The organism is Pseudoroseomonas cervicalis, assembly GCF_030818485.1.
GTDB classification, from domain to species: Bacteria; Pseudomonadota; Alphaproteobacteria; order Acetobacterales; family Acetobacteraceae; genus Pseudoroseomonas; species Pseudoroseomonas cervicalis_A.
On sequence record NZ_JAUTAJ010000004.1, the window covers coordinates 841622 to 897888 of the forward strand.

The 56267-nt window shown below is 71.9% G+C and carries 51 protein-coding genes, 1 tRNA gene and 2 pseudogenes (2 of these 54 running past the window's edge); 31 read left to right on the forward strand and 23 right to left on the reverse strand.

From position 1 onward, the window contains the following. The 6 genes from QE401_RS07790 to QE401_RS07815 all read right to left on the reverse strand — a co-directional run. On the reverse strand, window positions 1–208 hold the beginning of the coding sequence (locus QE401_RS07790) for an FAD binding domain-containing protein (RefSeq protein WP_307137667.1). Its footprint begins 797 nt before the window's first position; only the first 208 of its 1005 coding nucleotides appear in the window; its start codon is at window positions 206–208; its stop codon lies off the left edge, out of view. Beyond that, complete coding sequence (locus tag QE401_RS07795; RefSeq protein WP_307140199.1) at window positions 208–684, reverse strand: (2Fe-2S)-binding protein; 477 nt, start codon at window positions 682–684, stop codon at window positions 208–210. The genes QE401_RS07790 and QE401_RS07795 overlap by 1 nt, the downstream gene beginning before the upstream one ends. Before the next feature lie 144 nt (window positions 685–828). Further along, window positions 829–1863 (reverse strand): NAD-dependent epimerase/dehydratase family protein, encoded by a 1035-nt coding sequence (locus tag QE401_RS07800; RefSeq protein ID WP_307137668.1) that lies wholly within the window; start codon window positions 1861–1863, stop codon window positions 829–831. Next, entirely contained in the window at window positions 1860–4418 is a 2559-nt protein-coding gene (locus QE401_RS07805; RefSeq protein WP_307137669.1) for a glycosyltransferase family 4 protein, read from the reverse strand. Before QE401_RS07805 ends, QE401_RS07800 begins: the two co-directional genes overlap by 4 nt. Before the next feature lie 49 nt (window positions 4419–4467). Then, the gene (locus tag QE401_RS07810) at window positions 4468–5220 is read right to left on the reverse strand and encodes a tRNA1(Val) (adenine(37)-N6)-methyltransferase (protein WP_307137670.1); all 753 of its coding nucleotides are present in this window, start codon (window positions 5218–5220) and stop codon (window positions 4468–4470) included. Then, window positions 5217–5444, reverse strand: coding sequence for a putative signal transducing protein (locus QE401_RS07815; protein WP_307137671.1), 228 nt, complete (start codon window positions 5442–5444; stop codon window positions 5217–5219). Before QE401_RS07815 ends, QE401_RS07810 begins: the two co-directional genes overlap by 4 nt. A gap of 174 nt (window positions 5445–5618) precedes the next feature. Here QE401_RS07815 and QE401_RS07820 point away from each other — a divergent pair, with 174 nt between their 5' ends. From QE401_RS07820 to QE401_RS07835, 4 genes are all read left to right on the forward strand, one after another. Next, on the forward strand, window positions 5619–6623 hold the full coding sequence (locus QE401_RS07820; RefSeq protein WP_307140200.1) for a polyprenyl synthetase family protein: 1005 nt from the start codon (window positions 5619–5621) through the stop codon (window positions 6621–6623). A 145-nt stretch (window positions 6624–6768) separates the two neighbouring features. Further along, entirely contained in the window at window positions 6769–7452 is a 684-nt protein-coding gene (locus QE401_RS07825) for a GntR family transcriptional regulator (RefSeq protein WP_307137672.1), read from the forward strand. A 19-nt stretch (window positions 7453–7471) separates the two neighbouring features. Continuing rightward, window positions 7472–8017, forward strand: a complete 546-nt coding sequence (locus tag QE401_RS07830; protein ID WP_307137673.1) for a cysteine dioxygenase family protein — start codon at window positions 7472–7474, stop codon at window positions 8015–8017. 48 nt (window positions 8018–8065) lie between these two features. Continuing rightward, window positions 8066–9367, forward strand: coding sequence for an NAD(P)/FAD-dependent oxidoreductase (locus tag QE401_RS07835; RefSeq protein ID WP_307137674.1), 1302 nt, complete (start codon window positions 8066–8068; stop codon window positions 9365–9367). A gap of 69 nt (window positions 9368–9436) precedes the next feature. Here QE401_RS07835 and bfr read toward each other — a convergent pair whose 3' ends face one another. From bfr to QE401_RS07855, 4 genes are all read right to left on the reverse strand, one after another. Continuing rightward, a complete protein-coding gene (gene bfr / locus QE401_RS07840; RefSeq protein ID WP_307137675.1) occupies window positions 9437–9928 on the reverse strand; it encodes a bacterioferritin in 492 nt (163 codons plus the stop codon). Window positions 9929–10049: 121 nt separating this feature from the next. Beyond that, a complete protein-coding gene (locus QE401_RS07845; RefSeq protein WP_307137676.1) occupies window positions 10050–10289 on the reverse strand; it encodes a (2Fe-2S)-binding protein in 240 nt (79 codons plus the stop codon). Between the two features lie 13 nt (window positions 10290–10302). Further along, entirely contained in the window at window positions 10303–12129 is a 1827-nt protein-coding gene (gene recQ, locus QE401_RS07850; protein ID WP_307140201.1) for a DNA helicase RecQ, read from the reverse strand. After that, complete coding sequence (locus QE401_RS07855) at window positions 12126–12539, reverse strand: OmpA family protein (RefSeq protein WP_307140202.1); 414 nt, start codon at window positions 12537–12539, stop codon at window positions 12126–12128. Before QE401_RS07855 ends, recQ begins: the two co-directional genes overlap by 4 nt. Window positions 12540–12680: 141 nt before the next feature. Here QE401_RS07855 and QE401_RS07860 point away from each other — a divergent pair, with 141 nt between their 5' ends. From QE401_RS07860 to QE401_RS07880, 5 genes are all read left to right on the forward strand, one after another. After that, complete coding sequence (locus tag QE401_RS07860) at window positions 12681–13652, forward strand: Gfo/Idh/MocA family protein (RefSeq protein WP_307137677.1); 972 nt, start codon at window positions 12681–12683, stop codon at window positions 13650–13652. A 62-nt stretch (window positions 13653–13714) separates the two neighbouring features. After that, window positions 13715–15118 carry a leucyl aminopeptidase family protein gene (locus tag QE401_RS07865; RefSeq protein WP_307137678.1) on the forward strand — a complete coding sequence of 468 codons (1404 nt, stop codon included), beginning with the start codon at window positions 13715–13717 and terminating at the stop codon, window positions 15116–15118. A gap of 120 nt (window positions 15119–15238) precedes the next feature. After that, window positions 15239–15640, forward strand: coding sequence for a MarR family transcriptional regulator (locus QE401_RS07870; protein WP_307137679.1), 402 nt, complete (start codon window positions 15239–15241; stop codon window positions 15638–15640). A 148-nt stretch (window positions 15641–15788) separates the two neighbouring features. Further along, complete coding sequence (locus QE401_RS07875; protein WP_307137680.1) at window positions 15789–18140, forward strand: xanthine dehydrogenase family protein molybdopterin-binding subunit; 2352 nt, start codon at window positions 15789–15791, stop codon at window positions 18138–18140. Window positions 18141–18151: 11 nt separating this feature from the next. Beyond that, on the forward strand, window positions 18152–18616 hold the full coding sequence (locus QE401_RS07880) for a GlcG/HbpS family heme-binding protein (RefSeq protein ID WP_307137681.1): 465 nt from the start codon (window positions 18152–18154) through the stop codon (window positions 18614–18616). Between the two features lie 82 nt (window positions 18617–18698). Here QE401_RS07880 and QE401_RS07885 read toward each other — a convergent pair whose 3' ends face one another. Further along, window positions 18699–19034 (reverse strand): NIPSNAP family protein, encoded by a 336-nt coding sequence (locus QE401_RS07885; protein ID WP_307137682.1) that lies wholly within the window; start codon window positions 19032–19034, stop codon window positions 18699–18701. 65 nt (window positions 19035–19099) lie between these two features. Next, window positions 19100–20335 carry an MFS transporter gene (locus tag QE401_RS07890; RefSeq protein ID WP_307137683.1) on the reverse strand — a complete coding sequence of 412 codons (1236 nt, stop codon included), beginning with the start codon at window positions 20333–20335 and terminating at the stop codon, window positions 19100–19102. A gap of 118 nt (window positions 20336–20453) precedes the next feature. Here QE401_RS07890 and QE401_RS07895 point away from each other — a divergent pair, with 118 nt between their 5' ends. Then, window positions 20454–21032, forward strand: a complete 579-nt coding sequence (locus tag QE401_RS07895; RefSeq protein WP_307137684.1) for a YqaA family protein — start codon at window positions 20454–20456, stop codon at window positions 21030–21032. A gap of 43 nt (window positions 21033–21075) precedes the next feature. Here the strand turns inward: QE401_RS07895 and bcp are convergent, their stop codons facing one another. Both bcp and QE401_RS07905 read right to left on the reverse strand, forming a co-directional pair. Then, entirely contained in the window at window positions 21076–21543 is a 468-nt protein-coding gene (gene bcp, locus QE401_RS07900) for a thioredoxin-dependent thiol peroxidase (RefSeq protein ID WP_307137685.1), read from the reverse strand. After that, window positions 21540–24503, reverse strand: a complete 2964-nt coding sequence (locus QE401_RS07905) for a bifunctional [glutamine synthetase] adenylyltransferase/[glutamine synthetase]-adenylyl-L-tyrosine phosphorylase (protein ID WP_307137686.1) — start codon at window positions 24501–24503, stop codon at window positions 21540–21542. Before QE401_RS07905 ends, bcp begins: the two co-directional genes overlap by 4 nt. Before the next feature lie 74 nt (window positions 24504–24577). Here QE401_RS07905 and QE401_RS07910 point away from each other — a divergent pair, with 74 nt between their 5' ends. Then, window positions 24578–27730, forward strand: coding sequence for a YhdP family protein (locus tag QE401_RS07910; protein WP_307137687.1), 3153 nt, complete (start codon window positions 24578–24580; stop codon window positions 27728–27730). On the opposite strand, the gene QE401_RS07915 is transcribed toward QE401_RS07910, so the two are convergent. After that, on the reverse strand, window positions 27731–28159 hold the full coding sequence (locus QE401_RS07915; protein ID WP_307137688.1) for a DUF3574 domain-containing protein: 429 nt from the start codon (window positions 28157–28159) through the stop codon (window positions 27731–27733). A gap of 46 nt (window positions 28160–28205) precedes the next feature. Continuing rightward, window positions 28206–29426, reverse strand: coding sequence for a tyrosine--tRNA ligase (tyrS, locus tag QE401_RS07920; protein ID WP_307137689.1), 1221 nt, complete (start codon window positions 29424–29426; stop codon window positions 28206–28208). A gap of 71 nt (window positions 29427–29497) precedes the next feature. Here tyrS and QE401_RS07925 point away from each other — a divergent pair, with 71 nt between their 5' ends. Beyond that, a complete protein-coding gene (locus tag QE401_RS07925; protein ID WP_307140203.1) occupies window positions 29498–30592 on the forward strand; it encodes an anhydro-N-acetylmuramic acid kinase in 1095 nt (364 codons plus the stop codon). Window positions 30593–30664: 72 nt separating this feature from the next. Here QE401_RS07925 and QE401_RS07930 read toward each other — a convergent pair whose 3' ends face one another. After that, window positions 30665–31333, reverse strand: coding sequence for an alpha/beta hydrolase (locus QE401_RS07930; RefSeq protein WP_007002329.1), 669 nt, complete (start codon window positions 31331–31333; stop codon window positions 30665–30667). A gap of 411 nt (window positions 31334–31744) precedes the next feature. On the opposite strand from QE401_RS07930, the gene QE401_RS07935 reads away from it, so the two are divergent. The 12 genes and pseudogenes from QE401_RS07935 to QE401_RS07990 all read left to right on the forward strand — a co-directional run bounded on the left by QE401_RS07935 (window position 31745) and on the right by QE401_RS07990 (window position 43360). Then, window positions 31745–32203, forward strand: coding sequence for an Rrf2 family transcriptional regulator (locus QE401_RS07935; protein ID WP_475638099.1), 459 nt, complete (start codon window positions 31745–31747; stop codon window positions 32201–32203). Next, entirely contained in the window at window positions 32200–33282 is a 1083-nt protein-coding gene (locus QE401_RS07940; RefSeq protein WP_307137691.1) for a cysteine desulfurase family protein, read from the forward strand. The genes QE401_RS07935 and QE401_RS07940 overlap by 4 nt, the downstream gene beginning before the upstream one ends. Window positions 33283–33483: 201 nt before the next feature. Beyond that, the gene (locus QE401_RS07945; RefSeq protein ID WP_307137692.1) at window positions 33484–34776 is read left to right on the forward strand and encodes an ArgE/DapE family deacylase; all 1293 of its coding nucleotides are present in this window, start codon (window positions 33484–33486) and stop codon (window positions 34774–34776) included. Between the two features lie 130 nt (window positions 34777–34906). Continuing rightward, complete coding sequence (locus tag QE401_RS07950) at window positions 34907–36094, forward strand: cysteine desulfurase family protein (RefSeq protein ID WP_307137693.1); 1188 nt, start codon at window positions 34907–34909, stop codon at window positions 36092–36094. A gap of 10 nt (window positions 36095–36104) precedes the next feature. After that, window positions 36105–36431, forward strand: a complete 327-nt coding sequence (locus QE401_RS07955) for a ferredoxin family 2Fe-2S iron-sulfur cluster binding protein (protein WP_307137694.1) — start codon at window positions 36105–36107, stop codon at window positions 36429–36431. Window positions 36432–36445: 14 nt separating this feature from the next. Continuing rightward, window positions 36446–37135 carry a TenA family protein gene (locus QE401_RS07960; protein ID WP_307137695.1) on the forward strand — a complete coding sequence of 230 codons (690 nt, stop codon included), beginning with the start codon at window positions 36446–36448 and terminating at the stop codon, window positions 37133–37135. Beyond that, a pseudogene (gene mnmA, locus QE401_RS07965) lies at window positions 37132–38239 on the forward strand (tRNA 2-thiouridine(34) synthase MnmA). The gene QE401_RS07960 and the pseudogene mnmA overlap by 4 nt, the downstream one beginning before the upstream one ends. Window positions 38240–38266: 27 nt before the next feature. Further along, a tRNA-Met gene (locus QE401_RS07970) sits at window positions 38267–38343 on the forward strand. 287 nt (window positions 38344–38630) lie between these two features. Then, window positions 38631–39521, forward strand: coding sequence for a RadC family protein (gene radC, locus QE401_RS07975; protein WP_307137696.1), 891 nt, complete (start codon window positions 38631–38633; stop codon window positions 39519–39521). Window positions 39522–39647: 126 nt separating this feature from the next. After that, window positions 39648–41282, forward strand: a complete 1635-nt coding sequence (locus tag QE401_RS07980; RefSeq protein WP_307137697.1) for an ABC transporter substrate-binding protein — start codon at window positions 39648–39650, stop codon at window positions 41280–41282. A gap of 113 nt (window positions 41283–41395) precedes the next feature. Beyond that, on the forward strand, window positions 41396–42289 hold the full coding sequence (locus QE401_RS07985; RefSeq protein ID WP_307137698.1) for an alpha/beta hydrolase family protein: 894 nt from the start codon (window positions 41396–41398) through the stop codon (window positions 42287–42289). Between the two features lie 84 nt (window positions 42290–42373). Then, window positions 42374–43360: an ATP-grasp domain-containing protein gene (locus QE401_RS07990; protein WP_307137699.1), complete on the forward strand. Its 987-nt coding sequence runs from the start codon at window positions 42374–42376 to the stop codon at window positions 43358–43360. Between the two features lie 120 nt (window positions 43361–43480). Here the strand turns inward: QE401_RS07990 and QE401_RS07995 are convergent, their stop codons facing one another. Next, window positions 43481–45925 carry a sensor domain-containing protein gene (locus QE401_RS07995; RefSeq protein ID WP_307137700.1) on the reverse strand — a complete coding sequence of 815 codons (2445 nt, stop codon included), beginning with the start codon at window positions 45923–45925 and terminating at the stop codon, window positions 43481–43483. 316 nt (window positions 45926–46241) lie between these two features. Next, on the reverse strand, window positions 46242–47486 hold the full coding sequence (locus QE401_RS08000) for a Zn-dependent hydrolase (protein WP_307137701.1): 1245 nt from the start codon (window positions 47484–47486) through the stop codon (window positions 46242–46244). A gap of 88 nt (window positions 47487–47574) precedes the next feature. Here QE401_RS08000 and QE401_RS08005 point away from each other — a divergent pair, with 88 nt between their 5' ends. From QE401_RS08005 to QE401_RS08015, 3 genes are read left to right on the forward strand one after another with little or no spacing between them, the layout of a single operon-like run. Continuing rightward, entirely contained in the window at window positions 47575–48363 is a 789-nt protein-coding gene (locus tag QE401_RS08005; RefSeq protein ID WP_307137702.1) for an aldolase, read from the forward strand. A gap of 34 nt (window positions 48364–48397) precedes the next feature. Continuing rightward, window positions 48398–49252, forward strand: coding sequence for a DMT family transporter (locus QE401_RS08010; protein ID WP_373461470.1), 855 nt, complete (start codon window positions 48398–48400; stop codon window positions 49250–49252). A gap of 20 nt (window positions 49253–49272) precedes the next feature. Continuing rightward, the gene (locus QE401_RS08015; RefSeq protein WP_307137703.1) at window positions 49273–50496 is read left to right on the forward strand and encodes a class I SAM-dependent rRNA methyltransferase; all 1224 of its coding nucleotides are present in this window, start codon (window positions 49273–49275) and stop codon (window positions 50494–50496) included. Between the two features lie 70 nt (window positions 50497–50566). Here QE401_RS08015 and QE401_RS08020 read toward each other — a convergent pair whose 3' ends face one another. The 4 genes from QE401_RS08020 to QE401_RS08035 form a co-directional block, all read right to left on the reverse strand. After that, a complete protein-coding gene (locus QE401_RS08020; protein ID WP_307137704.1) occupies window positions 50567–51352 on the reverse strand; it encodes a methyltransferase domain-containing protein in 786 nt (261 codons plus the stop codon). Next, on the reverse strand, window positions 51349–51534 hold the full coding sequence (locus QE401_RS08025; protein WP_307137705.1) for a hypothetical protein: 186 nt from the start codon (window positions 51532–51534) through the stop codon (window positions 51349–51351). The genes QE401_RS08020 and QE401_RS08025 overlap by 4 nt, the downstream gene beginning before the upstream one ends. A gap of 65 nt (window positions 51535–51599) precedes the next feature. Next, window positions 51600–52394: a 3-hydroxybutyrate dehydrogenase gene (locus tag QE401_RS08030; RefSeq protein WP_307137706.1), complete on the reverse strand. Its 795-nt coding sequence runs from the start codon at window positions 52392–52394 to the stop codon at window positions 51600–51602. 44 nt (window positions 52395–52438) lie between these two features. Next, window positions 52439–53860 carry an FAD-dependent oxidoreductase gene (locus tag QE401_RS08035; RefSeq protein ID WP_307137707.1) on the reverse strand — a complete coding sequence of 474 codons (1422 nt, stop codon included), beginning with the start codon at window positions 53858–53860 and terminating at the stop codon, window positions 52439–52441. Between the two features lie 424 nt (window positions 53861–54284). On the opposite strand from QE401_RS08035, the gene rpmH reads away from it, so the two are divergent. The 4 genes and pseudogenes from rpmH to yidC form a co-directional block, all read left to right on the forward strand. Beyond that, entirely contained in the window at window positions 54285–54419 is a 135-nt protein-coding gene (gene rpmH, locus QE401_RS08040) for a 50S ribosomal protein L34 (RefSeq protein WP_307137708.1), read from the forward strand. 29 nt (window positions 54420–54448) lie between these two features. Then, window positions 54449–54778 (forward strand): annotated as a pseudogene (rnpA, locus tag QE401_RS08045) (ribonuclease P protein component); the annotation flags it as partial. A gap of 101 nt (window positions 54779–54879) precedes the next feature. Next, the gene (gene yidD / locus QE401_RS08050) at window positions 54880–55218 is read left to right on the forward strand and encodes a membrane protein insertion efficiency factor YidD (RefSeq protein ID WP_307137710.1); all 339 of its coding nucleotides are present in this window, start codon (window positions 54880–54882) and stop codon (window positions 55216–55218) included. Window positions 55219–55231: 13 nt separating this feature from the next. Continuing rightward, a protein-coding gene (gene yidC / locus QE401_RS08055) for a membrane protein insertase YidC (protein ID WP_307137711.1) crosses the window boundary here: on the forward strand, window positions 55232–56267 show its 5' portion. The gene runs 734 nt beyond the window's last position; only the first 1036 of its 1770 coding nucleotides appear in the window; it begins with the start codon at window positions 55232–55234; its stop codon lies off the right edge, out of view.

Genomic DNA, 56267 nt, shown 5'->3' on the forward strand with positions numbered 1-56267 from the left:
CGCCGAAGCGCAGCTCGCGCCCGGCGAGCTGGAAACCGCGCAGCTCGGCCACATCCTGCAGATCGACCACATGCTCGGGCCGCATCACGCCGATGCGCATCAGATCGACCAGCGTGGTGCCACCGGCGAGGTAGGACGTGCCCGGCTGCGCACCGGCGCGCAGCGCATCCTGCAGATCGGTGGCGCGATGATAGGAGAAGCCCTGCATCACACGCCCCCCTTGGCGGCCGCATCCTGGATCGCCTCGACGATCTTCGGATAGGCGGCGCAGCGGCAGAGATTGCCGGACATGTATTCGCGGATCTCCTCGGCCGAGCCCGCATGGCCTTCGCGCACGCAGGCCACCGCCGAGATGATCTGCCCCGGCGTGCAATAGCCGCACTGGAAGGCGTCATGGTCGATGAAGGCCTGCTGCATCGGATGCAGCCTGTCGCCTTCGGCCAGGCCCTCGATGGTGGTGACGGATTTGCCCTGCGCCGCGACGGCGAGGGTCAGGCAGGAATTCACCCGCTGCCCGTCGACCAGCACGGTGCAGGCGCCACAGGCGCCCTGGTTGCAGCCCGGCTTGGCGCCGGTCAGGCCCAGATGGTCGCGCAACGCATCGAGCAGCGTGGTGCGCACATCCAGGCTCAGCCGGTGCGACTGGCCATTGACCTGCAGGAGGATGGTGGCGTCCTGGCGCATCGCCACGGACGGCGCCCTTTCGCGAACCTCGCCCATATCCCGTCTCCGCTTGCTGTGAACCCGCATCTCGGGGCCACAACGCGACAGGGCGGTACGGGTGCCTTCACAGGGCCGTGGCCGGGAAGGGCCAGCGCCAGCCTGGCCTCAGTTGAGGCCGTGGTGGTTGCGGTACCAGGTGACGAAGCGCTCAAGCCCCGTCGCCAGCGGGGTGGAGGGAGCGAAGCCGATGGCGGCGCGCAGGAGCGAGACATCGGCCCAGGTGCGCTCCACATCGCCGGGCTGCATCGGCAGTTCCTGGCGGATCGCCTCGCGCCCGGTGAAGCGCTCCAGCAGCGTCACCACCTCGTTCACCATCACCGGCGAGTCATTGCCGATATTGAACAGGCGATGCGGCACGGAGGGCGAAATGCGGCCGGGCTCCTCGGCCGCGCAGGGCGGTGTCACGGCCAGGCGGGCGATGGCCTCGACGATCTCGTCGATATAGGTGAAGTCGCGCCACAGCTTGCCGCCATCATAGAGCGGGATGGGCTCGCCCGCGAACAGGGCGCGGGTGAACTTCCAATAGGCCATGTCGGGGCGGCCGAAGGGGCCATAGACCGTGAAGAAGCGCAGCCCGGTCACCGGCAGGCGATAGAGATGTGCATAGGTCTGCGCCATCAGCTCATTGGCGCGCTTGGTGGCGGCGTAGAGCGAGACCGGCTGCTCCACCGCATCCCGCTCCTGGAACGGCACCTTGGTGTTGGCGCCATAGACCGAGGAGGAGGAGGCGTAGATCAGGTGGCGCACCGGGTGGTGGCGCGCCGCCTCCAGCACCTCGAGGAAGCCGTCGACATTGGCCGAGGTATAGGCGCGCGGATTGTCGAGCGAGTAGCGGACGCCGGCCTGCGCCGCCAGGTGCATGACATAGTCCGGCCGCGTCTCGGCCCAGACCGTGGCCAGCGCGCCGGGCTCGGCGATGTCGAGCTCGCGGAAGCGGAAGCCCGGGCTGGCGCCCAGGCGCCGCAGCCGCGCCTGCTTCAGGGCAGGATCGTAATAGTCGGTCAGGACGTCGACGCCGGTGACTTCGGCGCCGGCCGCGAGCAGGCGCTGCGACAGGGCGGCACCGATGAAGCCGGCCGCGCCGGTGACCAGCACGCGCGCGCCGGTCAGGTCCGGGGCGGGGGAGGGGATTGCGTTCACGAGGCGGGTGTCAGGAAGCTTTGCTGCTCAAGAAAGGCAAGACGCGACGCATGGTCGTCGAGGCGGCAGAGCATGAAGCCACGCAGCCCGGCGCCGATGCGGGTCTCCGCCTCGCCGGCAATTCCTTCCGCCGGAATGCCGGCACCATTGTCGAGTTCCAGATCCAGGGGTGTGCCGGCGGGCAGCGCCGGAAGGTCGAGCATATAGGTGACATCGCCCTGCGGTTGCAATGCCAGCTCGGCCACCGCCAGCACGCTGCCATCGGCGGCGGCGCGCAGCGTCACGTTGAGCGCCTCGGGCGGCGTGCGCAGCTCCAGATAGAGGCGCAGCGGCGCGCCGGCGGCCTGGGGCGGCAGCGGCAGGCGCAGCGCCGCGCTGCCCTCGCGGCACCACACGCCCCATTCCTCCATGCGGTGCCAGCCCGGACCTTCCCGCGTCGCATCGGCCATGGCCTGCGCCAGCTCCGGCCGCGGCGCCATGCTGCGGCGGGTGGCGTAGCGCTGGCCCAGCGCCAGCTGCGCCTGCTGCAGCGGCGGGCGCGGCGCCTGGCGCGCCAGATCGGCGATGGCGGCCAGCACATCGTCCTTCACCGCCGACCAGCTGCGCGGCCGGCCGCGCTCGCGCACCACCGCCTCCTGCGCCTGGCGGAAGCCGGCATCGAAGGCCACGCGCTCCAGCAGCGCCACCAGCTCCGGCAGGTTCTGCGGGGTGAAATACAGCGCCGCTTCGCCACCCGCCTCGGTCAGGGCGGAATGGCGCGGCGTCACCACCACCTTGCCATGCGCCAGGGATTCGGTGATCGGCAGGCCCCAGCCCTCGTAATGGCTGTTGTAGACGGTGAAGGCGCAGCCCTCATACAACGCGTCCAGCTCCTGGTCGGAGACCTGGGAGAGCAGCAGCACATGGCGTTGCAGCTCAGGCGCGTTGCGCAGCAGCGTCATCGCCGCCTCGGCATGCCAGCCCGGCTTGCCGACGCAGACCAGCCGCGGCACCCGGCCCGGGCCGTGCTGGCGCAGCAGCTGGAGCCAGGCGCTGAACACCAGCAGATGGTTCTTGCGGCTTTCCAGCGTGGCGACGAACAGCGCGTAGCTCTCGCCCGGCCGCAGCGCGCGCAGCGCTTCCAGCCCGGCGCCGGGGGCGCGGGCCATCAGCTCGCGCGGGTCGGCATCCAGCCGCACCACATGGCCGGCCGGGGCGATGCCGGGCAGCAGCGCCTCCATCTGCCGGCGCACATCCTGCAGCGTGTTCTGCGAATTGCAGATCAGCCCGTCGGCATGCAGCGCCATGGCGGCGAACCAGCGGGCGTAGTCGCGCACCATGCTCTGCTGGCAATGCTCCGGCACGATCAGCGGCACGCAATCATGCAGGAAGGGGATGTAGCGCAGCCCATGGCGGCGCTGCATGTCGCGCAGCGCGCGGAAATACTCCGACAGCCCCCAGGAATTGCCGAGATTGACCAGGATGGCACCGGCGGGGAAGGCGATCGGCGCGCTGCCGGCGATGCGGGCGCGCAACGCGTCGCGCGCCGCCACCCAGCCCGGCTCGGCCGGGTCGGCGCCGGTGCCGGCCTGGGCGCAAAGCGCGTCGAAGGCCTCGGCGGGCACTTCGCGCCAGCACAGGGCCTGGCGGTCGTAATCGGCCAGCTGGATGCGCAGGCCGGCGGGCGCGCCCTCGGACATGGCGCGGCGGACGATGCCCATCTGCACGCGCTGGATGCCGGTGGGCGTGCGGAAGCCGTTGAAATAGACGAGGACGTCCGAGACATCGAGGTAGAGATGCGTCGTGCCGCTCACTGCCGGCGCGACGCTGGCGGCGGGCGGCGCCGCGGCGATCACCGGGGCGGGGGCAGGGGCCGCCGGTTCAGGGATAGGGGCCGGGGCAGGCGGCGGGGCGGCCGGCGCCGCCGGCTCGGCGAAGGGATCATGCGCGAAGGGGTCGTGATAGAGGACCGGCGCGGCCGGCTCGGCCGGCGGCTCCTCCGCGGCCGGCGCGGGCGGGATCTCGGCCTCGGGCGCCGCGGCGGGCAGCTCCGGCGTGGCCGGCGGCTCCACCAGCAGCGCGGGCGGGGCGTCTGGCGCGGGCGGCAGCGCCTCGGCCGGCGGCTCGGCGGGCTGTGCCGCCGGCGGCGGGTCGAAGGCCGGCACCGGCGCGATGCGCGTCTCGGCCGGCCCCTCCAGCCAGGAGGCGGTGGCGGAGGCCTCGCGCCAGGCATCGGCATTGCCGGGGTCCAGCGACACGGCGCGGGCATAATGCTGCGCCGCCTCGCGCCGCTGGCCCAGCAGCTTGTGCGCGTGGCCGAGCTGCAGCTGCAGATCGGCATCCTCCGGCGCCAGCCGCTCGGCATCCTGGTAGCGCGCCAGCGCCTCGCTCAGATAGCCGGCCTCCTTCAGGCAATGGCCCTGCTGCACCATCAGCGGCCAGGCCTCCGGCCGCAGCGCGACGACGCGGCCATAGAGTTCGGCGGCCTCGGTCCAGGACGCGGCGTCACGGCGCTGATCGGCGGCGGCGAGCAGCGCGTCGGCTTCGGAAGGGGCAGGATCGAGATCGAGGCTCATGCCGCATCCTCGTAAAGCAGCCCCCCGGGGCGTGCAATTGGCGGTGCGGTCAGCGCCAGGGCAGGGCTTCGCCACCGCCAAGCACGGCCTCCGCCGCCGCCGACCAGCCCTGGCCGTCATGCAGCACCATGCCGGGCGCGATGCCGTCCGGCCCGCGGCCACCGCGCCGCCCGCGCAGCAGCGCCCGGCGCGACTCCCGCCCGGCGCGCGGCCAGAGCGGAAAAAGCGACACTTCTCCGCACCCTACGTCGCGCAGCGCGGCGGCGCCTTCCGAGAAGCGGGCGGTCGGCAGCACCAGGGTCAGGCTGCCACGATGGCGCAGCGGGGCCGCCAGGGCGGCGGCCCAGGCCTCGAGGCCTGGGCCTTCGCCGGCATGGGTGGCGCCGGCGCGCAGCGGCACGGGCGGTGCGCTGCCCTCCGGCCAGTAGGGCGGATTGGCGAAAGCGTGATCGCAGCGCGGCCAGGCGCGGCGCAGGGCCGGGTCGGCGATGTCGCCGGTCAGCACCTCGACCGCCGCCGCATGGCCGTTGCGCGCCGCATTCTCCCGCGCCAGCGCCGCCAGTTCCGGATCGCGCTCCACGGCGATGACGCGCAGCCCCGGCAGGCGGGCCAGCAGGCACAGGAAGACGGCGCCGCTGCCGCAGCCGCCCTCCAGCACCGTCTCGCCGGGGCGGGCGGGGATGGCGGCGGCCAGCATCACCGCGTCCAGCCCGGCGCGCAGGCCCTGGCGCGGCTGGCGCAGGGCCACCCGGCCGCCGAGCAGCCGGTCCTCGCTGCAGGCATCGGGCTGGGCGAGGCTCATGCCCCCGCCTCCTCCGCCGGGGGGAAGCCGGCCTGGCGCAGCACGGAGACGGCGCGGCCATGATCCTCCGGCAGCACGGCCAGCCGGCGGGGAAAGGCACCGATGCCGCCATGCAGCGCCGAGACATGCGTGTCCAGCTGCAGGCTGGGAATGCCGGCGTCGGAGAGCAGAGCCGCCAGGAAGGTCAGCCGCACCGGGTCCAGGCTTTCGGCCACCACCCGCATGGTCGATCATGCTCCGTCGAGAGAGAAGGGGATGCAGCGCCCGCCCGCGGCGGCGCGTCCGGAGGCAAGCTTGCTGGCCCGGACCCCGGTGGCTATGGTGCCCGCCCCAGCACAGAGGTCAATGGCCGCGTGAGCTTCCCCGCCGCGCCGACGCGCACCGCGCCGGAAAACGCAATCCCTCCCGCCTCTTCCCCGGATGCCGAGGATGCGCTGACCGCCCTGGTCAGCCTGGTCCGCGAGGATCTGGAGGCCTGCAACCGCGAGATCATCGCGCGGATGCAGAGCCCCGTGCAACTGATCCCGCAGCTGGCCGCGCATCTGATCGCCGCCGGCGGCAAGCGGCTGCGTCCGCTGCTGGTGCTGGCCGCCGCACGGCTCTGCGGCTATCGCGGCCAGCGGCATGTCGGCCTCGCCGCCTGCGTCGAGTTCATCCACACCGCCACGCTGCTGCATGACGACGTCGTGGACGAAAGCGATCTGCGCCGCGGCCAGGCCAGCGCCAATGCCATCTTCGGCAACAAGGCCAGCGTGCTGGTGGGCGATTTCCTCTTCGCCCGCGCCTTCCAGCTGATGACCGCCGACGGTTCGCTCGAGGTGCTGGACATCCTCTGCGGCGCCTCCGCCACCATCGCCGAGGGCGAGGTGCTGCAGCTGGTGATCCAGAACGACACCAGCTCGACCGAGGCGCAGTATCTCGAGGTGATCGAGGGCAAGACCGCCGCGCTCTTCGCCGCCGCCACCCGCGTGGGCGCCGTGGTCGCCGAGCGGCCGAAGGCCGAGGCCGATGCGCTGGAGGCCTATGGCCGCAATTTCGGCATCGCCTTCCAGCTGGTGGATGACGCGCTGGACTACTCGGCCGAGCAGGAGCGGCTGGGCAAGACGGTCGGCGACGATTTCCGCGAGGGCAAGATCACCCTGCCGGTGCTGCTGGCCTTCGCCCGCGGCGACGAGACGGAGAAGACCTTCTGGCGCCGGGTGCTGGAGGAGAGGCAGCAGGAGGAGGGCGATCTCGCCCATGCCCTGGCGCTGATGCACCGCCACCGCGCCATCGAGGACACCATCGCCCGCGCCCGCCACTATGGAGACCTGGCGCTGCAGGGCCTGGCGCCCTTCGCCGACGGCCCGGAGAAGCGGGCCCTGGCCGGGGTGGTGGAGTTCTGCATCGCCCGCGCGCGCTGACGCCTGACCGTCTCTCAGGGCTTGGATGAACCCGGCGGCCGGATGGCCGCCGGGTTTTTTCGTGCCGGCGCCAACAGGGCGCTTGCAGCCAGACGGCCGTTTCGGCATGTTGTTGACATGTCAGTGACATGAGGAGCGCCCTGTCATGTCCGTCCTGCTGCCCGTCGAAGTTCCGCCCTCGCTGACCGAGCAGGCCGTCGCCGCGCTGCGGCGCGAGATCCTGACCACCCGCCTGCTGCCCGGCGAGACGCTGAGCGAGGCCTCTGCGGCGCAGCTGCTGGGCCTGGGCAAGGCGCCGGTGCGCGCGGCGCTCGCCCGGCTGGCGGAGGAGGGGCTGGTGCAGGCGGTGCCGCGGCGCGGCTGGATCGTTTCCCTGGTCACCATCCGCGACATCCATGAGGTGTTCGACCTGCGCCTGCTGCTGGAGCCCGAGGCCGCGCGCCGCGCCGCCGGGCGCGTCGATGCCGAGGCGCTGCGCCGGCTCGACAATGTCTGCGCCTGCGGCTACCGGCCGGAGGACGAGGACAGCACCCAGACCTTCCTGGGGGCCAACAAGGCCTTCCACGTCGCGGTGGCCGAACTCGCCGGCAACAACCGCCTGGCGCGGCAGATCGACCGGCTGCTGGATGAGAGCACGCGCATGCTCACCCTTGGCCTGCGCGCGCGCGACCGCACCGGCGAGATGGCGCATGAGCATCACGAGCTGATCGAGGCCATGGCGCTCGGCCGCGCCGAGGATGCCGCCGTCATCATGCATCAGCAGGTCCTGGCCTCCCGCACCATGGTGCTGGAGGCGCTGACCTCGCCGCATTCCAACACCGTCATCTGAACCCGAAGGAGGCCGCCCGATGTCCTTCATCGCCCCGCGCGCCGAGCCCGCCCTGCGCTCGCACAGCCCGAGCCTGCGCCGCATGCTGGCCGACATCGCCATCGCCGCGCGCAGCGAGCTGGCCGGGCGGGAGGCCCGCATCGCGGAAGCCATCGGCGCGCATCTGGCCGCGCCCGACCTGCTGGAGGGCCAGCCCTGCCCCTGCTCGCCGGAGCGCTATGTGCGCCACCTGCTGCAGGCGGATCCCGAGGGCGGCTATGCCGTGGTGGCGCTGGCCTGGCGGCCGGGGCAGATGAGCCCGGTGCATGCGCACCGCACCTGGTGCGCGCTCGGCGTCCATGCCGGCATCCTGACCGAGGGCTTCTACACCCCCGATGCCTGCGGCCAGCCGGTGCAGACCGGCAGCGTGCTGCGCCCGCCCGGCGCCACCTGCCACGGCCCGGCCGACCCGAAGCTGATCCATCGCCTGGCCAATCTCAGCAGCGGCGAGGCGATTTCCATCCATGTCTATGGCGCCGCCTTCGACCGCTTCGGCGAGGACGTCAATCTGGTCTATGCCGGCTGAGCGGCGCAGTCTGTCGGGGCTTTCTTCCGCCTGACAGGAGTCGCCGCCGTGACCACACTGGATCTGCCCCCGAGCCTCTGGGCCGCGACGGCGCCGGCACCGCCGGCGACCCAGCCGCTCGCGGGGCCGGTGCGGGCCGATGTGGCGGTGATCGGTGGCGGCTTCACCGGCCTCTCCGCCGCGCTGCATCTGGCCGAGGGCGGCGCCGACACGCTGCTGCTGGAGGCGGGGCCGATCGGCTATGGCGCCTCGGGCCGCAACAATGGCCAGGTCATCCCGAACCTCTCGCGCCTCGACCCCGACGACATCGCCGCGCGTGTCGCGCCGGAGCTCGGCGGCCGTGACAAGGGCGAGCAGCTGGTCGGGCTGATCCGCGACAGCGCCAGCCTGGTCTTCGACCTGATCCGCCGCCACGGCATCGAGGCCGAGGCGGTGCAGAATGGCTGGATGCAGCCGGCGCACCGCCCCTCCCGCATGGCGCTGGTGCGCAGGCGCGCCGAGCAATGGGGCCGCCGCGGCGCGCCCGTCCGGCTGCTGGATAAGGCGGAGGTCGAGGCCCTGTCGGGCAGCAGCTTCTGGCAGGGCGGCTGGGAGAACCGGACGGGCGGCCGCATCAACCCGATGGGCTTCGCGCGCGGCCTGGCGGCGGCGGCGATCGAGGCCGGCGCCCGGCTGCACACCGACAGCCCCGCCACCGCCATCACCCGCGAGGGCCCGTCCTGGCGGATCGCGACGCCGGCTGGTGAGGTGGTGGCCTCGCGCATCATCCTGGCCTCGCATGCCTATACCCCGCCCGGGCTGTGGCCGGGCTTCGAGCGCAGCATGGTGCCGGTGCGCTCCTACCAGATGGCCACCGCGCCGCTCTCGGACAATCTCCGCCGCAGCATCCTGCCGCAGGGCCACGCGCTGTCCGACACCCAGGGCGATCTGCATTTTTTCCGTTTCGACGCGCAGGGTCGGCTGGTCACCGGCGGCGGGCTGATCCTGCCCGTGGGATGGGACAGCCGCATCCGCCGCCGCATCGCGGCGCGGGTGGAGCGGGTTTTCCCGCAGCTCGGCCCGGTCAGCTTCAGCCATGCCTGGTGGGGCTACATCGCCGCCACCGACGACAAGGCGCCGCATCTCTACGAGCTGGCGCCGGGCGTGCTGGGCTGGAGCGGCTGCAATGGCCGTGGCGTGGCGCTGGCGACGGCGCTGGGGCAGGAGATGGCGCGCGCCAGCCTGGGCGTGCCGCTGCGCGAGATCGCGGCGCCGGTCGAGACCCTGCGGCGCATCGCGCTGCATGGCTTCGCGCCACTGGGTGTGGCCTGGAACCAGGCGCTGTTCCGCTGGAAGGATGGCCGCGACTGAGCGCGGCGGGGCAGGGGGCGGCGCCCCCTGCGAGGCCCGGCCCCATGACCGGGACCGGGCCGGGCGGCGTCAGGCCTTGTGCTGGTCCGGCGCCGCGTCGCTGTTCAGCGTGATATATTTCGGCAGGCCGATCTGGCGGATCAGCTCGAACTGCGTGTCGACGAAATCGGCATGCTTCTCCTCGTCGATGAGGATGCGCACGAACAGGTCGCGGGAGACGAAGTCGCGCGCCGTCTCGCAATAGGCGATGGCCTCGCGGAGATCGGCGATCGCCTTCTCCTCCAGCTTCTGGTCGCAGCGCAGCACCTCCTCGACATTCTCGCCGATGAGGATCTGGTTCAGGCGCTGGACATTGGGCAGGCCGCCGAGGAAGAGGATGCGCTCGATCAGCTCATCCGCGTGCTTCATCTCCTCGATGGATTCTTCGTATTCGTGCTTGCCGAGCTTGGTCACGCCCCAATTGTCCAGCATCCGCGCATGCAGGAAATACTGGTTGATGGCGGTCAGCTCATTGGTGAGCTGGGTGTTCAGGTGCTCGATGACCTTGGGGTCGCGCAGCATGAGGAATCTCCGTCCCGGACAAGATGGGGCGCAGAGTGCCGAGCTGACCCTTTCAGGTCAAGCCTTTGTTTTTCCTCAAAATCTGCAATTGCGTGGCGATCTCAATCGCCTTGCGCGCCGCTCAGTCGCCGGAGGCCGCCTGGGCCTCGGCCGGGCTCTGGTCGCGGATGATGCTCAGCATGGTACCGGTGCAGCAGCCGCACTGGGCATTGCAGTTGCAGGCGGCATAGACCTCTTTCGGCCGGTTGGCGCCCGCGGCGATGGCGCCGCGGATCTGGCTGTCGGTCAGGCCGTTGCAGATGCAGACATACATGAAAGGCACCGCGTCGTTGCTGGCGATGCGGTTGATAGACGTTCGCAATTCCAATTGCAAGTCATTCGCACTCTCGCAGCACCTTCAGCACCGCCTCGCCGTAGCGCTCCAGCTTGGTGGCGCCGACGCCCGGGATCTGCGACAGCGCGTCGAGCGTGCCGGGCAGGGTGGAAGCGATCTCCGCCAGGGTGCGGTCCTGGAAGATGACGTAGGAAGGCACGCCCTGGGCCGAGGCGACCCGGCGTCGCCAGTCGCGCAGCGCGGCGAAGACCGGGTCGGCGCTGGCGGCTGCCGGCAGCGTGCCGCGCCCGGCCCTGCGGGCGCCGGGGGCGGGGGCCACCAGCTCCTCGCGGAACATCACCGGCTGCTCGCCCTTCAGGATCGGCCGCGCCGCGTCGGTCGGCACCAGCTCGCCGTGATTCTCCACGGCCACATCCAGCGCGCCCTGCGCCACCAGCTGGCGGGCGATGCCCTTCCAGGCGGTCTCCGGCAGGTCGCGGCCAACCCCGAAGGTCGGCAGCTGGTCATGGCCGAACTGCGTCACCTTCTGCGTGGTCTTGCCCTGCAGCACGTCGATGATGTGGCCGACGCCGAAGCGCCGCCCGGTGCGCAGCACCGCCGAGAGCAGCTTCTGCGCCGCCACCGTGCCGTCGAACAGCTTGGGCGGCGTGAGGCAGATGTCGCAGCGGCCGCAGGGTTCCGGCGCCTCTTCGCCGAAGCACCGGAGCAGGATCTGCCGGCGGCAGGTCGAGGCCTCGGCGATCGAGACCATGGCATCCAGCCGCTGCCGCTCGACGCGCTTCTGCTCGTCGCTGGCAGCGCTTTCCTGGATGCGGTGGCGGGCCAGCGCGATGTCGCCGGCGCCATAGAGCAGCAGCGCCTCGGCCGGCAGCCCGTCGCGCCCGGCGCGGCCGATCTCCTGGTACCAGCTCTCCGGGCTGCGCGGCAGGTCGGTATGGGCGACATAGCGCACATCCGGCCGGTCGATGCCCATGCCGAAGGCGATGGTCGCCGCCATCACCACCGCGTCGCCGCGGGCGAAGCGGCGATGCGCCTCGCGCTTCTCGGCAGGCTCCAGCCCGGCATGGAAGACCAGCGCGTCATGCCCGTCGCCACGCAGCCATTCGGCGGTCTGCTCCGCCTTGCGGCGGGTGCCGCAATAGATCAGCCCGGCGCCGGTTCCATCGCCGGCGCGCTTGATGAAGCCGCGCAGCTGGCCGCGCTCATGGTCGCGGGGCAGGGCGGCCATGCGGATATTCGGCCGGTCGAAGCTGGCGCGGAACAGCGGGCTGTCTTCCAGCTTCAGCTGCCGCTGGATGTCCTGCACCGTGCGCGGATCGGCCGTCGCCGTCAGCGCCAGGCGTGGCACCTTGGGAAAGCGCTCGGCCAGCACCGGCAGGGCGCGGTATTCGGGGCGGAAATGATGGCCCCATTGGCTGACGCAATGCGCCTCGTCGATGGCGAAGAGGGCGATGCGCATCTCGTCCAGCCGCGCCAGCGTGCCCTCGCCGGTCAGCCGCTCGGGCGAGACGTAGAGCAGCTTCAGCTGGCCGGAATCGAGGTCGCGCCACACCGCCCGCGCCTCGTCGGGCGGCAACTCGGAATGCAGGGCGGCGGCGGCGATGTCCTGCTGCCGCAGCGCCGCGACCTGATCCTCCATCAGCGCGATGAGGGGGGAGACGACCACGCCGAGCCCGGGGCGGCAGAGCGCCGGCACCTGGAAGCAGAGGCTCTTGCCCCCGCCGGTCGGCATCAGCACCAGGCCGGAGCCGCCCGCCACCGCATGGCGGACCACCTCCTCCTGCAGGCCCCGGAAGCCGGTATGGCCGAACACGCGGTGCAGGACCTCGAGTGGGTCCTGCCACGCGGCAACATCCTGTGCGTTTATGGCGTCACCTGTTCCTGGCCGATGCGGATCTCCACCCGCCGGCTTTCCAGAGGCATCATCTCGAACGGCACGGGCCCGCGCGGCGACACGCGGATGCGGGCCGGCGCGACGCCCTGGGCCCGCAGGGCCGCGGCCACATTCTCGGCCCGCGCGGCGGAGAGCGCCTGGTTGTAGGCGCGGCCGCCATCCGGATCGGCGAAGCCCAGCACCTGCACCGGGGCCTGGGGCTGCGCCTGGGCCGCCTGGGCGACCTGCGCGACCACGCCCTGCGCGGCATCGTCCAGCGAGGAACTGTCCTCGGTGAAGAACACCACCTGCACCGGCGGCGCCGGGGGCGGCGCTTCGCCGGGAAGGGTGCAGGCCGCCAGCAGCGGCAGCGACGCCAGGCCGATGAGGAACACGCGACGCATGCGCGCAGTCTCCGATCCAGAGGGGATGGCGCATGGATGCGCGGTGCGCGGCGCCGCGTCAACCATGAGCTCGGCCGGGGGCTGGTCGGGCCGCGCCGCCTCGCCTAGGTTCCGCGGCTTCGCGAGCAGGAGGGGGGCGACATGGCCCAGATCGCACTTGGCATCGTCGGCTTCGGCATCATGGGGGAGCGGCTGCTGCGCACCGCCTTCCCGCATCCGGAGGTGCGCCTGGCCGGCGTCTGGGACCCTTCGCCGGAGGCCGTGTCGCGGCTGCGCGAGGTGGCGCCCGAGGCGCCGATGCTGCCCGACGCCGCCGCGGTGATCGAGCATTGCGACGCGCTCTACATCGCCGCGCCGCCGGCCGCGCATATCCCGCTGGCGCGCGCGGCGCTGGCCGCTGGCCGCGCCGTGCTGCTGGAGAAGCCGCTGGCCACCGACCTCGCCGAGGCCGCGGCCTTCGTGGATGAGGCCGAGGCGATGGGCGCCCGCGCCGCGGTGAACTTCCCCATGGCCTCCTCCCCGGCGGTGGCGCAGCTTTCCGCCTGGCGCCAGGGGGGCGCGGTCGGGGCGCCGCAGGCGCTGCAGATCGCCACCGATTTCGGCCGCTGGCCGCGCGGCTGGCAGCATGGCGCCGCCACCTGGCTGGCGCGCCGGGCGGAGGGCGGTTTCACCCGGGAGGTGGTCTCCCACTTCCTGTTCCTGACGCTGCGCCAGCTGGGCGCGCTGGAGCTGGTCTCGGCGCGGGTCGACTACCCTGAGGGCGATCGGGCGGAGACGGCGATCGAGGCCGAGCTGCGCGCCGGCGGCGTGCCGGTGCGGCTTACCGGCAGCGTCGGCCGCATCGCCGAGGATGAGGCCAATGCCTGGGTGCTGCGCGGCGAGGCGGGCGCGATCCGTCTGCGCAACTGGTCGCTGGCCGAGCGGCTGGAGGCCGATGGCGCCTGGCGCACCGCGCCCGACGCCGTGCCCAATGAGGCGATGCGGCCCATGGTGCTGGGCGGCCAGATGCGCAAGCTGGCGGCGCTGACCCGCGGCGAGACGGGCACCGGCCTGGCCACGCTGCGTGAAGCGCTGACGGTGCAACAAATTGTTGAACAGATCCTGCGAAGCTAACGCTTCACCGCGGCGTTACCGGGATGGGCCCTAGGGTCCATCCCTGGCGCCGGAAGGATCGCATGCTGCCCCTCGACATCCTGGACCGTCCCGACGGCCTGCCGCTGCATCTGGTGCCGGCCGCCGGGCTCGACGCCTTCCTGGCGGCGCGGCCGGAGCAGGCCGGCTTCCTCGCGGCCAGCGGCTTCGCGGCGCGTGCGGGGGAATGGCGGCTGCTGCCGGATGCCGATGGCCTGGCGGGCGCCGTGCTCGGCCTGGGGCGGGAGGAGGGGGCCATCGCCTCCCCCTGGAGCTATGGCGGGCTGCCCATGGCCCTGCCGGAGGGCAGTGCCTGGCAGCTGGCCGGGGCCGATGCGGCGACGGATGCCGCCGCCGCGCTGGGCTGGGGCCTCGGCGCCTATCGCTTCGGCCGCTACCGGGCCGCGCCCCGCCAGCCGGCACGGCTGCAGCTGCGCCAGGCGCCGCGGCGCAGCCTGATCGCGTTGCGCGCCGCCTGGATGGTGCGCGACCTGATCAACACCCCGGCCGCCGATCTGGGCCCCGCGGAACTGGCCGAGGCGGTGGCCGCGCTCGGCCACGAGCATGGCGCCGAGGTCGAGATCGTCGAGGGCGCGGTGCTGGCGCAGGGCTTTCCCGCCATCGCCGCGGTCGGCCAGGGCAGCCCGCGCGCGCCGCGCGTGGCGCTGCTGCGCTGGGGCCGGCCGGGTGACCCGCTGCTGGCGCTGTGCGGCAAGGGCGTGGTGTTCGACACCGGCGGGCTGGACCTGAAGAGCGCCGAGGGCATGCGGCGCATGAAGAAGGACATGGGCGGCGCCGCCATGCTGATGGGGCTGGCGCGCATGGTGATGGAAAGCGGGCTGCGGCTGCGCCTGCTTCTGGCCGTGGGCTGCGTCGAGAATGCGGTGTCCGGCACGGCGATGCGCCCCTCCGACGTCATCCGCACCCGCGCCGGGCTCAGCGTCGAGATCGGCAACACCGATGCCGAGGGGCGTCTGGTGCTGGCCGATCTGCTGGCCTGCGCCGCCGCCGAGAAGCCCTGGCTGCTGATCGACGCGGCGACGCTGACCGGCGCGGCCCGAGTCGCCCTGGGCCCCGACCTGCCGGCGCTGTTCACGCCGGACCGCGCCCTATCCGCCCTGCTGCAGCAGGCGGGGGAGGAGGCGCATGATCCGCTGTGGCCGCTGCCATTGCACAGTGGTTACGCTTCGTGGCTCGACAGTTCGATCGCGGACCTCAACAACGTGGCCAGCCGCCCGATGGCCGGTGCCATCGTCGCATCCCTATTTCTACGAAGATTTGTTCCGGAAGATCTTCGATGGGCGCATCTGGACCTGTATGGGTGGAACGATTCCACGAGGCCCGGACGGCCTGAGGGCGGCGAAGCTCAAGCGATGCGAGCCTTGCATGCCGGCATCGAGAAACTCCTGTCTGGTGGAGAAGGTGACGAGGTCATATCGAAACCATGATCCTGTCATCCCAAATAAGACACCGTCTCGGTGACCGGCCGCAGGGCCAGCCGCCGTTCTTCAACTTCCGCACGGCGCAACCCGCCGCCGGATCCGTTTTGCTAAGGGAATTCGCCCCAAATGCCCGTTCATAACGCTCCCGATCAACTGATTGGTATCCTGCGGGATACGGTGGTCGCTTTGGTGCGGCGCGACGGGCATGACCTGTCGGCGCGTCAGCTCGGCGTCTTCCTGACCGTCTATATGAGCGAGGGGCCGCACACGGTGCGGGGCCTGGCCGCGGCGCTGAACGTGTCGAAGCCCGCCATCACCCGCGCCCTCGACCGCCTGGGCGAGCTGGACCTGGCCCGCCGCAAGACCGACCCGCAGGACCGCCGCAGCGTGCTGGTCCAGCGCACGGTGAAGGGCGCGGCCTTCCTGCGCGAGATCCGCGGCATCATGGTCGAGGCCGACAACGCCTCCCGCGCCGTGGCGCCGTCGCAGCCGGCCAACACCGAGAGCGCCGCGCGCCGCGCCAGCTGAGCGCAGCCGCACCGGCCGGACCGACCCGCGGTTGTGAGCTACAACCGGAGGTCGCTCCGCCCGTGCAGGCCGGCGGGGCGGGGGGTCGCCTCGGGCGCCGGAAGCTTCTAGGCTTCCGGCCTTGCCCGCCCCCACGGAGTGCCCTGCCATGGCGGATTCCCTGCCTTTCGACCCCTCCCGCCTGAAATTCGGAATCGGTCAGCCCGTCCCGCGCAACGAGGATCCGATCCTGTTGCAGGGCCAGGGGCGCTACACCGACGATCTGCAACTGCCCGGCCAGCTCTGGTGCGCCATCGTGCGCAGCCCCTATGCGCATGCGGTGCTGAAGGGCGTCGACACCAGCGCGGCGCTGGAGGTGCCGGGTGTCGTCGCCGTCTATACCGGGCAGGATCTGCAGGCGGCCGGCTATGGCCATCTGCGCTGCACCATCCCGCTGCAGGGGCTGGTGAATATCGAGCGGCCGGCCCTGGCCGTGGACCGGCTGCGCTTCGTGGGCGACCCCTTCGCCTGCGTCATCGCCGAGACGCGCGAAGCGGCCAAGGACGGTGCCGAGGCCGTCTATGCGGATGTCGACACGCTGCCGGCGGTGACCGAGGCCAGCGCCGCCGCGGCGCCGGACGCGCCGCAGATCTACGACCACATCCCCGGCAACCAGGTGCTGGATTTCCATTACGGCGATGCGGAGAAGGTGCGGGATGCCTTCGCCTCCGCGGCGCATGTGGCGCGGCTCGAACTGCGCAACAACCGCGTCGTGGTCTGCGCCATGGAGCCGCGCAGCGCCATCGCCGAATACGAGCCGGGCGAGGGGCGCTACACGCTGCATCTGGGCTGCCAGGGCGTGTTCGGCCTGCGCAACCAGATTGCCAACGACCTGCTGAAGGTGCCGGTCGAGAAGCTGCGCATCCTGACCGGCCATGTCGGCGGCAGCTTCGGCATGAAGGCCTCGGCCTATCCCGAATATGTCTGCCTGCTGCATGCGGCGAAGCAGCTCGGCCGCCCGGTGAAGTGGACGGATGAGCGCAGCGGCAGCTTCCTCTCCGACATGCATGGCCGCGACCATGAGGTGACGGCGGAGCTGGCCCTCGACGCCGCGGGGCGCTTCCAGGCGGTGCGGCTGAACAGCCTGGCCAATATGGGCGGCTACCTGGCCACGGTCGGGCCGCTGATGGGCACGATGAACTTCGTGCGCAACATCCAGAGCAACTACGCGACGCCGCTGATCGAGGTGTCGACGCGCTGCCTGGTGACCAACACCACGCCGATCTCGGCCTATCGCGGCGCCGGCCGCCCCGAGGGCAACTACTTCATGGAGCGGCTGATCGAGACCGCCGCGGCGGCGATGCGGATCGACCCGCTGGAGCTGCGCCGCCGCAACTTCATCCGCCCCGAGCAGATGCCCTATGCCGCCGCCTCCGGCTCCCGCTACGACAGCGGCGATTTCGACGGGCTGCTGGCCCGCGCGATGCGCGAGGCGGATTGGGAAGGCTATGCGGCCCGCAAGGCGGCGAGCGCCGAGCGCGGCCTGCTGCGCGGCCGGGGCGTCGGCAATTTCCTGGAATGCACGGCGCCGCCGGCCAAGGAGATGGGCGGCATCCGCTTCGAGGCGGATGGCGGCGTCACCATCATCACCGGCACGCTGGATTACGGGCAGGGGCATTGGACACCCTTCGCCCAGGTGCTGCACCAGACGCTGGGCGTGCCCTTCGACCGGATCCGGCTGCTGCAGGGCGATTCCGACCAGCTGATCGCCGGTGGCGGCACCGGCGGGTCGAAATCCCTGATGGCCTCGGGCGCCGCCATCATCGAGGCCTCGGCCAAGGTGGTGGAAAAGGCGCGCCTTGCCGCCGCCCATCTGCTGGAGGCGTCGGAGGCGGATCTGGATTTCGAGCCGCATGCCGAGGGCGGCGCGCGCTTCGTCATCGCCGGCACCGACCGGGCCGTGGGGCTGTTGGAACTCGCCGCCCGGCTGCGCCAGGCGACCGGCCTGCCCGAGGGCGTGCCGGACAGCCTCGACGTGCAGCATGTCTTCCAGGAAGCGCCGATGGCCTACCCCAATGGCTGCCACATCGTGGAGCTGGAGGTGGACCCCGAGACCGGCACGGTGCATTTCGACCGCTATGTCACGGTGAATGATTTCGGGGTCATCGTGAATCCGCTGCTGGTCGAGGGCCAGGCGCATGGCGGCATCGTGCAGGGCATCGGCCAGGCGCTGATGGAACGCACCGCCTATAGCGAGGATGGGCAGCTGCTCTCCGGCTCCTATTCCGACTATGCGCTGCCGCGCGCCTCGGACGTGCCGTCCTTCCACTTCGCCAGCCATGCCACGCCGGCGCAGACCAACCCGCTCGGCGCCAAGGGCTGTGGCGAGGCCGGCTGCGCCGGCAGCCTGCCCGCGGTGATGAATGCGCTGGTCGATGCCTTGTCGGAGCGCGGGGTGACGCATATCGACATGCCTGCGACGCCGGAGGTCATCTGGCGCGCGCTGAACCAGGCCGCCTGAGGAGAACGCCCATGCCCAACCCGCCCACCGGCTTCGCGCCGGGCCTGACGCTCGCCGTCGCCAGCAAGATCGCCGAGGTGGCCCTGGCCAAGGGGCGCGAGCTTGGCCTTGCCCCGCTGACTGTGGTGGTGCTGGACCAGGCAGCGCAGCAGAAGGTGGTGCTGCGCGAGGATGGCGCCAGCCTGCTGCGCCCCGAGATCGCCATGGGCAAGGCTTTCGGCGCCATGGCGCTGGGCTTCGGGGGGCGCGAGCTGGCGCGCCGCGCGGCGAAGATGCAGGGCTTCATGAACGCCTTCTCGGATCTGTGCGGCGGCCGCGCCGTGCCGGTGCCGGGCGGCGTGCTGGTGCGTGACGCGCAGGGCACGATCCTGGGTGCCGTCGGCATCTCCGGCGACGCATCCGACAAGGACGAGGTCTGCGCCGTGGCCGGCATCGAGGCCGCGGGGCTGGTCGCGGACACCGGCGACCCGGAGTGATCCGCCGGGCGACAGCGGCGCCCGGCCCGGACAGAAGAAGGATGGGGGCGCGGGGGAATTCCTTCCCCCGCCCTTTTCTTTTTCAGCCTTCCGCCGTCATCGGCTTCGGCGCGAAGCTCGCCGGCACCATCAGCTTGGTCTCCTGGCTGACCAGGTAGCCGGCCTCCGCGCTGCGTTCGAGGAAGGCGATCCACTCCGGATCCGCCTGCATGGCGGCGCGCTTCGCGGCGCGGTCGGCGGCGTCCTTGTAGGCCCAGATATGGACGTAGGAATTCACGTCGCCGGTCTCGGTGGTGAGATAGGCGACGGGCTGGCCGAGATGGCGGGTCTGCGCCTTCCAGCCATGGGCCTCATAGAGGGCCAGATGCTTCTTCAGCGTGCCGGGCTTGCAGACATAGGTGCGGTGGTCGATCAGCATGGATGTTTCCCCTGTTGGAGCGCGCAGCATGCTGCGCGCCCCGCCGCACCGGCAAGGGGGGTGCTTCAGGCGACCGCCGGCACCACGCGCTGATCGCGCACCGGCAGATGCACCAGGGCGGCGAAGACGGCCGCCAGGATGCTGATGATCCACATCAGGTCGTAGCTGCCGGTGCGGTCGAACACCACGCCGCCCAGCCAGGCGCCGGTGAAGCCGCCGATCTGGTGGCCGAGGAAGACCAGGCCGAAGACGGTGGCCAGCCAGCGCGTGCCGAAATTGCGCGCGCAGAGCGCGACGGTGGGCGGCACGGTGGACAGCCACAGCACGCCCATCACGGCCGAGAAGGCCAGCACCGTCCCGGTGGTCTTGGGCGCCAGGAAGAAGATCAGCAGCAGCACGGCGCGGCTGGCATAGATGCCGACCAGCAGCTCCCGCCGCCGCCATTTCTGCGTCAGCTCGCCCGAGAGCAGCGAGCCCAGCACGTTGAACAGCCCGATCAGGCTGATGGCGCCGGCGCCGACGAAGCTCGGCAGGTGGCAGCTGGCGACGAAGCCGGGCAGGTGCACCGAGAGGAAACTGACATGCAGCCCGCAGACGAAGAAGCCGAAGAACAGGCACCAGAAGGAGCGGCTGGCGAAGGCGCGCTTCAGCGTCTGCATCGCACCTTCCTCGGCGGCGACCTGCGCCGCATGGGCGGGGGCCGGGGCAGGGCGGTCGTTCAGCGGCAGGGAGAGCGGGATCATCAGCAGCGCCGCCGCCGCCATGGCGAAGAGCGCGCCTTGCCAGCCGAAGCCGGCGATGCCGAAGCCGGCCAGCGGCACGACCAGGAACTGCCCGAAGGAGGAGCCGGCGGTGCCGAGGCCGGTGGCGCGGCCGCGCTGCTCCTCGGGCAGGAGGCGCGTCATGCTGGCCATGATGACCGGCATGCCGGCGGCGGAGACGGCGATTCCCATGACCAGGCCGGCGAAGAAGGTGAAGAGCGGCAGCCCATCGGCCAGCGCCATGCCGAGCGTGCCGGCGGCGTAAAGCGCGGCGCCGCCCATCAGCACCACGCGCCCGCCCAGCCGGTCGGCGATCTGGCCGCAGATCGGCTGCGACACGCCGTTGATCAGCACCTGCAACGCGATGGCGAAGGCGAAACCGCTGGCGCTCCAGCCATGGAAATTGGTCATCGGCGCCAGGAACAGGCCGAAGGATTGGCGCAGCCCCATGGCCAGCGCGGCGGTCAGCACGGCGCAGACGATCAGGATCATCATGGGCGAGACGCGCCGCCTTTCCGGGGCGGCGATGGGGGCGGACATGCAGGCGCTTCCTTCGCTTTTCGCGCAGCAGCATGCGGTCCGCCCCGGCATGGCACAAGCTCGCCCGCCGCATGGCGCCGGGGATTGCTCCCCCGCTGGAAGCATGGGAAGGGGGGGCATGCTGCATGCCCTGTATGAGCGCATCCTGCGCCTTGCCGCGCACCGCCATGCCGGGCGCTGGCTGGCGGCCATCTCCTTCGCCGAGAGCAGCGTCTTCCCGATTCCGCCTGATGCGATGCTGCTGCCGATGTGCCTGGCGCGGCCGGAGCGCGCCTGGCGCTACGCGGCGATCTGCACCATCGCCTCGGTGCTGGGCGGCATCGCCGGCTATGCGCTGGGCTATTTCCTGTTCGAGGCGGTGGCGCAGCCGGTGCTCGCCGCCTATGGCCATGCCGAGGCGCTGCAGAGCTTCCGCGCCTGGTTCGACCGCTGGGGCGCCGCCGTCATCCTGATCAAGGGGCTGACGCCGATCCCCTACAAGGTCGTCACCATCGCCGCCGGCGCTGCGGCCTTCGACCCCTGGGTGTTCCTGCTGGCCAGCATCGTCACGCGCGGCGCGCGCTTCTTCCTGTTGGCGGCGCTGCTGCGCCGCTACGGGGCACCGGTGCGCGGCTTCGTCGAGAAGCGGCTGACGCTGCTGACCACCCTCGCCGCCATCGCCATCCTCGGCGGCATCGCGGCGATTCGCCTGATCTAGGCGCCGCCGCGCCGGGGGTGGCAGCCACCCCCGGCCGCGCGCTTCAGCCCAGCGCCTGGGCCGCGTCCATCACGGCCTTGGCATGGCCGGGCACCTTCACCTTGCGCCAGATCCGCGCCACCTTGCCCTCCCGGTCGATCAGGAAGGTGGACCGCTCCATGCCCATATAGGTCCGGCCATACATCGACTTCTCGACCCAGGTGCCATAGGCCTCGGCCGCCTGCTTCTCGGCATCCGAGGCCAGCGGAAAGGTCAGGCCGTATTTCTCGGCGAATTTCTCGATCGGCTTCATCGGGTCGGGCGAGACGCCGATGACCTCAAGCCCGGTCGCGGCAAGGGCCGGCAGCGCTTCCTGGAAGTCGCAGGCCTCCTTGGTGCAGCCCGAGGTGTCGGCCTTGGGGTAGAAATACAGCACGAAGGGCCTGCCCTTCATGGCGGCGAGCGACACCTGGCGGCCGCCGCTGGCCGGCAGGCTGAAATCCGGCGCCGGGGCGCCTTCCGCAACACTCATGCTGTGCCTCCAGTGAGAGGGCCGAGGCGGCGTTCGAAAATGCTCCGCACCCGCCCGGCCTGTTCCCGCATCTGTTCGCGCAATGCGGTTCCGTCAACCGCACCCTGGCCCAGAAGCGGCGCGGTGGCGCGCAGCATGGCGGCGGCGGTGGCGGCGGGCAGGTCCTCGTGCCGCCAGCGGCCGACGGTCAGCCGCAGCAGGCTCAGCATGCTGCGCCACAGCCGGTCGGCGGCGATCAGCGCCTCGGCCTCCTCGGCCGGCAGGATGCGCGCCTTGGCCAGCCGGGCCAGCGCCACCCGCGTGGTCGGCGCCAGGATGGCCGGATGACGGCCGGCATGGGCCAGCTGCAGCGCCTGGGCGATGAACTCCACCTCCACCATGCCGCCCGGCATGGCCTTGATGTCCCAGGGGCCTTCCGCCGGCAGGTCGCGCAGCATGCGCGCCCGCATGGCGCGCGCATCGGCGATGGCCTGCTCGCCTGCATGGCTGACGATGGCGTCGCGCACGGCGGCCTGGATGCGCCGGCGCAGCGCCGGCGGGCCGGCGACGCAGCGGGCGCGGGTCAGCGCCATGCGCTCCCAGGTCCAGGCGCTCTCGGCATGGTAGCGGATGAAGGAGGAGAGCGAGGTGGCGACCGGCCCCTTGTTGCCGGTCGGCCGCAGCCGCATGTCGACCTCGTAGAGCTTGCCCTCCGCCCCCGGTGCGGTGATCGCGGCGACCATCTGCTGCGCGAGCCGGCCGAAATAGGTGCTGACCGGCAGGCTGCGCGGCCCGCCATGGCTTTCCTGCACCTCCTCCGGATGGTCGTAGATCAGCACCAGGTCGAGGTCGGAGGCCGGCAGCATGTCCTGCCCGCCGAGCTTGCCCAGCGCCACCACGGCCAGGGCGCCGCCCTTCACCTTGCCGAAGCGCGTAGCGAATTCGCCGGCCACATGCGGCAGCAGCGCGGCGATGGCGGCATCCGCCAGGGCGCTGCGCGCCGCGCCGGCCGCGTCTGCGTCGAGGCTGCCCTCCAGCGCCGCGGCGTCGATCTCGAATTTGCCTTCGGTCACCAGGCGGCGGGCGCCGTCGAGCGCCTCCTCGAAATGCCGCGCCTCCTTCAGCAGGGCGGGCAATCCGGCGGCGGCGCCGCCATGGCCGCCGCCGGCCAGCAACCCTTCCAGCGAGGCGGGGTTGTGCGCGAGGTGGTTGGCCAGGACCGGCGCGGCGCCCAGAATGCCGGCCACCCGCTGCAGCAGCGCCGGGTTGCGCTGGAACAGGGAGAACATGTGCACGCCGCCCGGCATCTGCGACAGCACCGCATCGAAGCGGGCCAGCGCCGCATCCGGCTCCCGCTGCCGGCCGAAGGCGGCCAGCAGCGCCGGCATCAGCCGTGTCAGCAGCTCGCGCGCCCGCTCGCTGCGCGTCGCGCGCGGGCGGCCGTGATGCCAGCCGCGCACCATGCCGGCGACATGGGCGGGGTTGGTGAAGCCCATCCGCCGCAGCGTCTCCAGCGTGTCCGGATCGTCCTGGGTGCCGGTGAAGACCAGGCTGCCCTCGGCCTGGCCCTCCTCCTCGCCGAGCTCCGCCGCCGCCTCGCGCTCGAACATCTGCGCATAATGCTGCTCGACCCGGTTCAGGTGGCGGGTGAGGGTGGCGGCGAAGCCCTGCTGGTCGTCGAAGCCCAGGAAGGTGGCGATGCGCGCCAGGCCTTCCTCATCCTCCGGCAGGCGCTGGGTCTGGCGGTCGGCCACCATCTGCAGCCGGTGCTCGACATCGCGCAGGAAGACATAGGCGTCGGCCAGATCCGCCGCCGCGCGGCGCTCGAGGCGACCGGCGCCGGCCAGGGCCGCGAGCGCGCCCAGCGTCGTCGGGTCGCGCAGCCCGGGATCGCGCCCGGCCCAGATCAGCTGCAGCACCTGCGTCGTGAACTCGATCTCGCGGATGCCGCCGCGGCCCAGCTTCACATCGTGCCCGGCCACCCGCACCTCGGCATGCGCGCCGCGGCCGCCATGCGCGACATGGATCTGCCGCTTGATCGAGTGGATGTCGGCGATCATCGCGAAGTCGAGATGCCGGCGCCAGACGAAGGGGCGGATCTCGGTCAGGAACTGCTCGCCCAGCGCGCGGTCGCCGCCGACCGGGCGCGCCTTGATCATCGCCGCCCGCTCCCAGTTCTGCCCCATCGATTCGTAGTAGGAGATGGCGGTCGGGATGCTGACGGCCAGCGGCGTCGCCGCCGGGTCGGGGCGCAGCCGCAGATCGGTGCGGAACACATAGCCGCCGGCGGTGCGTTCCTCCATCAGCTTGACCAGTTCGCGCGCGATGCGGACATAGACGGCACCGGCGCGCTCGGCCTGGTAAGCCGCCGCAAGGGGATCGTAGAGCACCATCAGGTCGATGTCGGAGGAGTAGTTGAGCTCGCGCCCCCCCAGCTTCCCCATGCCGAGGATGACCAGCCCCGAGCCGCGGGCGACGCCGCGCGGCTCGCGCGTGCCGCCGCGCGGCAGCTTCAGCTCTCCGCGTGCCGCGGCCTCGCGCAGCAGATGCGCGCAGGCATAGTCGATCGCCGCCTCGGCCAGGTCGGACAGCGCGCCGGTCACGCGGTCGAGCTGCCATTGCCCGGCCAGATCGGCCAGCGCGATGATCAGCGCCGTCTGCCGCTTGGCCTGGCGCAGCAGCGCCGCGACCGCCGGGCGCGCCGCATCCGGATCGGCGCGGCTGAGCGGGTCGAGGGCAAGGGCGAAGGCATCCTCCGCGCCGCGCTCGGCGAAGCGCAGCAGCATGGCGCTCTCGCGCTCCGCCAGGTCGGAGAGATAGGGGCTGTTGCCGCCGAGCGCGGCCAGCAGCGCGGCGCCCTCCGGGCTCGCGGCATAGGCGCGCTCGGCGGCGCCGCGGGCGGCGAAGGCCTCCGCCAGCCGGGCCGCGGCCTCCGCGTCATGCGGCCGCGGCAGGCGATTCGGAATCGTCGCGTGAGACATGGGGCGGGAGCGAACGCGTGCCGGGGGTAGGCGGTCAAGCCCTGCGTGTCTGCGGCCGTTTCTGCGGCTGGGCGGTGCGGCTGGCGCTGGGCCTGTCGCTGCTGCTGATGCTGGGCGCGGGGGCGCTGGTCTGGCGGCTGTCGCAGGGGCCGCTGCCGCTGCCCATGCTGGCCACGCTGGTGCAGCGCTACACGCCGGAGCCGGGGCTGGCCATCGGCGGCATCTCCCTGGCCTGGGAGGGCTATCAGCGCGGCGCCGGCTCGCCCTTGCGGCTGCGGCTGCAACAGGTGGAGCTGCGCGACGCCGCCGGCGCGGTGCGCCAGTCGCTGCCGGATGCCAGCATCACCCTCTCCTTCGCCCGGCTGCTGCAGGGCCAGGTGGCGCCGCTGCAGGTCTCGGTGCGGCAGCCCGCCATCGTGCTGGAGCGCAGCCCGGCGGGCGAGGTGACGCTGTCCATGGGCCGCGCCGGCCCGCCGGCCGAGCCGCCGCCGGACAGCGCGGAGGCGCATGACGATGAGGGCGGGGCGCTGCTGCGCGACCTGCTCGGCCGCGGCGGCGGCGACAGCCGCTTCGGCGCGCTGCGGGAGCTCAGCATCAGCCAGGGCCGGCTCAGCATCATCGACCGGCAGCTGAACCTGACCTGGCAGCTGGAGCGCGCCAATATCGCGCTGCGCCGGCTGCCCGAGGGCGGGGTTGGCGGCAGTGGCGAGGCGGAGCTGGTGCTGCCCGGCCATGGCGGCACCCTGCCGGTGCGGCTGGAGGGCAGCGCGCGCGGCGACGGGCCGGCGTTTCAGGGCAAGCTGATGCTGCCGGCGCTGGAGCCGGCGCGCATCGCCACCCTGCTGCCGGCGCTGGCGCCGCTGTCGCTGGTGGATGGCAGCACCGCGCTGGAACTCTCGGGCCGCTTCGATGCCGGGCGCGAGGGTGCGGCACCGGAGCTGGCGCTGCGCCTCTCGGCCGGCCCGGGCGGCGTGACGCTGGAGGGGCGGCGCACCGGCTTCGCCGATCTGCAGCTGGAGGCCGAGGGCACGCCGGAAGCGCTGCGGCTGCGCCGGCTGCGGCTGGAACTGCCGCCGGTGGCGCGCGAGGGCGGCGCCCAGCACCCCGCCCCGGTGATCGAGGCCGAGGGCGAGGCGCGCCTGGCCGAGGGCCGCTGGCGCGCCGGGCTGACGCTGCGGCTGGACCGGCTGGAGGCCGCCGAGATCGGCGCCTATTGGCCGGAGGGCGTGGTGCCGGGCGCGCGGCACTGGATCGTCGAGAACATCACCGGCGGCACGCTGCGCCAGGGCCGCTTCGCCCTGCAGGCCGAGGCCGGCGCGGATCTCTCGGGCCTGGCCGTGCGGCAGCTCGATGGCACGCTGCGGGTCGAGGGCGCGACGGTGTACTGGCTGCGTCCGATCGCGCCGCTGGAGGGGGTGGGCGCTACCATCCGTTTCTCGCTGCCCGAGATCTCGGTGCAGGTCGATCAGGCGCGGCAATCCGGCACGGCGCTGTCCAGCCCCGGCGCCACCATCCGTTTCCACAGCCTCGATGCCGGGCAGGAGCAGGCGGAGATCGAGGCGCGGCTGCGCGGCCCGATCCCCGATGTGGTCAACCTGATCCGCCATCCGCGACTGAAGCTGTTCGAGCGCCGGCCGCTGGAGCTGAAGGAGCCGGGCGGGCAGATGGAGGGCACGCTGCGCCTGGCTTTCCCGCTGCTGGAGGACATCCCCTCCGAGGTGCTGCGGGTGAACGTCCAGGCGCGGCTGACGCAGATGCGCCTGGCCGATGTGGTGATGGGCAAGCGGCTGGAGCGCGGCACCGCCGATCTGACCATCGACAACAGCCGGCTGCGCGCCAGCGGCAATGCCCAGCTCGCCGGCATCCCGACCCAGCTGCAGATGGAGATGGATTTCCGCCAGGGCCCGCCCGGCCAAGTGGTGGAGCGCATCCGCGCCGAGGCGCGGCCGGATGCCAGCCGCATCGCCGAATTCGGCCTGGACCTGGACGGCTTCGTCGCCGGACCGGTCGGCGTGGTGGCGGTGATGGAGAAGCGGCGGGCCGGCGAGACGCGGCTCAGTCTGACCGGCGATCTGCAGGAGAGCCGCATGAGCGTCTCGCCCTTCGCCTGGGTCAAGCCGCCCGGCCAGGCGGCCAGCGCCCGGGCGGAGCTGCGCATCGCCAATGAATCGCTGCGCAGCGTCGAGAGCTTCCAGGTCGAGGCGCCGCAGCTCTTCGGCCGCGGCCAGGTGGCCTTTGGCGAGGCCAGCCGGCTGGAGCGGATCGAGCTGTCCGAGGCCCGCATCTTCCAGGGCCGCTTCACCGCCGAGGCGCGGCCGCCCGCCCAGCGCGGCGGGCCCTGGCGTTTCCGCGGCTCCGGCCCGGTGATCGATCTCGGCCCCGCCCTGGATGCGCCCGACGCGCCGCCGGGCGCCACGGCCTCCGACTCCCTGCCGGTGATGCTGGAGGGGCATTTCGACCGTGTGCTGCTGGGGCAGGGCCGGGCGCTGGCCGCCGTGCAGGGCCGCGCCAGCGCCGATGCGCGTGGTGTCTGGCGCGAGGCGCGGGTGACCGGCCAGGCCGGCCAGGGCGGCGCCTTCGACCTGACCATCTCGCCCGCCGGGGCGGGGCGCGAGCTGCGGCTGAACGCGGCCAATGCCGGCGCGCTGCTGCGCGCCTTCGATGTGCTGCAGACGGTGGAGGGCGGCCGGCTCAGCGTCGCCGGGCGCTGGGGCAGCAATCAGCCCAACGCCATCCTGTCCGGCAATGCGGAGATGGAGGAGTTCACCGTCCAGGAGGCCGCCGGCATCGGCAAGCTGCTGCAGGCGCTGACCGTTTATGGCGTGTTCGACGCGGTGCAGGGGCCGGGGCTGCGCTTCTCCCGCATGGAGGCGCCCTTCTCGCTGAGCAATGAGGCGCTGGTGCTGCGCGAGGCGCGGGCCTTCTCGGCCTCGCTTGGCGTCACCGCCAAGGGCAGCATCGGCCGGCGCAACGGCATGCTGGACCTCGAGGGCACGATCGTGCCGGCCTATGTGCTGAACTCGCTGCTGGGGCAGATCCCGCTGCTGGGGCGGCTGTTCAGCCCGGAGCGCGGTGGTGGCCTGTTCGCCGCGACCTGGCGCATGCGCGGGCCGACCCAGGATCCGACCGTCTCGGTCAACCCGCTGGCAGCGCTGACCCCGGGTTTCCTGCGCGGGCTGTTCGGCGGCTCGGCGGGGCAGGAGCCGGCGCCCCCCGCCGGGCGCTGATCAGAAGGCGATGCAGGCGCTGTGGTGCAGGCGCAGCACGCTCTCCTGCCGGAAGCGGCTGCGATAGGCCTCGGCCAGGGCGCCACTGCGCTCCGCGGCGGCGGCAAGATCCACCCCCGGCAGCACCAGCAGCAGGCGGTTGGCGGCCTCGCGCTGCGGCGTGCCATCGGCGCCGCGCCACTGGCCCTCGGCGGATTGCACGGTCAGCCCGTCGGGGAAGGCGGGGGTGACGGTGTCGGCCAGGAAGCCCTGCCACTCGGCCTCCGACACCGTGCCTCCGCCGCCGGGGCCACCGCCGGGGCCACCGCCGGGGCCTCCGCCGGGGATGGAGCGGCCGAACAGCAGCTCCGCCACGCTGGCCTCCTGCTGGCCGGGCGGGCAGGGGGCGGCGCAGGCCGCCAGCAGGGGCAGGAGGAGCAGGGCGCGCATGGGCGGCATCATCGCCGCCCCGCACGCCCTGTCCAGCGCCGGGATGTCAGGCGGCGCGGATCAGCACATGCCGCTTGCGGCCGGCGGAGAGCTTCGCCGCGCCATCGCGCAGGTCCGCCTCGGTCACCGCCAGAGCCTCGTCGGTGATGGCCTCGTCATTCAGCCGCAGCCCGTTCTGGCGGATCAGCCGGCGCGCCTCGCCCTTGCTGGCGGCGAAGCCCGCCTGCACGGCCAGGTCGATCACCGGCGCCGGCAGGCTGGCCGCGATGCTGGGCAGGGTGTCGGCGGCCTGGCCCTCCTCGAAGGCGCGGCGGGCGGTCTCGGCCGCCAGCTCCGCGGCCTCGCGGCCATGCAGCAGGGCGGTGGCCTCGGTCGCCAGGATCTTCTTGGCCTCGTTCACCTCCGAGCCGCCGAGCGCGCCGAGGCGGCGCACCTCCTCCATCGGCAGCTCGGTGAACAGCGCCAGGAAGCGGCCAACATCGGCATCCTCCGTGTTGCGCCAGAACTGCCAGTAGCCATAGGGCGCGAGGCGGTCGGGGTTCAGCCAGACGGCGCCGCCGGCGGTCTTGCCCATCTTGGTGCCGGAGGCGGTGGTCAGCAGGGGCGTGGTCAGGCCGTAGACCTCGGCGCCGTCGCAGCGCCGGTTCAGCTCCACCCCCATGATGATGTTGCCCCACTGGTCGGAGCCGCCCATCTGCAGCCCCACCCCGTGCCGCCGCTGCAGCTCCAGGAAGTCGTAGGATTGCAGCAGCATGTAGTTGAATTCGAGGAAGGAGAGCGGCTGCTCCCGGTCCAGGCGCAGCTTGACGCTGTCCATGGTCAGCATGCGGTTGACGCTGAAATGCCGGCCGATGTCGCGCAGGAAGGGGATGTAGAGCAGCTTGTCCAGCCACTCCGCGTTGTCGACCATCATCGCGCCGCGGCCGGGGGCGAAGTCGAGGAAGGCGTCGAAGGTGCGGCGGATGCCGGCCTTGTTGACCTCGATCTGCTCGTCGCTCAGCAGCGGCCGGGCCTCGTCGCGGAAGGAGGGATCGCCGATGCGGGTGGTGCCGCCGCCCAGCAGCGCGACCGGGCGGTGGCCGGTCTTCTGCAGCAGCCGCAGCAGCATGATCGACAGCAGATGGCCGACATGCAGGCTGTCCGCCGTGCAGTCGAAGCCGACATAGGCGGGAAGCGGGCCCTGCTTCATCCGGGCGGCCATCGCCGCCTCGTCCGTCACCTGGTGGATATAGCCGCGCTCGCGCGCGACCTGCAGGAACTCGTCCATGGTCGCTTCTGTCCAGTTCTGGGCCGGGGGCACTTCCACCGGGACGCTGCCCCTAGCACAGTAGGGGCATGCTGCGAACCATCGGGCTGATGAGCGGCACCTCGCTGGATGGCGTGGATGCCGCATGGGTGGAGACGGACGGGGAACGGATCGGGCGGGTCGGGCCAAGCCTGACGCTGCCCTATGATCCGTCGCTGCGGCGCGATTTGCGCAAGCTGCTGGATTTGGCGGAGGCCTTGCCGGCGGATGACCCCTTCCTGCTCGATTGCGAGCGCCGCCTGACCGAGCGGCATGCCGAGGCGGTGCTGAAGCTGGGGCTGGAGGCCGATCTGCTCGGCTTCCATGGCCAGACCATCCTGCACCGGCCGGTGGCCGGGAAGCCGGGGGAGGGGCGGACCTGGCAGATCGGCGACGCGGCGCTGCTGGCGCGGCTGACCGGTGTCGCGGTGGCGCATGATTTCCGCAGCGCCGATGTGGCGGCGGGCGGGCAGGGGGCACCGCTGGTGCCGGTGGTGCATGCGGTGCTGGCGGACGCCCTGCCCAAGCCGCTGGCCATCCTGAACCTGGGCGGGGTCGGCAATGTCACCTGGATCGGCCGCGACGGCCGGCTGGTGGCCTTCGACACCGGCCCGGCCAATGGCCCGCTGGATGACTGGGCGCGGCGTTCGATCGGCGCCGATTACGACAAGGATGGGAGGCTGGCGCTGGCCGGCCAGCCTTGCGGGGCGGTGCTCGGCCATATGCTGGCGCATCCCTATCTGCAGGCGGCGCCGCCCAAATCGCTGGATCGGCTGGATTTCGACCGGGCGCTGCGTGATGCCGGGGCGGGTGCGCTGTCGCCGGCCGATGGCGCGGCGACGCTGGTCGCCTTCTGTGCCTGCGCCGTGGCGGCGGCCGAGCGGCATTTCCCGGAGCCGCCCCTGCAATGGCTGGTCACCGGCGGCGGCCGCCGCAACCCGGCGGTGATGCGGGCGCTGGCCGGCGCCCTGCCGGAGCCGGTGCGCCCGGTCGAAGTCGCCGGCTGGGATGGCGATGCGCTGGAGGCGCAGGCCTTCGGCGTGCTGGCGGCGCGTGTGGCGCATGGCCTGCCGCTGACCTTCCCCGGCACCACCGGCGTCGCCGCGCCGCTCACAGGCGGGCGCATGGTGACGCTGCAGCGGGCCTGACGGGGCCCTGGAACGCGAAAGGGCCGGGTGGCAGCGCCACCCGGCCCTTTCGAAAGCCGAGATGCCGGCGGGTCAGTCCGCCGCCATGGCCATGCGGGCGCGGTTCAGCATGGTGCGGACATGGTCCTCCGCCGCGTCGGCGACCTTCTCGGTCTGCGCCGCGGTGAAGACATGGCCGGCGCCTTCCTGCACCCGGTAGTCGATGGCGATGCCGCGCTGGGTGTTCAGCTTGTCGACCAGCTTGCGCACCGAGGCCTCGGGCACCAGCTCGTCCTCGGCCCCATGCAGGATCAGGCCGGAGCAGGGGCAGGGCGCCAGGAAGCCGAAATCATAATGGCTGGCGGGCGCCGCGATGCTGACGAAGCCGCCGATCTCCGGCCGGCGCATCAGCAGCTGCATGCCGACATAGGCGCCGAAGGAATAGCCGGCGACCCAGAGCATGGAGGCGTTGGGGTTCACCGCCTGCAGGAAGTCCAGCGCCGCGGCGGCGTCGGAAATCTCCCCGATGCCGCCATCATAGCGACCCTGGCTGCGCCCCACCCCGCGGAAATTGAAGCGGAGCGTGGAGAAACCCATATCCTGGAAGCGCGTATACAGCGCGTGAACGACCCGGTTGTTCATCGTCCCGCCATGCAGCGGGTGCGGGTGCAGGACCAGCGCCACAGGGGCATTGGGCTGCTTCGCGTGATGGTAACGACCCTCCAGCCGGCCATCCGGCCCGGCGAACATCACTTCAGGCATCGTCCCCTTGCATCCAGTGCGGTGGGCGCGGCAGCGCCCGGTTGGGAAGCCATCAGGCCCGGTCCCCGAGGGATCCGCCGGACCGGCAGAGGCATGCCCCTTCTGGGGTGGATGGCAGGGTCAGGGGAAGCCCGAATGGTTGACTCCCGGAGTCGGGATCAATAGCTTCCACCGCGCAGCCCAGGGCCGCGACGACCCGGCTCTCCTCATGCCTGTGTCATCCCGGGGCAGGCTTCCGCTCCCCGCGATGCGGTCAATATAGGCAACAGATCGCCTCTTTCATAACGGATTCATGGCATGGCCATCATCGAGCTGCACCGCGACTCGGGCACTCCGGTCTGCTCCGGGCTGGCCGTCAAGACCCCGGAAAACTGAGCCATGCGCCTGTCAACGCGTGGCCGTTATGCGGTCATGGCCCTGGTCGAGCTGGCGGCCCGCGAACGAGACCGGCAAATAGCAAATGACTGCCATGCGCAAGGCGCGGCGGCCCGCGAGCGTCCCGTGAGCCTGGCGGAGATCGCCCAGGCGCAGCTGCTGTCGGTGGCCTATCTGGAGCAACTTTTCGCAAGGCTGCGCCGGGCCGGGCTTGTCGATTCGGCACGCGGCCCCGGCGGCGGCTACCGCCTGGCGCGCCCGGCCGAGTCCATCGCCATCGGCACCATCATCGAGGCGGTTGACGAGCCGATCAGCGCCACGCGCTGTGAGGAGGGCTCGCCCGGTTGCCTCTCCGGCAATCGCTGCCTGACCCATGACCTCTGGCACGAGCTGGGCGAGCAGATCCGCCTCTTCCTGCAGAACATGACGCTGGCCGATGTGGTGGAGGGCCGCGTCTGCGGCCGGGCCATCGCCCCCACCCCGCCGGCGCCGTGACCCTCTATCTCGACGCCAACGCGACAGAGCCGCTGCGCCCCGCCGCCCGGCAGGCGGTGCTGGAGGCGCTGGATTGCCTGGGCAATCCCTCCTCCGTCCATGCCGAGGGGCGGGCGGCGCGCCAGCTGCTGGAGCGCGCCCGCGCCACCATCGCCACCCGCTTCGGCGGCCGCGCCCGCGACCTGGTCTTCACCGCCGGCGCGACCGAGGCCAATGCCCTGGCCCTGCACGGGCTGGGGCAGGGGCGCCGCATCCTGGCCGGCGCGACGGAACACCCGGCCATCCTGCGCGCCGCCCCGGGCATCGAGATCCTGCCCGTGCTGGCGGATGGCACCATCGACCTGGCGGCGCTGCAGCGGGCGTTGGCCGAGGGCGGTCCGGCTTTGCTCTGCCTGATGGCCGCCAACAACGAGACCGGCGTGCTGCACCCGCTGGCCGAGGCCGCCGCCCTCTGCCGCGCCCATGGCGCGCTGCTGCATGTCGATGCTGTGCAGATGGCCGGTCGGCTGCCGCTCGATCTCGCTTCGCTCGGCGCCGACTCCCTGGCGCTCTCCGCCCACAAGCTGGGCGGGCCCAAGGGTGCGGGGGCGCTGCTGCTGCGCCCGGGCCTGGACCTGCAGGCCCTGCTGCCCGGCGGCGGGCAGGAGCGCGGCCGCCGCGGCGGCACCGAGGCGCTGCCCGCCATCGCCGGTTTCGCCGCCGCCGTCGCCGCGCTGGCGCCGGAGAGCGAGGCGCCGCGCCTGGCCGCCCTGCGCGACCGCATCGAGGCGGAGCTTGGCCTGGAGGTGGCCGGCGCCGGCGCGCCGCGCCTGCCCAACACCCTCTGCCTGATCCTGCCCGGCGTGGCGGCGGAGACCCAGGTCATCGCCCTCGACCTCGCCGGTGCCCAGGTTTCGGCCGGTGCCGCCTGTTCCTCCGGCAAGGTCGCCGCCAGCGCCGCGCTGCTGGCCATGGGCCTGGGCGAGAAGGCGGGCCACGCCATCCGCGTCTCGCTGCCCTGGAACGCGCCGGAGGATGCGGCGGAGCGCTTCATCGCCCTGCACCGCGCCATGCAGCAGCGCCTGGCGCGCCGCGGCTGAGCGTATCGCCAGGCGATGCCTTGGCCGGGCGGCGCGCCCGGCCGGGCGCGTTCTTTCCTGTGCAGCATTGCGATCTCGCCGGGCGGCGGGGCGGAACTGGCGCCCCCTTGCGGCGGTGCTAGCGTCCTCCGCAGACGAGTCCGGACCAACGGACCAGCACGGCGCCTTTCTCTCCCTCCGCCCGCTGCGAGGAACGAACCCATGCCCGATCCTGCCCTCCTGGAGCGTCTGCGCCAGGCCGTGGACGCCAATTTCGATGCCGAGGTCGGTTTCCTCGCCGAGATCGTCCGCTTCCCCAGCCTGCGTGGGCAGGAGGCGCCGCTGCAGGACTGGCTGGCGCGCCACTTCGCCGCGCGCGGCTATGCGGTGGACCGCTTCACCATCGCCGAGACGCCGCTCGCCGCCCATGCCAAGGCCGCGCCGATGGTCGAGGCCGACCCGGCGGCCTCGGTGCAGGTCGTGGCCACGCACCGCGCCAAGGACCCCTCCGGCCGCAGCCTGATCCTGCAGGGCCATATCGATGTGGTGCCGGAAGGCCCGGCCGAGATGTGGACCCACGCCCCCTACGCCGCCACGGTGCGCGATGGCTGGCTCTATGGCCGTGGCGCCAATGACATGAAGGCGGGCGTCGCCTGCATGATCTGGGCGATGGAGGCGCTGCGGAAGGCCGGGCTGGAACCCGCCGCCGATGTCCATCTGCAGACGGTGACGGAGGAGGAGAGCACCGGCAACGGCGCGCTGGCCACCCTGGCGCGCGGCTACCGCGCCGAGGCCTGCCTGATCCCCGAGCCCACCGGCCACACCATGACGCGCGCCCATACCGGCACGCTGTGGTTCCGCATCCGCGTGCGCGGTGTGCCGGTGCATGTGGCCCAGGCGCAGACCGGCACCAACGCCATCCTCTCCGCCATGCACATCATCCAGGCGCTGCAGCAGCACACCCGCGCCCTGAACGAGGCCGCGAAATCCGATCGCTGGTATGCCGGCATGCAGGACCCGATCAAGTTCAACCCCGGCATCATCCGCGGCGGCGACTGGGCCAGCTCCACCCCCGCCTGGTGCGAGGTGGATTGCCGCATCGGCCTGCTGCCCAGCATGGAGGTGGCCGACGCCATGGCCGCAGTGGAGCGCTGCATCGAGGCCAGCCGCGCCGGCGATACCTTCCTGGCCAACAACCCGCCGGAGGTTTCCTGGCATGGCTTCCAGGCCGATGGCTTCGTGCAGGAGCCGGGGACCGAGGCCGAGGCGGTGCTGGCCGCCGCGCATCAGGGCGTCTTCGGCGCGGCGATGCAGGAGCGCATCACCACGGCGGTGAACGACACCCGCTATTACGGCCGCTACTACAACATGCCGGCGCTCTGCTACGGCCCCTCCGGCGAGGGCAATCACGGCTTCGACGAGCGCACCAACCTCGACAGCCTGCGCAAGACCACCCTCTGCATCGCCGCCTTCATCGCCGATTGGTGCGGGGTCCGGGAAGTGTCTGAAAAGTAAGCAGGAAAGGGGCGGGGGACGGTGTTCCCCCGCACCCCCTTCTTTTCTGCAAGGCTGCCGCCCGCCCCTGGCGACGGGGTCGCTTCAACATCGCCTTCCGTCCGGCGGCACGGGGGACCATATTCACGCCATGGCCGCCGCGAACCGCCCCATCTACCTGGATAACCACGCCACCACGCCGTTGGATCCGCGCGTGCTGGCCGCCATGCGGCCCTGGTGGGAAGAGAATTTCGCCAACCCGCACAGCGTGGAGCACGCGCTGGGCCGCGCCGCCGAGGAAGCGGTGGAGGAGGCGCGCCGCCACGTCGCCAACCTGCTCGGCGCCGACCCGCGCGAGATCATCTTCACCTCCGGCGCGACCGAATCCAACAATCTGGCCATCAAGGGCGCGGCCCGCTTCGCCGCCCAGCAGGGCGATGAACGCCGCCGCGTCATCACCCTGGCCACCGAGCACAAATGCGTCCTGGAAAGCGTGCGCGACCTGGCCGCCGAAGGCTTCGAGCCGGTGATCCTGCCGGTCGGCCCGGACGGGCTGCTGGACCCGGAGGTGCTGCGCGAGGCGCTTACGGTGCCGACGCTGCTGGTCTCCGTGATGGCGGTGAACAACGAGATCGGCGTGGTGCAGGACCTCGCCACCCTGGCCGCCATGGCCAAGGAGGCGGGCGCTCTGTTCCACAGCGACGCCGCCCAGGGGGCCGGGCGCATCGCGCTGGATGTCCGTGCCCTGCCGGTCGACCTCGTCTCGCTCTCCGGTCACAAGATCTACGGGCCCAAGGGGGTGGGCGCGCTCTATGTCCGCCGCCGCCCGCGGGTTCGGCTGGCGCCGCTCTTCTCCGGTGGCGGGCAGGAGCGCGGCCTGCGCTCCGGCACCCTGCCGGCGCCGCTGCTGGTGGGGCTGGGGGAGGCCGCGCGCCTGGCCCTGGCCGAGCGCGAACTGGATCAGGGCCGCATCGCCGCCCAGCGTGACCGTTTCCTGGCGGCGCTGGGGGCGGAACTGCCGGGCGTCACCCTGAATGGCAGCGCCGGGCGCCGCGTGCCGGGCAATCTGAACCTGACCTTCCCCGGCGGCGTCTCGGCCCAGTCCATGCTGGCGGCGCTGACGGAACTCTGCGTCTCCAGCGGATCTGCCTGTTCCTCGGCCGAGGTCGAGCCCTCCTATGTGCTGCGCGCCATCGGGCTGGACGAGGCCGCGGCGCGCGCGACCTTGCGGATTGGCATCGGGCGGTTTACGTCGCCCGCCGATGTGGAACGCGCGGCCACCCTGCTGGCGCGCGCCTGGACCCACGCTCTTTCCGAAACCCGAGACGCGGCGGAGTAGACGAACGGCGATGCCGAAGATGACCTTCATCGAGCGCGACGGAACGCGCCGCGAGGTGGATGCCCCCCTCGGCCTCTCCGTGCTGGAGATCGCCCACAAGCATGGTGTCGATATCGAGGGCGCCTGCGAGGGCAGCCTGGCCTGCTCGACCTGCCATGTCATCGTCGACGCCAGCTGGTTCGGCAAGCTCAGCGAGCCGACCGAGGACGAGGAGGACATGCTCGACCTCGCCTTCGACCTGCAGGAGACCTCGCGCCTGGGCTGCCAGCTCATCATGTCGGACGAGCTGGACGGGCTTGTGGTGAAGCTGCCTTCGGGCACCCGCAACGCCAGCTGAGGGAAGGAGATGCCATGATCGCGTCCCCCTATGGCGCGCCGGGCGGGTTGCTGCACCGGCTGCGTGAGGCTGCCTCCGATCGGTGGGACGCGTATTGCTGGCATCCCTTCGTGCAGGGGCTGGCCGAGGGCACGCTGCCCTTGCCGGCCTTCCGCCGCTATTTGGTGCAGGACTGGCTGTTCCTGATCCAGTTCGCCCGCGCCAAGGCGCTGGCCGCCTTCAAGGCGGAGAGCCTGGAGGCGCTGCGCGGCAAGTCCGCCGCGCTGAACAGCCTGCTGGGCGAGATGAACCTGCATCTCTCCTATTGCCGCGACTGGGGCCTCTCGGAAGCCGATGTGCTGGCCGAGAAGGAGGCGCCGCAGACCGTGGCCTATACGCGCTGGGTGCTGGATCGCGGCATGGCCGGCGACATTCTCGACCTCGAGGTGGCGCTGGCCCCCTGCACCGTGGGCTATGGCGAGATCGCGCAGCGGATCGAGGCGCATCGCGGCCGCAGGCGCGACGGCAATCCCTATGAGAGCTGGATCGCCACCTATGGCGGCGCCGAATACCAGGCGCTGGCCCGGGCGGCGGCCGAGCGGCTGGATGCGCTGGGCCGCAGCCATGGCGGCGAGGCGCGCTTCGCCAGCCTCTCGGCCACCTTTTCCGAAGCGGCGCGGCTGGAGGCCGATTTCTGGCAGATGGGGCTGGACGCCGCGCCATGAGGATCGTCGTCGCCATGTCCGGCGGGGTGGATTCCTCCGTTGTCGCTGGGCTGCTGAAGGAGCAGGGGCACGAGGTCATCGGTGCCACGCTGCAGCTCTACGACCATGGCGCCGCGATCGAGAAGAAGGGCGCCTGCTGCGCCGGCCAGGACATTCATGACGCGCGCGATGTCGCCGACCGGCTCGGCATCCCGCATTACGTGCTGGACCGCGAGCGTCGCTTCCGCGACGCGGTGATCGAGGATTTCGCCGAGGCCTATGCCCGCGGCGAGACGCCGATCCCCTGCGTGCGCTGCAACCAGACGGTGAAGTTCCAGGATCTGGTCGAACTGGCCCGCGACCTGGGCGCCGACGCCCTGGCCACCGGCCACTATGTCCGCCGCACCGAGGGCGAGGCCGGCGCCGAGCTGCGCCGCGCCGCCGATCCGGCGCGCGACCAGTCCTATTTCCTGTTCGCGACCACCCGCGCCCAGCTGGAATTCTGCCGCTTCCCGCTCGGCGACTACGCCTCCAAGGCGGAGGTGCGGGCGGAGGCGGTTCGCCTGGGCCTGGCGGTGGCCGAGAAGCCGGACAGCCAGGACATCTGCTTCGTCCCGCAGGGCAAATATGCCGACCTGGTTGCCAAGCTGCGGCCGGAGGCGGTGGCGGAAGGTAGCATCGAGCATGTCGATGGCCGTGTCCTCGGCACCCACAAGGGTGTTGCCCGCTACACGGTCGGGCAGGGGCGGGGCCTCGGCATGGCCTCCCGCCGACGGGGAGGAGCCGCTCTACGTCACCGCGCTCGACCCTGCCCGCAAGCGTGTGGTGGTGGCGCCGCGCGGCGCCCTGGCCTCGCCCGAGGTGCTGGTGGGCGAGGTGAACTGGCTGATCGACGCGCCCGCCGTGCCGCTGCCCTGCCAGGTGAAGCTGCGCGCGCGCGAGATGCCGCAGCCCGCCATCGCCCATTGGCAGCCCGAATCCGGCCTGTTGCGGGTGGTGCTGGAGCAGCCGGCGATCGCCGCGCCGGGCCAGGGCTGCGTGCTCTACGATGGCGATCGCGTGCTCGGTGGCGGTTTCATCCGGCGCGCGACGCAGGCCATTGACAGCGAAGGCCGGGCCGCCTAATTCGCCGCCACCCGATCGGGACGCTGTGGCGGCGTAGCTCAGCTGGTTAGAGCACGGCACTCATAATGCCGGGGTCAGCGGTTCAAGTCCGCTCGCCGCTACCAACAAGCCCCGATCCGGGTTGTGACAGGCAGGCCCTCGGGCCTGCCTGTTTCCGTTTCAGGCCCTGACCTGATCGGCCCATCCCCCTCCCAGGCAGGCCTGCTTCCGCCGGGCCAAGGCCCGTGCTCCGCCAGCATCGCTCCCGCTCATGCCGGCTGCCGGGACCCCCGCCACATCCGCGAGGGGCAGGCTGCGGAGGCTGCTCGGTAAAAATCACGAATCCGTGATGATTTGCCTTGATGAACCATTAAGTTGAGTGAAGATTGCCCGGTATCGTGGAGGGCAAGGCATGTGGCTGCAGCGCTTCTTCCAACGGGACGAGGGCAGGACGGCCCCGCCCGCCTATCTCCCCGAACCGGTTGGCCGTGCCGCGCCAGGCTTCGCCGAGGATCTGTCCAGCCTGGCCTTCCCGCCCGCGCCGCGTGGCCTTTCGCCACGGCCGCAGGAGCGCCTGCCCTCCGCGCCGGCGTCGCGCCGCGGGGCAGCGGCGGAGGCCTCGCCCTTTCCCGGCACCGGGCCGCAGGGCCATCGCGGCCGCTTGCGCAACCGGCTGCTGGAACGCGGCCCCGGCGCCCTGGCGGATTACGAGGTGCTGGAGATGCTGCTCTTCTTCGCCTTCAAGACCGGCGACACCAAGCCGCTCGCCAAGGCGCTGATCAATCGCTTCGGCAGCTTCGCCGCCGTGCTCGCCGCGCCGCAGCAGGAATTGCTGGAGACCCCGGGCCTCGGCGAGCACAGCGTCAGCGCCCTCAAGCTGGTGCAGGACGCCGCGCTGCGCCTGGCGCGCGCCGAGGTGGCGGAGCAGCCGGTGCTGAACAACTGGGAGCGGCTGCTGGATTACCTGAATGCCGCCGTCTCCCGCGAGCGGATCGAGCAGTTCCGCATCCTCTTCCTCGACAGCAAGAACCGGCTGATCGCCGATGAGGCGCAGGCGCGCGGCACGGTCAACCACACCCCGGTCTATCCGCGCGAGGTGCTGCGCCGGGCCCTTGAGCTGCACGCCACGGCGCTGATCCTGGTGCACAACCACCCGAGCGGCGATCCGACACCGAGCGCCGCCGATATCGAGATGACGGCCGAGATCCGCCGGGCCGCGCAGGTCTTCTCGGTGGTGGTGCATGACCATCTGATCATCGGCAATGGCCGGCATTTCTCCTTCCGGCGCGAACATCTGCTGTGACCGCTTCCGGCCCGAAATCGCCTTGCGATACAGGGGGATGGATATTTTTCGGCGGCTGCGGCGAGACGGTTGCCAGCGCGGCGAAAAGGGCGTTTCCCTGGCCCGAGCAAGCCAGGAGATGCCGCCATGCCACGTCCGACCGCTTTCCTGACACGGCGCGGCCTGCCCGCCCTGGCCCTGCTGCCGGCGCTGCTGCTGGGCGGGCCGGCCTCGGCGCAGACGCTGCGCATCGCGCTCTCCGCCGAGACCACCTCGGCCGACCCGCACAATTACGCGCTGACGCCCAACAACACGCTGCGCCAGCATGTCTTCGAGGCGCTGGTGGATATCGATGCCGACCTCCGGGTGCAGCCGGCCCTGGCGGAGCGCTGGGAGCGGCAGGGCGACCTGAGCTGGATCTTCCATCTCCGCCCCGGCGTGCGCTTCCACAATGGCCAGGAATTCGGCGCGCCGGACGTGCTGTTCAGCTATTGCCGCACGCTGAACAATGAGGGGGAGGTGGTCTCCTCCTATTCCCGCCTGGCGCGGCGCCTGGCCAAGGTCGAGGTGCTCGATGAGCGCACACTGCGCCTGACCACGCGTGAGCCCGAGCCGCTGCTGCTGAATGATCTGAGCAATCTGGCGATTCTGCCGCGCAATCTGATCCAGGCTGCCTCGCTGGATTTCTCGGCGAGCGACAATTGCGGCCATGCCGGCCCCTGGCCCACCGCCGCCCAGTTCAACGACACCAGCGCGGCCATTGGCACCGGCCCCTACCGGCTGCGCAGCTACAGCCGCAGCGCGGCCACCGAGCTCACCCGCTTCGACGGCTATTGGGGCGAGAAGCCGCATTGGGAGACCGTCCGCCTGACGCCGGTGACCGCCGCCGGGCCACGCCTGGCCGGGCTGCTGGCCGGCGACCACGACCTGATCGAGAGCCCGGCCACCGGCGACCTGCCGCGGCTGCGCGAGAATGCCGCCATCCATGTCTCGGCCAAGCCGACCACCCGGCTGATCTTCCTGCAGCTCGACGTGGCGCGCGCGCCCAGCCCCTTCGTGCAGGGCGGGCAGGGGGCGAACCCGCTGCAGGATGTGCGGGTGCGCCAGGCGCTGTCCCTGGCGATCGACCGCCAGGCGATCCAGCAGCGGGTGATGGACGGCATCGCCACACCCGCCGGCCAGTACCTGCCGGAGGGCATGGCCGGCACCGTGCCCGGCCTGCCGGTGCTGCCCCATGACCCCGCCCGCGCCCGCGCCCTGCTGCGCGAGGCCGGCTATCCGGACGGATTCAGCCTGACCTTCCACGCCACCAACAACCGCTACATCAACGATGCCAGGCTGGCCCAGGTGCTGGCGCAGTTCTGGCAGCGCATCGGGGTGAAGGTGGAGCTCGACGCCATGCCGAGCTCGGTCTTCTTCGGCCGGCGTGGCAAGCGGGAGTTCAGCGTCGCCATGGGCGGCTGGTCGGCCGATGCGGCGGAGACGCTGATGTTCTTCCGCTCCTGGCTGATGAGCACCAACCGCGACCGCGGCATCGGTACCAGCAATTACGGTGGCTGGTCGGAGCCGCGCTTCGACGGCCCGGCGCAGCAGGCCATGGCGACGATGGACGATGCCGCGCGCGACGCGCTGCTGCGCCAGGCGAGCCAGGTGGCGCTGGAGCAGATGCCGGTGATCCCGGTGCATTTCGAGAATGCCGTCTGGGCCTCGCGCCAGGGCTTCCGCTACGCCGGCCGCGTCGACCAGACGACGATGGCCACCGAGGTCAAGCCGGCGCCCTGAGCCGCCCGCTGCCCCGCCTGGGCCCGGTGCCGCTGCGGTGCCGGGCCGTCTTTTCCTGCCCGGCCGGAGGCGGCTGATGCCGTGCCGGCGGGGCCCCGCTGCAGGATCCTGCCATGTCCTTTGCCGACACCCTGGCCCGCGCGCTTGCCACGCCCGGCCGCCACGCCATTCCCTTCACCGACGAGGCCGGCGATCCCACCCGCCCGGTGACGCTGCATTGCTACCGCCCGGAAGGCTGCACGCCGGACAGCCGCGTTGTCCTGGTGCAGCACGGCATGGGTCGCAATGGCGACGAGTATCGCGATTTCTGGATCCCGGCCGCGGACCGGCACAATCTGCTGATCGTGGCGCCGACCTTCGCGGACGCCGAATATCCCGGCGCCGAGCTGTACAATAACGGCCATGTGCTGGATTCCGCCGGCCAGCTGCGCCCCGCCGCGCAATGGGGCTACGCCATTCCGGCCCGCGTCTTTGCCTGGCTGCGCCAGGCCGGGGTGACACGGCAGGAAAAAGCCTTCCTGTTCGGCCATTCGGCCGGCGGCCAGTTCGGCCACCGCATGGCGGCGACGCAGGATCTGGCCCCGTTCCAGGCCATCACCGTGGGCAATCCCGGCTGGTACACCCTGCCCACGCTGGAAAAAGCCTTTCCTGAAGGGATGGGTGGCATCGGGCTGGACGAGGCGGCGCTGCTGCGTCTGCTGGCCTATCCCATGACCATCCTGGCCGGCGAGCAGGATATCGAGACCTCCGGCCCCAGCCTGCCGGCCCAGCCGGCCGCCCTGGCCCAGGGGCCGCACCGCTTCGCCCGCGCGCAGAACTACTTTGCCGCCGGCCGGGCGGAAGCCGCGCGGCGTGGTGTGGAATGCCGCTGGCAGCTGGTGAAGGTGCCGCATATCGGCCATGACGGCGCCGCCATGTCCCGCGTCTGCGCCAGCCTGTGGTTCGATGGCGTGCTGCCGGAGGATGCGGTGCTGCGGCAATGGGGCGGCGCGGCCGGCGCGCTCTGACCCGCCCGGGATGCTCTTGCGGGGAAATTGACAAATACCACATCTCTGTGTGTGTATATGTCACGAATTCCGCAGGAGCGTCCCGTGAGCACCGTCCACGTCATCCACGAGAATCCCGCCTGGCTGCCGCCGCTGGCCGAGGCCTTCGACCGCATCGGCCTGCCCTGGGCGGAGATGGACCTCTCGCGCGGCGTGTTCGACCTGTCGCGGCCGCCGCCGGAAGGCGTGTTCTACAACCGCATGAGCGCCTCCTCGCACACCCGCGGCCATCGCTACGCGGCGGAGCTGACGGCAGGGGTGCTGGCCTGGCTGACGCGGCATGGCCGCCGCGTGGTGAATGGCCCGGCCGCGCTGGATCTGGAGATCAGCAAGGTCCGGCAATATGCGGCGCTGGAAAGCGCGGGTCTGACCATTCCACGCACCGTCATGGTGCAGGACGACCATGAGGCGTTGCTGGCCGCGGCGCGCCGGCATTTCGCCCCGGGGCCGCTGATCCTGAAGCCCAATCGCGGCGGCAAGGGGCTGGGCGTGCGGCTCTTCGCCTCGGTCGAGGCCCTGGCCGAGCATCTGCAGGCCGCCCCGGCCGAGGAGGCGCCGGTCGACGGCATCTGGCTGCTGCAGGAGCAGATCCGCGCCACGCGCCCGGTCATCACCCGCGCCGAATTCGCCGGCGGCCGCTTCGTCTATGCGGTGGAGGTGGACACCAGCGCCGGCTTCGAGCTGTGCCCGGCCGATGTCTGCGCCGTGGGTGACGCTTTCTGCCCGGTCGGCACCGCCCCGGCCGCGCCGCCGCCCGCGCCGCGTTTCCGCGTGCTGAAGGAAGGGATCGAGCCCGGCCTGCGCAGCAAGCTGGAAGGCTTCCTGGCGCGCGCCGGCGTCGATGTGGCCGGCATCGAGTTCATCCGTGACGCCGAGGGCCAGGTCTTCGTCTACGACGTCAACACCAACACCAACTACAATGCGGAGGCCGAGGCCGAAGCCGGTGTCGCAGGCACCGAGCGCTCCGGCCCTGGCGCGCTGGCCGCCTTCCTGGCCGGCGAGTTGGCCCGCACGCACCGCCAGGCCGCCTGAAGCGGCCGGTCCGGCCAGCGGGCGCCGGCCGGAGCAGGGTTTTCTGAAACAAGGCCCCGACCCCTGGTGAGCAGGGGCGGGGCCTTTCTTGTTTCAGCCAGGGGGGCGGGAGCCGCCGGCTCAGCCTGCCAGCAGCTGGCTGGCATCGCCCTCCAGGCAGAGGGCGATGAACTCGTCCGGCGCCATCGGGCGGCCCCAGAGCCAGCCCTGCACCTCATGGCAGCCGATGCTGCGCGCCTGCTCCAGCTCGCTCTCGGTCTCCACGCCCTCGGCCACCAGGCGCAGGCTCAGCGCATTGGCCATGGCGCCGATCGCCTGCAGGAAGGCGACGCCGGCGGCATCCCGCGCCGCATCGCGGATGAAGACGCGGTCGATCTTCAGCTCGTCGATCGGCAGGTGCCGCAGGCGGGAGAGGGAGGAATAGCCGGTCCCGAAATCATCGATGGCGACGGCGCAGCCCAGGCGCTGCAGCTCCCGCAGATTCTCGTCCAGCAGGCCGGGGCCGCCGATCAGCGCGCTCTCGGTCAGCTCGATGCCCAGGCGGTCGCCCGGCACGCCCTGGCGCGCCAGCCGGGCCGCGATCATGGCGGTCAGGTTGTGACGGGCCAGCTGGGCGGGGGGGAAGTTCATCGACAGGCGCTGGCCCGGGCGCAGCCGCGCCAGCAGCGGCATCACCTGGTCGAAGACGAATTCGGTGACCGGCTGGATCAGCCCGGTCTCCTCGGCCAGCGGCACGAAATCGGTGGGCGGGATCAGGCAGCCATCCTCGCGCCGCCAGCGCACCAGCGCCTCGCCGCCGGTCAGGCGGCGCTGGTCGGCGGTGTAGCGCGGCTGCACCTCGATGAAGAGGCCGCCCTGGTCGAGGGCGCGGCGCAGCCCCTGGGCGGTGGCGAAGCGGCGCGCCGCCTTGCTGCGCATGGCGCCGACGAAGCTGCGGATGCTGCCCGGGGCGCGGCCCTTGGCGTCCAGCAGGGCGATCTCGGCGGCTTCGAGCAGCCCGTCCGGGCGGGTGTCGTCATGCGGCGCCATGGCGATGCCGATGGTCACCGGCGGCAGGCGGAAGCCGCTCTCGCCATGCCCCTCCGGCACCGCGCCCTCGACCGAGACGGCGATGCGCCCGGCCAGCACCTGCCCGGCCTCGGCATCGGCGACATCGCGCAGCAGCACGGCGAAACGGTCATTGCCGAAGCGCGCCAGCAGGCTGTCATGCGGCAGGACGTCGGCGATGCGCCGGGCGGCGGTGCGCAGCACGCGGTCGCCGGCGGCGAAGCCGATCGTGCCGTTCAGCGCGCTGAAATCGACCAGGTCGACCAGCAGCAGGGTGCAGCGGGCGCCGGGGCGCTCCAGCAGCCGGCCCAGCTCCTCCTTCAGCCGGCGCTGGTTGGGCAGGCCGGTCAGCTCATCATTGAAGGCCAGGCGCTCGATGCGCTGCTGCGCCTCATGGATGGCGGTGTTGTCGCGCAGCACGCCGATGAAGTGGCGCACCCCGTCCAGCTCCACCTCGCTCAGGCTGAAATGGATGCGCAGCATCCGCCCGTCGCGATGGCGGGCGAAGCTCTCCTGGCCGGCGCTGCCGACCGGGGCGGGGCGCACCCGAAGATAGCGCTCCAGATAGGGCCCCAGCTCCCCGGCATCGAGCGGGTTGCCGATCTGCGAGACGTGGCGGCCATGCAGCTCCTCCACCCCCCAGCCCAGGATCTCCACCACCTTGCGGTTGGCGTAGAGGATGTGGCCATGGCTGTCGGCCAGCACCACGCCCTCGGCGATGTTCTCGACCACGGCGCGGAAGCGGTGCTCGCTTTCCGAGACGCGCTGCATGGCGTCCTGCAGCTCGGTAATGTCGCGGCCGATGGAGTGGATCTCGAGCATGCGGCCATGCTCGTCGAAGGCGGCGATCTCCACCCAATGGCGCCAGCGATAGCCGCCGCCGGGCTGGCGCTGTCGCAGGATATGGCCCAGCAGCGGCTCGGCCGGGCTCAGCTGGGCGCGGTGGCCCATCACCGCCGCCCATTCCTCGTCCGGCAGCAGCTCGGACAGGCGGCGGCCCAGCAGATGCTGCGGGCCGCGCTGCATGGCGCGGGCATAGGCGGCGTTGACGAAGGTGAAGGTGCTGTCCGGCAGGGTGCGGCAGACCAGCGCCTCCTGCGCCAGGAAGGTGTCCACCACCAGCTGGCCGCCGGTCTGGTGCGCCATGCGTCGGCGTGCCATCTCGCCCGGGTCGATGCCGTAGCCGACCAGCAGCGCGGTCGCGCCCGTCGCATCCGGCAGCGGCACCAGCGCCATGTCCCAGTCGCGCGGGCCGGCTTCATGCGGCAGGCAGGCGGTCAGGTCGATCACCTGCCGGCCGCCCCAGGCGGCGTCGAACTGGTCGTTCAGATGCTGCGCCAGCTCGGGCGGGAACAGCTCCTCGGGGCTGCGGCCGGTCAGCGCCTCGACACTGCGGCCCGCGGCCTGGGCCAGGGCCGGATTGACCAGGACAAAACGGTATACGCCATCGAACCGCCCGGCCAGGAAGGCGGGCAGGGGGCAACGCGCCAGGAAAAGATGGAGGTCCCCTTGGGACATAGTGTTGCGCCACCCAGTTCGAGCCAGACACGGCAGGCAGGGCCGCGGGCATACGGTCCTGGGCCGGAAGGTCGCCCCACCGGCCTGCCCATAATGTCAAATATTTGGATGTGTTTGCAAGGAAAGGAGACAGCCTCCCCGGCCGGAGCGCCGCCCGGCCTGAGCAAAACATCCTGTTTCCCTTTGATTTTTAATGATCGTTAGGTAATCCGGATCAATTTCTGTCCGATGAGACATCCTCGCCTTGGTTGAAGCGGTCTGCAATCTGGAATTGTGGCGCTGCCACAACGCGGCCGGCGCCACAATCCAGGGTTGGTCACAGGCTACGATTCGCCCGTGCCAGCACCGCCTCGAACAGCACCTGGCAGCCGGCCTCAGCCTCCTCCGGCAGGATGCTCTCCGCCTCGTTGTGCGAGAGGCCGTCCTTGCAGGGGGTGAAGATCATCGCCGTCGGCACATGGCGGGCGACATAGACCGCGTCATGCCCGGCGCCGGAGATGATCTCCCGCGCGCTGTAGCCGAGCTTCGCCGCACCCTGCCGCACCAGCGCGACGCAGGAGGGGTCGAAGGGCTGCATCGGGATGCGGAACAGTTCCTTCAGCTCCAGCCGGCAGCCACTGGCCTCGACCAGCGCCTGGATCTCGGCGGGGAAGGTGGTGGCGAGATGCTCGATCACGGCATCCTCGGGGTGGCGGAACTCGATGGAGAAGCGCACCTCGCCCGGCACCACATTGCGGCTGTTGGGCAGGACGTGCAGCTGGCCCACCGTGCCGCGCCCATCCTCGCCGCGCTCGCGCATCAGGGCGTCGACCCGCTCAATCACCCGGGACGCGGCCACCAGCGCGTCGCGCCGGGCGGAGGGCGGGGTGGTGCCGGCATGCGCGTCCTGGCCGGTGATCACCGCATCGTACCAGACCTGCGCCTGGGCGCCGGTGACGATGCCGATCTGCCTGCCCTCGCGCTCCAGGATCGGGCCCTGCTCGATATGCAACTCGAAATAGGCATCGGCGGGGAAGGGGGCGGCCTCGTGCTCGCCCTTGTAGCCGATCGCCTCCAGCGCCGCGCCGACGCTGACGCCCTCGACATCCTGCAGCGCATAGACCTTGTCGAGCGCATAGACACCGGCCCAGGCGCCGCTGCCCATCAGGGAATGGCCGAAGCGGCTGCCTTCCTCATCGGTCCAGTTCACCAGCTCGATCGGCGCCTCGGTCTGGATGTTGAGGTCGTGCAGGGTGCGCATCACCTCGAGCCCGGCGATGACGCCGAGCGCGCCGTCGAACTTGCCGCCCGAGGGCTGGCTGTCCAGGTGGCTGCCCATCAGCACCGGCTTGCGCGACGGGTCGCGGCCCTCGCGCCGGGCGAACATGTTGCCGATGGCGTCCACCCGCATCGTCAGGCCGAGCGCCTCGCACCATTGGGTGAAACGCTGGCGCCCGGCCTTGTCCACCTCGGTCAGGGTCAGCCGCTTCACGCCGCCCTTCGGCGTGGCACCGATCTCCGCCATGCTCATCAGGCTGTCCCAGAGACGCTTGGCGTCGATCCGCTGATTGGTGCCGGACATCGAATTCCCCTTGGCTTGCAGGCGGGGCCATCTTGCCGCCCGGGTGACGCTCTGCAAGCCTGGGCCCGCCTTCGAAAGGAGATCCCGCATGGCCCATGCCCTCGGCGCGCCGCGCAACCCGGCCATCCTGCGCAATTCGGACCTGGACGCCGCCGCGGTGCGCCAGGCGCGCATCGACCTGGCGGCCTGCTTCCGCATGGCGGCGCGGCTCGGCCTGCAGGAGGGGATCTGCAACCATTTCTCCGCCATGGTGCCGGGGCGGGATGATTTGTTCCTGGTCAACCCCTATGGCTGGGCCTTCGCCGAGGTCACCGCCTCCCGCCTGCTGGTCTGCGACTTCCAGGGCAATGTGGTGGCGGGCGAGGGCACGCCGGAAGCCACGGCCTTCTACATCCATGCAAGGCTGCATATGCGCCATCCGCGCGCCCGGGCCGCCTTCCACACCCACATGCCCAACGCCACGGCGCTGTCCATGCTGGAGGGGCCGCCGCTGGTCTGGGCCGGGCAGACGGCGCTGAAATTCTACGGCCGCACCGTGGTGGACGAGGATTACAACGGCCTGGCGCTGGACGAGGCCGAGGGCGACCGCATCGCCGACGCCATGGGCGACGCCGATATCGTCTTCATGAAGAATCACGGCGTCATGGTGGTGGGCCCCTCCATCGCCGAGGCCTGGGACGACCTCTACTATCTGGAGCGCGCCTGCGAGGTGCAGCGCCTGGCGCTGGCGACCGGCCGCCCGCTGAAGCCGGTGCCGGCCGAGCTGGCGCGGCGCACCTACGAGCAGATGCGCAGCGGCGACAGCGAGAGCGCCCGCCTGCATCTGGCAAGCTGCAAGCGCATCCTGGCGCGGGAGGAACCGGACTATCTCGACTGAGCCCGCCGGCGGCCCGGTCGCCCGCCAGCGCCGGATCGGCTTTGCCTGCCTGCTGGTGACCGCCCTGGGCTGGGGCCTGACCTGGCCGGTGCTGAAGGCGGTGCTGCAGGAATTGCCGCCGCTGACCGCCCGCGGCCTGGGCGGGCTGCTGGCCTTCCTGCTGCTGACCGGGGTGGCGCTGCTGGCCCGGCTGCCGCTCGCCCTGCCGGCGGGTGAGCGGGGGGCGCTGCTGCTGGCCGCCCTGCTGAATTTCTCCGCCTGGATGGGTTTCTCGACCCTCGGCCTGCTCTGGCTCTCCGCCGGGGAGGCGGCGCTGGTCGCCTACACCATGCCGGTCTGGGCGGCGCTGCTGGCCTGGCCGGTGCTGGGCGAGAAGCCGAGCGCCGCCCGCATCGGCGCGCTGCTGCTGGGCTTCTCCGGCGTCGGCGTGCTGGTCAGCGCCCAGGGCGTGCAGGCGGGGGCGGAGAAGCTGCCGGGCGTCGGCCTGGTGCTGCTGGCGGCGCTCTGCTTCGCCCTCGGCGCGGTGCTCAGCAAGAAGCGGCCGCTGCGGCTGCATCCCGTCTCGGCGGTGATCTGGCAGGTGGGGCTGGGCAGCCTGCCCATCCTGGCCGGCGCCCTGCTGCTGGAGCAGCCGGTCTGGAGCGGCGCCGGGCCGGTCGCCTGGAGCGGCGTGCTCTACATGGCCGTGGTGCCGCTCTCCCTCTGCTACGTCACCTGGTTCGGCGCGCTGCGGCGCCTGTCCGCCAACACCGCCGCCATGGGCACGCTGCTGACGCCGATGATCGGCATGCTGGCCAGCGCCGCCCTGCTGGACGAGCCGCTGGGCTGGCGCCAGGGGGTGGCGATGGCGCTGACGTTGAGCGGCGTGGTGCTGGCGTTGCGCGGCTGAAGCGCATAGAGCCCTGCGGCATGAGTGACGCCGCGCCGCTTCCCCCGCTCGACCATCCCGACCAGCGCCCGATCCTGCGCCTGCTGCCCGGCCGCGACCGGCGCGTGAAGGGCGGGCACCCCTGGGCCTTCTCCAACGAGATCGCCATGACGCCGGAGGTCCGCGCCCTGCCGCCCGGCACGCCGGTGCGGCTGGAGGGGGATGACGGGGTGCGCCACGGCACCTGGCTGTTCAACCCGCACAGCCTGATCGCCGCGCGCATCCTCTCGCCGCATCAGGGCGTCAACCTGGACAAGCGCTTCTTCCGGCAGCGCCTGGCCGAGTGCCTCAGCCTGCGCGACCGGGTGGTCGGCGCGCCCTATTACCGTCTGGTGCATGCCGAGGCCGACCGCCTGCCGGGCCTGGTGATCGACCGCTATGGCGACACGCTGGCGCTGCAGGCCAACACGGCGGGCATGGAGCGGGCGACGCCACTGCTGGTCGGCGCGCTGCAGGATTTGCTCTCGCCGCGCGCCATCGTCGCGCGCAACGATGCCTCCGTGCGCAAGCTGGAGGGCCTGCCGGAGGAAAGCCGGCTGCTGCTGGGCGAGGACGCCTCGGCCCGGGTGCAGCAGGGCGGGCTGGATTTCTCGATCGACCTGCTCTCGGGCCAGAAGACCGGCTGGTTCTTCGACCAGCGCGACAACCGCGCCCGTGTGGCCGCCCTGTGCCAGGGTGCGACCATGCTGGACGCCTTCTGCCACACCGGCGGCTTCGGCCTGCTGGCCGCCGCGGCGGGGGCGAGCCGCGTCACCCTGCTGGACCGCAGCGAGCACGCCCTGGCGCTGGCCATGGACACGGCGCAGCGCCACGGCTTCGGCGAGCGTGTCTCGGCGGTGAAGGGCGAGGCGCTGGAGACGCTGGAACGCATGCTGGGCGAGGGGCAGCGCTTCGAGGTGGTGGTGGCCGACCCGCCGGCCTTCGCCAAGACGCGCAAGGACAATCCGGCCGCCATGCGGGCCTATGCCAAGCTGGCGCGCATCTCGGCCGGGCTGGTGGCGCCGGGCGGCTTCCTGTTCATCGCCTCCTGCTCCCACCATGTCTCGCCGGGCGAGTTCACCGATGCGGTGGCGCATGGCATCAGCCGCACCCGCCGCCCGGCCCGGCTGCTGGCGACGGTGGGCGCCGGCCCCGACCATCCGGTGCATCCGCTGCTTCCGGAAAGTTCTTATCTGAAGGGCTTGCTGCTGCATCTTGCCGAGTAGCGTGAACATGGCGCAGCGGCCCGCGGGCGTTCAGGCCGGCAGGCTGCCGCGCCCGCCAAGCCTCTGATCGTCAAACAGTCGCGGTCAGGAAGAAGCGGCGGAAGGGCAGCAGCACGGTGCCATCCTCGCGGCGCGGATAATGCGGCCGCAGCCTCTCGGCATAATCCTGAAGGAAGGCCGGGCGCTCGGCCTCGGGCAGCGCGTCCAGATACGGGCGCAGGCTGGTGCCCATGGCCCATTGCACCACCGGCTCCTCGCCCCGCAGCACATGGACGTATTCGGTGAACCACAGATCGAGCGCGCGCGTCAGCGGCCGCAGCAGGTCGTAATAGGCGCCGGCCTCCAGGATCGGCGGGGCGGAGCGGATGTCGCCCAGCCGCGTGACCCAGCGCGAGGAGGCGGCCAGCCCATCCTGCAGCGCCCGCAGCGGCGCGGCGTGCATCGCCGGCATCTGCACCGCCAGCATGCCGCCCGGCGCCAGGCTCTGCAGCAGGCGCGGCAGCAGCCGCTCATGCCCGGTCAGCCAATGCAGCGCGGCGTTGGAGAAGAGCAGGTCCACGGGCTCGACCGGTGCCCAGTCCGCGAGATCGGCCTGCTGCGTCTCGAAGCCATTCTCCCGCGCCTTGGCCAGCATGGCGGCCGAGCCATCGACCCCGAGCACCCGCGCGCCCGGGAAGCGCGCCGCCAGCAGCGGCAGGGCATTGCCGGCGCCGCAGCCGAGATCCACCACGCGCTGCGCCGCCGGCAGCGTCAGGCGGCCGATCAGGTCGATGGCGGGGCGCAGCCGCTCATCGCCGAAGCGCAGATATTGCTCGGGGTTCCAACTCGGATTGCCGCGCACGGCCTCGCCGCTCACGACCCCAGGGTCCGGTCGAAATGCCGCTTCACCAGCAGCAGCCCATAGCCCACCGCGAACAGGAAGAGGGCCAGGCCGATATGCTGGGTGGTGATCACGGGCATGTTGCTGCGGGCGATCAGCAGCCCCATCAGGGCCAGGATGCCGAGCAGAACCAATCGCAGACCATCATTGAGCTTCACCGTCCATCTCCCTGTTCTTGAAAGATTGTCGCCGCAGGCACGGGGGCGCCCGCGGCGAGGTCGGTTCAGGCCGCCACCCAGCCGCCATCGATCGACAGGGCCGAGCCGTTCACCGCGCCGCTGCCCGGGCCGCAGAGATACAGCGCCATCTGCGCCACCTCATCGACCTCGACCCAGCGCTTGCTGGGCTGCTTGGCCAGCAGATAGTCCTTCAGTGCCGCCTCCTCGGACACGCCATGCTTCTTGGCCAGCGGGCCGACCTGCGCCTCGGCCAGCGGGGTGCGGACGAAGCCGGGGCAGATGGCGTTGCAGGTGATGCCGGTCTGCGCCACCTCCAGCGCGATCACCTTGGTCATGCCGACCACGCCATGCTTGGCGGTGACATAGGCGACCTTCTCCGGCGAGCCGACCAAGCCATGCGCCGAGGCGATGTTGACGATGCGGCCCCAGTTGCGCGCCCGCATGCCCTGCAGCACCGCCTTGCTGGCGTGGAAATTGGCCGAGAGGTTGATGGCGATGATGGCGTCCCATTTGTCGTCGGGGAAATCCTCGACCGCGCTGGTGAACTGGATGCCGGCATTGTTCACCAGGATGTCCACCTGGCCGAGCGTCTCCGCCGCCTCGGCGCACATGGCGCGCACCTGGTCGGGCTTGGACAGGTCGGCGGCGGAGTGCGGCGGCAGGCTGCCATCGCCGGCCTCCGCCACGGCGCGGCGGGCGGCCTCGATCTCCTCGGGCTTGCCGAAGCCGTTCAGCATGACCTTCGCCCCGGCCGCGGCCAGCAGCCGGGCGATGCCGAGGCCGATGCCGCTGGTGGAGCCGGTGACCAGGGCGGTCCGGCCGGCGAGACTCTGCTCCATGCGAGGCACTCCTTGCTTGCGCGGCGGACCGCGCGGGAAAACGGTCAGGGTAGGCGGGTGGCCCACCCGGCCAGGCGGCGCATGATCGGCCTCGTCAGCCTGGACGTATAGAGGGCGGCCGCCGCCTGGCGCAGCGCCTCCGCCCGGCTGGGCGAGGCCAGGGGCAGCTCCGCCAGGGCGGAGAGCGGCAGCCTGCGCCCGATCATCAGCCCCAGCGCCGCCGCCAGCTCCCCGGCGCCGCGGCCGAGCAGCCCGGCGCCGAGCAGCCGGCCCTGTCCATCTAGCACCAGCTTGACCATGCCGGCGGTGTCGCCCTCGGCGATGGCGCGGAGATTGCCGGTGAAGCCCTGGCGCTGGATGCGCGGGCTGTGCCCGGCGGCGCGGGCCTCCGCCTCGGTCAGGCCGATCTGTGCCAGCTCCGGCGCGGTGCCGATCAGCCGGGGCAGGGCGGCATCGTCCAGCCGCGCCGGCAGGCGGAACAGCATGGAGCGCACCAGCAGCGCGGCATGCTGCCCGGCGGCATCCGAGGCATGGCGCGGGTCGACGCCCTGCGGATCGGCGATGTCGCCGGCGGCCCAGATCCGGCGGTTGCTGGTGCTGCGCAGGTCGCGCCCGGTGTCGATGCCGCGCGGCGTGGCGGCTATGTTGGCGGCCGGCAGGTCCAGCGGCGCCAGGCGCGGCGCATGCCCGACGGCGAAGAGCAGATGCGACCCGGCGAGCCGCGCCCCGCCCTCCATCACCACCGCCAGGCCGTCGGGCGCCGGCTCCAGCGCCACGGCGCGGCTGTTCTCCAGGATCTCGACCCCGTCCTGGCGCAGCTGCTCACGCAGCGGCAGGCGGAACTCCGGCTCCGCATCGGACAGGATGTTCGGTGCCGCCTCGATCAGCGTCACCTTGCAGCCGAGTCGGGCATGCGCCTGGGCCATCTCCATCCCGGTGGCGCCGCCACCCAGCACCAGCAGGTGGCGCGGCGGTTCTTCCAGCTCCAGCAGTGTCTCGCGCGTCAGCCAGGGCAGGCCGACCAGCCCGGGCAAATCCGGCACCACGGGCGCGCGCCCGGCGGCGATGACGGCACGGCGGAAGGAATGGACGCGCCCTGCCGCCTCGATCCGGTCGGGGGCGACGAAATGCGCGCTGGCCTGCACCAGGGTGATGCCGGGGCCCTGCGGCCGCGCGGCCGATTCGGCCGCCAGCGCCGCCGCGCCGGCCTCGCGCAGATGGCGGCGCAGCGCCGTCCAGTCGATGCTGGCGCCCTCCGCCCGGATGCCGAGCGCCGTGCCGCGCAGGGCTGCGGCGCGGTGCGCCGCGGCCAGCAGCGCCTGGCCCGCAGCCTTGCCGCGCCCGAAGCCGTCCTCCAGCCGGTCCCGCTCGAACAGCACCACCGTCAGGCCGAGGGAAGCGGCGGTGGCAGCCACCGAACGCCCGGCGGCACCGGCGCCGATGATCGCCACATCATGGTCAGGCATGGGAGAATCCTTCTCGGCAGACAGCGCCCCGCCCCGCCGCCGGCACCGCGGCAGGGCGCGGAAGGTGGCGGGTCGCGGGGCGGGGGCAGGATGCGCAGCCGGGCCGCGGGCGCAAGCGCGGGCGGCGGCGGCCGGTCCGCGCGGCGGAAACGTGCCGGCGCGGCGGGGCATGGCGGGCGGCAGGGCACCCCAGTGGGGCGGGCGACGGGGGGATTCGCATTCTCGCGCCCGAGATGGGGCCGCCGGCCGCCGGGCGGAAGGGCCTGCCATGCCGTGCCGTCCATGCCGTCTGCGGTTGACGCGACGCGATGCACCTCCCTATACGTCGCCACCTTCGCCGGGCGCCCCAGGGTGGTCCGGCTTGTGCCGTGGCGGTCTTCGGGGCGCGCACGGTCCCGATCTCGATCTTACGGAGTAGCGCGTCGTGAAGCGTACCTATCAGCCGTCCAAGCTCGTCCGGAAGCGCCGGCACGGTTTCCGCGCCCGCATGGCGACGGTCGGCGGCCGCAATGTGCTGGCCAGCCGCCGCGCCAAGGGCCGCAAGAAGCTCTCCGCCTGAGCTGATCCAGGCGGAGCCGACAGTCCGCCATGGCCTCGCCGCCTCGCCTGAAGCGGCGGCGCGAATTCCTTCGCGTCGCCGGCAAGGGCAGCAGAGCCGCAAGGCCCAGCCTGGTGTTGCAGGCCCTGCCGGAAACGGCGGGGCCGCTGCGCGTGGGCTTCACCGCGACCAAGAAGCTGGGCAATGCCGTGGTGCGCAACCGCGCCAAGCGCCGGCTGCGGGAAGCCGCGCGGCTGCTGCTCGGCCAGGACGCCCCGCCCGGCTGGGACCTGGTGCTGATCGGCCGGGAGGGCACCGGCAGCCGCCGCTTCGACCAGTTGCTGGCCGATCTGCGCGGGGCGCTGCGCCAGGCCGGGGTGCTGCCCCAGGGGAGCCATGGCCAGGGCAGCCATAGCCAGGGCGGCGCCGGCCAGTCCGGTTCCGCCGGCCCGCGCCCGGCTCAGCCGCCCGCGGCCCGGCCATGAACCGCCTGCGCAACGGCTGGCGGCGCGATCCGGCGGCCCTGTTGCTCAAAGGGGCGGTCCGCGGCTACCAGCTGACGCTCCGCGGGGTGATCGGCAGCCATTGCCGCTTCTACCCGCATTGCAGCGCCTATGCGATCGAGGCGCTGGACACCCATGGCGCGGCGCGCGGCTCCTGGCTCGCCGCACGGCGCATCCTGCGCTGCCATCCCTGGCATGCCGGTGGCTACGACCCGGTGCCGCCGGCGGCCGCGCAAGCGACCCGTTTTCCTGAGGACCCCGAGCCGGCGTCCTCCCCATGCCCGCCGCCCCGCGCGGTGGCCCAGAACAAGGCCTGACGGCACGGATCCGATGGACCAGAAGCGACTCCTCGCCGCGATTGCGATTTCGATCGGCATCCTGCTCGCCTTCGACCTGTGGAAGCGCGAGACCACGCCGCCGGCGCCCGACGCGCCCGCCGCGGTCACCCAGCAGGCGCCCACGCCCACCGCCCCGGCGGCGGTGGCGCCCGCCAACCCCGGCAGCAGCGATGCCAACGCCGCTGCCCAGGCCAACCGCCCGCCGCCGCAGCGGCTGCGGGTGGAGAGCCCGCGCGTCTCCGGCAGCATCCTGCTGCGCGGCGCCCGGCTCGACGATCTGGTGCTGAAGGATTATCGCGAGACGACGGCCGCCTCCTCGCCGCTGGTGCGCATGTTCGCCCCGCGTGAGGAGCTGCAGCCCTATTTCGCGCAGTGGGGTTGGTCCGCCGCCGATGGCCGCACCCGCGTGCCGGACAACGAGACCGACTGGACCGCCAGCGGCGGCCCGCTCGGCCCCGACAGCCCGGTGACGCTGTCCTGGGAGAACGGCCAGGGCCAGACCTTCCAGATCGTGCTGAGCCTGGACCGGAACTTCATGTTCCAGGCCGAGCAGCGCGTCATCAACAGCGCCGCCGATCCGGTGCTGGTGCTGCCCTGGAGCCGCATCCGCCGCGAGCGCACGCCGCATGTGGCCGGCTTCTACATCCTGCATGAGGGCTTCGTCGGCGTGCTGAACGGCCGCCTGACCGAGCAGACCTACAAGGCCGCCAAGGATGAGGGTGCCCGCACCCGCGGCGTGGCGCTGGAGCAGGAGACCAGCGGTGGCTGGGCCGGCTTCACCGACAAGTACTGGCTGGCCGCCATCGCGCCCGTCGATGCCGCGCAGCCGCTGCGCGCCGCCTGGCGCCATGTGGCGGAGAATGGCGAGGATCGCTGGCAGGTCGATTTCGCCACCCCGCAGCCACAGACCGTGGCGGCCGGGGCCACCGGCAGCATCTCCACCCGGCTCTTCGCCGGCGCCAAGGAGGTGCATCTGCTCGACGCCTATCGCGACAATCTGGGCATCACGGATTTCGACAAGGCGATCG

What these genes read in the sequence shown, in the direction of transcription:
- yidD (WP_307137710.1), top strand. Translation starts at nt 54,880, where the DNA reads ATGAACCGCCTGCGCAACGGCTGGCGGCGCGATCCGGCGGCCCTGTTG.
- QE401_RS07830 (WP_307137673.1), top strand. Translation starts at nt 7,472, where the DNA reads ATGTCCTTCATCGCCCCGCGCGCCGAGCCCGCCCTGCGCTCGCACAGC.
- QE401_RS08000 (WP_307137701.1), bottom strand. Translation starts at nt 47,486, where the DNA reads ATGTCCGGCACCAATCAGCGGATCGACGCCAAGCGTCTCTGGGACAGC.
- QE401_RS07945 (WP_307137692.1), top strand. Translation starts at nt 33,484, where the DNA reads ATGCCCGATCCTGCCCTCCTGGAGCGTCTGCGCCAGGCCGTGGACGCC.
- QE401_RS08035 (WP_307137707.1), bottom strand. Translation starts at nt 53,860, where the DNA reads ATGCCTGACCATGATGTGGCGATCATCGGCGCCGGTGCCGCCGGGCGT.
- QE401_RS07960 (WP_307137695.1), top strand. Translation starts at nt 36,446, where the DNA reads ATGATCGCGTCCCCCTATGGCGCGCCGGGCGGGTTGCTGCACCGGCTG.
- QE401_RS07870 (WP_307137679.1), top strand. Translation starts at nt 15,239, where the DNA reads ATGCCCGTTCATAACGCTCCCGATCAACTGATTGGTATCCTGCGGGAT.
- QE401_RS08030 (WP_307137706.1), bottom strand. Translation starts at nt 52,394, where the DNA reads ATGGAGCAGAGTCTCGCCGGCCGGACCGCCCTGGTCACCGGCTCCACC.
- radC (WP_307137696.1), top strand. Translation starts at nt 38,631, where the DNA reads ATGTGGCTGCAGCGCTTCTTCCAACGGGACGAGGGCAGGACGGCCCCG.
- QE401_RS07890 (WP_307137683.1), bottom strand. Translation starts at nt 20,335, where the DNA reads ATGTCCGCCCCCATCGCCGCCCCGGAAAGGCGGCGCGTCTCGCCCATG.
- QE401_RS07805 (WP_307137669.1), bottom strand. Translation starts at nt 4,418, where the DNA reads ATGAGCCTCGATCTCGATCCTGCCCCTTCCGAAGCCGACGCGCTGCTC.
- QE401_RS07955 (WP_307137694.1), top strand. Translation starts at nt 36,105, where the DNA reads ATGCCGAAGATGACCTTCATCGAGCGCGACGGAACGCGCCGCGAGGTG.
- QE401_RS07860 (WP_307137677.1), top strand. Translation starts at nt 12,681, where the DNA reads ATGGCCCAGATCGCACTTGGCATCGTCGGCTTCGGCATCATGGGGGAG.
- QE401_RS07885 (WP_307137682.1), bottom strand. Translation starts at nt 19,034, where the DNA reads ATGCTGATCGACCACCGCACCTATGTCTGCAAGCCCGGCACGCTGAAG.
- bcp (WP_307137685.1), bottom strand. Translation starts at nt 21,543, where the DNA reads ATGAGTGTTGCGGAAGGCGCCCCGGCGCCGGATTTCAGCCTGCCGGCC.
- QE401_RS07895 (WP_307137684.1), top strand. Translation starts at nt 20,454, where the DNA reads ATGCTGCATGCCCTGTATGAGCGCATCCTGCGCCTTGCCGCGCACCGC.
- QE401_RS07795 (WP_307140199.1), bottom strand. Translation starts at nt 684, where the DNA reads ATGCGCCAGGACGCCACCATCCTCCTGCAGGTCAATGGCCAGTCGCAC.
- QE401_RS07905 (WP_307137686.1), bottom strand. Translation starts at nt 24,503, where the DNA reads ATGTCTCACGCGACGATTCCGAATCGCCTGCCGCGGCCGCATGACGCG.
- QE401_RS07935 (WP_475638099.1), top strand. Translation starts at nt 31,745, where the DNA reads ATGGCCCTGGTCGAGCTGGCGGCCCGCGAACGAGACCGGCAAATAGCA.
- QE401_RS07995 (WP_307137700.1), bottom strand. Translation starts at nt 45,925, where the DNA reads ATGTCCCAAGGGGACCTCCATCTTTTCCTGGCGCGTTGCCCCCTGCCC.
- QE401_RS08015 (WP_307137703.1), top strand. Translation starts at nt 49,273, where the DNA reads ATGAGTGACGCCGCGCCGCTTCCCCCGCTCGACCATCCCGACCAGCGC.
- bfr (WP_307137675.1), bottom strand. Translation starts at nt 9,928, where the DNA reads ATGCTGCGCGACCCCAAGGTCATCGAGCACCTGAACACCCAGCTCACC.
- QE401_RS07950 (WP_307137693.1), top strand. Translation starts at nt 34,907, where the DNA reads ATGGCCGCCGCGAACCGCCCCATCTACCTGGATAACCACGCCACCACG.
- QE401_RS07875 (WP_307137680.1), top strand. Translation starts at nt 15,789, where the DNA reads ATGGCGGATTCCCTGCCTTTCGACCCCTCCCGCCTGAAATTCGGAATC.
- QE401_RS07980 (WP_307137697.1), top strand. Translation starts at nt 39,648, where the DNA reads ATGCCACGTCCGACCGCTTTCCTGACACGGCGCGGCCTGCCCGCCCTG.
- QE401_RS07855 (WP_307140202.1), bottom strand. Translation starts at nt 12,539, where the DNA reads ATGCGTCGCGTGTTCCTCATCGGCCTGGCGTCGCTGCCGCTGCTGGCG.
- QE401_RS07985 (WP_307137698.1), top strand. Translation starts at nt 41,396, where the DNA reads ATGTCCTTTGCCGACACCCTGGCCCGCGCGCTTGCCACGCCCGGCCGC.
- QE401_RS08005 (WP_307137702.1), top strand. Translation starts at nt 47,575, where the DNA reads ATGGCCCATGCCCTCGGCGCGCCGCGCAACCCGGCCATCCTGCGCAAT.
- QE401_RS07865 (WP_307137678.1), top strand. Translation starts at nt 13,715, where the DNA reads ATGCTGCCCCTCGACATCCTGGACCGTCCCGACGGCCTGCCGCTGCAT.
- tyrS (WP_307137689.1), bottom strand. Translation starts at nt 29,426, where the DNA reads ATGGACGAGTTCCTGCAGGTCGCGCGCGAGCGCGGCTATATCCACCAG.
- QE401_RS07815 (WP_307137671.1), bottom strand. Translation starts at nt 5,444, where the DNA reads ATGCGGGTGGTGGCCGAAAGCCTGGACCCGGTGCGGCTGACCTTCCTG.
- QE401_RS07810 (WP_307137670.1), bottom strand. Translation starts at nt 5,220, where the DNA reads ATGAGCCTCGCCCAGCCCGATGCCTGCAGCGAGGACCGGCTGCTCGGC.
- QE401_RS07825 (WP_307137672.1), top strand. Translation starts at nt 6,769, where the DNA reads ATGTCCGTCCTGCTGCCCGTCGAAGTTCCGCCCTCGCTGACCGAGCAG.
- QE401_RS07930 (WP_007002329.1), bottom strand. Translation starts at nt 31,333, where the DNA reads ATGCCTGAAGTGATGTTCGCCGGGCCGGATGGCCGGCTGGAGGGTCGT.
- QE401_RS07880 (WP_307137681.1), top strand. Translation starts at nt 18,152, where the DNA reads ATGCCCAACCCGCCCACCGGCTTCGCGCCGGGCCTGACGCTCGCCGTC.
- QE401_RS07915 (WP_307137688.1), bottom strand. Translation starts at nt 28,159, where the DNA reads ATGCGCGCCCTGCTCCTCCTGCCCCTGCTGGCGGCCTGCGCCGCCCCC.